The organism is Enterobacter sp. 03-F-07-AD-ECC (assembly GCF_047530935.1).
GTDB classification, from domain to species: Bacteria; Pseudomonadota; Gammaproteobacteria; order Enterobacterales; family Enterobacteriaceae; genus Enterobacter; species Enterobacter cloacae.
On record NZ_JBLKBZ010000003.1, the window covers coordinates 171,521 to 227,340 of the forward strand.

At 52.4% G+C, this 55,820-nt stretch carries 61 protein-coding genes, 1 tRNA gene and 2 pseudogenes (1 of these 64 cut by a window edge); 15 read left to right on the forward strand and 49 right to left on the reverse strand.

What is annotated here, in order from left to right; all coding sequences use genetic code 11:
• Positions 1–20 precede the first annotated feature (20 nt).
• The 3 genes from rpsU (at position 21) to rpoD (ending at position 4,111) form a co-directional block, all read left to right on the forward strand.
• Positions 21–236, forward strand: a complete 216-nt coding sequence (gene rpsU / locus ACMWKA_RS05930) for a 30S ribosomal protein S21 (RefSeq protein ID WP_001144069.1) — start codon at positions 21–23, stop codon at positions 234–236.
• 116 nt (positions 237–352) lie between these two features.
• A complete protein-coding gene (gene dnaG / locus ACMWKA_RS05935; protein WP_014833324.1) occupies positions 353–2,098 on the forward strand; it encodes a DNA primase in 1,746 nt (581 codons plus the stop codon).
• Between the two features lie 165 nt (positions 2,099–2,263).
• Positions 2,264–4,111, forward strand: a complete 1,848-nt coding sequence (gene rpoD / locus ACMWKA_RS05940; RefSeq protein ID WP_013098777.1) for an RNA polymerase sigma factor RpoD — start codon at positions 2,264–2,266, stop codon at positions 4,109–4,111.
• Between the two features lie 102 nt (positions 4,112–4,213).
• Here the strand turns inward: rpoD and mug are convergent, their stop codons facing one another.
• Positions 4,214–4,720 carry a G/U mismatch-specific DNA glycosylase gene (gene mug / locus ACMWKA_RS05945; protein WP_020689452.1) on the reverse strand — a complete coding sequence of 169 codons (507 nt, stop codon included), beginning with the start codon at positions 4,718–4,720 and terminating at the stop codon, positions 4,214–4,216.
• A gap of 125 nt (positions 4,721–4,845) precedes the next feature.
• On the opposite strand from mug, the gene ACMWKA_RS05950 reads away from it, so the two are divergent.
• Positions 4,846–4,921 (forward strand) — tRNA-Ile (locus ACMWKA_RS05950).
• A 120-nt stretch (positions 4,922–5,041) separates the two neighbouring features.
• Here ACMWKA_RS05950 and ACMWKA_RS05955 read toward each other — a convergent pair.
• The 9 genes from ACMWKA_RS05955 to ACMWKA_RS05995 form a co-directional block, all read right to left on the reverse strand.
• The gene (locus tag ACMWKA_RS05955; protein ID WP_032681944.1) at positions 5,042–5,257 is read right to left on the reverse strand and encodes an ogr/Delta-like zinc finger family protein; all 216 of its coding nucleotides are present in this window, start codon (positions 5,255–5,257) and stop codon (positions 5,042–5,044) included.
• A 68-nt stretch (positions 5,258–5,325) separates the two neighbouring features.
• Positions 5,326–6,426 carry a phage late control D family protein gene (locus tag ACMWKA_RS05960; protein ID WP_063855304.1) on the reverse strand — a complete coding sequence of 367 codons (1,101 nt, stop codon included), beginning with the start codon at positions 6,424–6,426 and terminating at the stop codon, positions 5,326–5,328.
• A complete protein-coding gene (locus tag ACMWKA_RS05965) occupies positions 6,423–6,908 on the reverse strand; it encodes a phage tail protein (protein ID WP_414760053.1) in 486 nt (161 codons plus the stop codon). The genes ACMWKA_RS05960 and ACMWKA_RS05965 overlap by 4 nt, the downstream gene beginning before the upstream one ends.
• Complete coding sequence (locus ACMWKA_RS05970; protein ID WP_414760054.1) at positions 6,908–10,351, reverse strand: phage tail tape measure protein; 3,444 nt, start codon at positions 10,349–10,351, stop codon at positions 6,908–6,910. The genes ACMWKA_RS05965 and ACMWKA_RS05970 overlap by 1 nt, the downstream gene beginning before the upstream one ends.
• The gene (locus ACMWKA_RS05975) at positions 10,344–10,463 is read right to left on the reverse strand and encodes a GpE family phage tail protein (RefSeq protein WP_007848878.1); all 120 of its coding nucleotides are present in this window, start codon (positions 10,461–10,463) and stop codon (positions 10,344–10,346) included. Before ACMWKA_RS05975 ends, ACMWKA_RS05970 begins: the two co-directional genes overlap by 8 nt.
• 14 nt (positions 10,464–10,477) lie before the next feature.
• Entirely contained in the window at positions 10,478–10,780 is a 303-nt protein-coding gene (locus ACMWKA_RS05980; protein ID WP_007848877.1) for a phage tail assembly protein, read from the reverse strand.
• A 54-nt stretch (positions 10,781–10,834) separates the two neighbouring features.
• Entirely contained in the window at positions 10,835–11,350 is a 516-nt protein-coding gene (locus ACMWKA_RS05985; protein ID WP_007848874.1) for a phage major tail tube protein, read from the reverse strand.
• A gap of 9 nt (positions 11,351–11,359) precedes the next feature.
• Positions 11,360–12,532: a phage tail sheath protein gene (locus ACMWKA_RS05990; RefSeq protein WP_032634572.1), complete on the reverse strand. Its 1,173-nt coding sequence runs from the start codon at positions 12,530–12,532 to the stop codon at positions 11,360–11,362.
• 80 nt (positions 12,533–12,612) lie between these two features.
• A complete protein-coding gene (locus ACMWKA_RS05995; RefSeq protein WP_414760055.1) occupies positions 12,613–12,759 on the reverse strand; it encodes a hypothetical protein in 147 nt (48 codons plus the stop codon).
• 136 nt (positions 12,760–12,895) lie between these two features.
• Here ACMWKA_RS05995 and ACMWKA_RS06000 point away from each other — a divergent pair, with 136 nt between their 5' ends.
• A complete protein-coding gene (locus tag ACMWKA_RS06000) occupies positions 12,896–13,306 on the forward strand; it encodes a tail fiber assembly protein (RefSeq protein ID WP_414760056.1) in 411 nt (136 codons plus the stop codon).
• Here ACMWKA_RS06000 and ACMWKA_RS06005 read toward each other — a convergent pair.
• From ACMWKA_RS06005 to ACMWKA_RS06030, 6 genes are read right to left on the reverse strand one after another with little or no spacing between them, the layout of a single operon-like run.
• Complete coding sequence (locus ACMWKA_RS06005; protein ID WP_414760057.1) at positions 13,278–13,877, reverse strand: tail fiber assembly protein; 600 nt, start codon at positions 13,875–13,877, stop codon at positions 13,278–13,280. The two genes, ACMWKA_RS06000 and ACMWKA_RS06005, sit on opposite strands and share 29 nt — an antisense overlap.
• Positions 13,877–15,367 (reverse strand): phage tail protein, encoded by a 1,491-nt coding sequence (locus tag ACMWKA_RS06010; RefSeq protein ID WP_414760058.1) that lies wholly within the window; start codon positions 15,365–15,367, stop codon positions 13,877–13,879. The genes ACMWKA_RS06005 and ACMWKA_RS06010 overlap by 1 nt, the downstream gene beginning before the upstream one ends.
• A complete protein-coding gene (locus ACMWKA_RS06015) occupies positions 15,364–15,969 on the reverse strand; it encodes a phage tail protein I (RefSeq protein WP_414760059.1) in 606 nt (201 codons plus the stop codon). Before ACMWKA_RS06015 ends, ACMWKA_RS06010 begins: the two co-directional genes overlap by 4 nt.
• Positions 15,962–16,870 carry a baseplate assembly protein gene (locus tag ACMWKA_RS06020; RefSeq protein ID WP_414760060.1) on the reverse strand — a complete coding sequence of 303 codons (909 nt, stop codon included), beginning with the start codon at positions 16,868–16,870 and terminating at the stop codon, positions 15,962–15,964. Before ACMWKA_RS06020 ends, ACMWKA_RS06015 begins: the two co-directional genes overlap by 8 nt.
• Positions 16,857–17,216, reverse strand: coding sequence for a GPW/gp25 family protein (locus ACMWKA_RS06025; protein ID WP_032665788.1), 360 nt, complete (start codon positions 17,214–17,216; stop codon positions 16,857–16,859). The genes ACMWKA_RS06020 and ACMWKA_RS06025 overlap by 14 nt, the downstream gene beginning before the upstream one ends.
• On the reverse strand, positions 17,213–17,791 hold the full coding sequence (locus tag ACMWKA_RS06030; RefSeq protein ID WP_367237288.1) for a phage baseplate assembly protein V: 579 nt from the start codon (positions 17,789–17,791) through the stop codon (positions 17,213–17,215). The genes ACMWKA_RS06025 and ACMWKA_RS06030 overlap by 4 nt, the downstream gene beginning before the upstream one ends.
• Before the next feature lie 86 nt (positions 17,792–17,877).
• Between ACMWKA_RS06030 and ACMWKA_RS06035 the strand changes: the two genes are divergently transcribed.
• The 3 genes from ACMWKA_RS06035 to ACMWKA_RS06045 are packed head-to-tail and all read left to right on the forward strand — an operon-like array spanning position 17,878 to position 19,763.
• Positions 17,878–18,186: a hypothetical protein gene (locus ACMWKA_RS06035; RefSeq protein WP_414760061.1), complete on the forward strand. Its 309-nt coding sequence runs from the start codon at positions 17,878–17,880 to the stop codon at positions 18,184–18,186.
• A gap of 48 nt (positions 18,187–18,234) precedes the next feature.
• On the forward strand, positions 18,235–19,110 hold the full coding sequence (locus ACMWKA_RS06040) for an AAA family ATPase (protein ID WP_414760062.1): 876 nt from the start codon (positions 18,235–18,237) through the stop codon (positions 19,108–19,110).
• Entirely contained in the window at positions 19,110–19,763 is a 654-nt protein-coding gene (locus ACMWKA_RS06045; RefSeq protein WP_414760063.1) for an HNH endonuclease, read from the forward strand. Before ACMWKA_RS06040 ends, ACMWKA_RS06045 begins: the two co-directional genes overlap by 1 nt.
• Before the next feature lie 29 nt (positions 19,764–19,792).
• Here ACMWKA_RS06045 and ACMWKA_RS06050 read toward each other — a convergent pair whose 3' ends face one another.
• From ACMWKA_RS06050 to ACMWKA_RS06100, 11 genes are all read right to left on the reverse strand, one after another.
• Entirely contained in the window at positions 19,793–20,236 is a 444-nt protein-coding gene (locus ACMWKA_RS06050) for a phage virion morphogenesis protein (RefSeq protein ID WP_414760064.1), read from the reverse strand.
• Complete coding sequence (locus ACMWKA_RS06055; protein ID WP_414760065.1) at positions 20,229–20,660, reverse strand: phage tail protein; 432 nt, start codon at positions 20,658–20,660, stop codon at positions 20,229–20,231. The genes ACMWKA_RS06050 and ACMWKA_RS06055 overlap by 8 nt, the downstream gene beginning before the upstream one ends.
• Positions 20,623–20,871: an Rz1-like lysis system protein LysC gene (gene lysC / locus ACMWKA_RS06060; protein ID WP_223195361.1), complete on the reverse strand. Its 249-nt coding sequence runs from the start codon at positions 20,869–20,871 to the stop codon at positions 20,623–20,625. The genes ACMWKA_RS06055 and lysC overlap by 38 nt, the downstream gene beginning before the upstream one ends.
• On the reverse strand, positions 20,756–21,184 hold the full coding sequence (lysB, locus tag ACMWKA_RS06065) for an Rz-like lysis system protein LysB (RefSeq protein ID WP_414760066.1): 429 nt from the start codon (positions 21,182–21,184) through the stop codon (positions 20,756–20,758). The genes lysC and lysB overlap by 116 nt, the downstream gene beginning before the upstream one ends.
• Positions 21,181–21,696 (reverse strand): lysozyme, encoded by a 516-nt coding sequence (locus ACMWKA_RS06070; protein WP_023306997.1) that lies wholly within the window; start codon positions 21,694–21,696, stop codon positions 21,181–21,183. The genes lysB and ACMWKA_RS06070 overlap by 4 nt, the downstream gene beginning before the upstream one ends.
• Positions 21,677–21,892, reverse strand: a complete 216-nt coding sequence (locus tag ACMWKA_RS06075) for a hypothetical protein (RefSeq protein WP_014884902.1) — start codon at positions 21,890–21,892, stop codon at positions 21,677–21,679. The genes ACMWKA_RS06070 and ACMWKA_RS06075 overlap by 20 nt, the downstream gene beginning before the upstream one ends.
• Before the next feature lie 3 nt (positions 21,893–21,895).
• Positions 21,896–22,099, reverse strand: coding sequence for a tail protein X (locus ACMWKA_RS06080; protein ID WP_000868184.1), 204 nt, complete (start codon positions 22,097–22,099; stop codon positions 21,896–21,898).
• Positions 22,099–22,566 carry a head completion/stabilization protein gene (locus tag ACMWKA_RS06085; RefSeq protein ID WP_014884903.1) on the reverse strand — a complete coding sequence of 156 codons (468 nt, stop codon included), beginning with the start codon at positions 22,564–22,566 and terminating at the stop codon, positions 22,099–22,101. The genes ACMWKA_RS06080 and ACMWKA_RS06085 overlap by 1 nt, the downstream gene beginning before the upstream one ends.
• Positions 22,567–22,664: 98 nt before the next feature.
• On the reverse strand, positions 22,665–23,318 hold the full coding sequence (gene gpM / locus ACMWKA_RS06090) for a phage terminase small subunit (RefSeq protein ID WP_414760067.1): 654 nt from the start codon (positions 23,316–23,318) through the stop codon (positions 22,665–22,667).
• Positions 23,319–23,321: 3 nt separating this feature from the next.
• Positions 23,322–24,470, reverse strand: coding sequence for a phage major capsid protein, P2 family (locus ACMWKA_RS06095; RefSeq protein WP_118938596.1), 1,149 nt, complete (start codon positions 24,468–24,470; stop codon positions 23,322–23,324).
• 15 nt (positions 24,471–24,485) lie between these two features.
• Positions 24,486–25,313: a GPO family capsid scaffolding protein gene (locus ACMWKA_RS06100; protein WP_053444897.1), complete on the reverse strand. Its 828-nt coding sequence runs from the start codon at positions 25,311–25,313 to the stop codon at positions 24,486–24,488.
• Between the two features lie 149 nt (positions 25,314–25,462).
• Here ACMWKA_RS06100 and ACMWKA_RS06105 point away from each other — a divergent pair, with 149 nt between their 5' ends.
• Both ACMWKA_RS06105 and ACMWKA_RS06110 read left to right on the forward strand, forming a co-directional pair.
• Positions 25,463–27,226 carry a terminase ATPase subunit family protein gene (locus ACMWKA_RS06105; protein ID WP_175418807.1) on the forward strand — a complete coding sequence of 588 codons (1,764 nt, stop codon included), beginning with the start codon at positions 25,463–25,465 and terminating at the stop codon, positions 27,224–27,226.
• Complete coding sequence (locus ACMWKA_RS06110; protein WP_414760068.1) at positions 27,226–28,275, forward strand: phage portal protein; 1,050 nt, start codon at positions 27,226–27,228, stop codon at positions 28,273–28,275. Before ACMWKA_RS06105 ends, ACMWKA_RS06110 begins: the two co-directional genes overlap by 1 nt.
• 438 nt (positions 28,276–28,713) lie before the next feature.
• Here ACMWKA_RS06110 and ACMWKA_RS06115 read toward each other — a convergent pair whose 3' ends face one another.
• The 12 genes and pseudogenes from ACMWKA_RS06115 to ACMWKA_RS06170 form a co-directional block, all read right to left on the reverse strand.
• Positions 28,714–29,586: a DUF6236 family protein gene (locus ACMWKA_RS06115; RefSeq protein ID WP_414760069.1), complete on the reverse strand. Its 873-nt coding sequence runs from the start codon at positions 29,584–29,586 to the stop codon at positions 28,714–28,716.
• A gap of 240 nt (positions 29,587–29,826) precedes the next feature.
• Positions 29,827–30,035, reverse strand: a pseudogene (locus ACMWKA_RS06120) (DinI-like family protein).
• A 9-nt stretch (positions 30,036–30,044) separates the two neighbouring features.
• Positions 30,045–30,233, reverse strand: coding sequence for a hypothetical protein (locus tag ACMWKA_RS06125; RefSeq protein ID WP_219986862.1), 189 nt, complete (start codon positions 30,231–30,233; stop codon positions 30,045–30,047).
• A gap of 216 nt (positions 30,234–30,449) precedes the next feature.
• Positions 30,450–32,753 carry a replication endonuclease gene (locus ACMWKA_RS06130; RefSeq protein WP_414760070.1) on the reverse strand — a complete coding sequence of 768 codons (2,304 nt, stop codon included), beginning with the start codon at positions 32,751–32,753 and terminating at the stop codon, positions 30,450–30,452.
• Positions 32,746–33,642, reverse strand: coding sequence for a DNA adenine methylase (locus tag ACMWKA_RS06135; RefSeq protein WP_414760071.1), 897 nt, complete (start codon positions 33,640–33,642; stop codon positions 32,746–32,748). The genes ACMWKA_RS06130 and ACMWKA_RS06135 overlap by 8 nt, the downstream gene beginning before the upstream one ends.
• Positions 33,639–33,866 (reverse strand): TraR/DksA family transcriptional regulator, encoded by a 228-nt coding sequence (locus ACMWKA_RS06140; protein WP_248725244.1) that lies wholly within the window; start codon positions 33,864–33,866, stop codon positions 33,639–33,641. The genes ACMWKA_RS06135 and ACMWKA_RS06140 overlap by 4 nt, the downstream gene beginning before the upstream one ends.
• Positions 33,866–34,099: a DUF2732 family protein gene (locus ACMWKA_RS06145; protein WP_111970224.1), complete on the reverse strand. Its 234-nt coding sequence runs from the start codon at positions 34,097–34,099 to the stop codon at positions 33,866–33,868. The genes ACMWKA_RS06140 and ACMWKA_RS06145 overlap by 1 nt, the downstream gene beginning before the upstream one ends.
• 69 nt (positions 34,100–34,168) lie before the next feature.
• Positions 34,169–34,369 (reverse strand): hypothetical protein, encoded by a 201-nt coding sequence (locus ACMWKA_RS06150; protein ID WP_014884921.1) that lies wholly within the window; start codon positions 34,367–34,369, stop codon positions 34,169–34,171.
• Complete coding sequence (locus tag ACMWKA_RS06155) at positions 34,359–34,583, reverse strand: phage filamentation protein Fil family protein (RefSeq protein WP_111970222.1); 225 nt, start codon at positions 34,581–34,583, stop codon at positions 34,359–34,361. Before ACMWKA_RS06155 ends, ACMWKA_RS06150 begins: the two co-directional genes overlap by 11 nt.
• 7 nt (positions 34,584–34,590) lie before the next feature.
• Positions 34,591–35,100: a phage regulatory CII family protein gene (locus ACMWKA_RS06160; protein WP_414760072.1), complete on the reverse strand. Its 510-nt coding sequence runs from the start codon at positions 35,098–35,100 to the stop codon at positions 34,591–34,593.
• Positions 35,101–35,128: 28 nt separating this feature from the next.
• Positions 35,129–35,392 (reverse strand): hypothetical protein, encoded by a 264-nt coding sequence (locus ACMWKA_RS06165; protein ID WP_414760073.1) that lies wholly within the window; start codon positions 35,390–35,392, stop codon positions 35,129–35,131.
• Positions 35,393–35,498: 106 nt separating this feature from the next.
• Positions 35,499–35,735 carry a hypothetical protein gene (locus tag ACMWKA_RS06170; protein WP_062856346.1) on the reverse strand — a complete coding sequence of 79 codons (237 nt, stop codon included), beginning with the start codon at positions 35,733–35,735 and terminating at the stop codon, positions 35,499–35,501.
• 101 nt (positions 35,736–35,836) lie between these two features.
• On the opposite strand from ACMWKA_RS06170, the gene ACMWKA_RS06175 reads away from it, so the two are divergent.
• From ACMWKA_RS06175 to ACMWKA_RS06190, 4 genes are read left to right on the forward strand one after another with little or no spacing between them, the layout of a single operon-like run.
• Positions 35,837–36,451: a phage repressor protein CI gene (locus tag ACMWKA_RS06175; RefSeq protein ID WP_414760074.1), complete on the forward strand. Its 615-nt coding sequence runs from the start codon at positions 35,837–35,839 to the stop codon at positions 36,449–36,451.
• 11 nt (positions 36,452–36,462) lie between these two features.
• Positions 36,463–37,362: an NAD-dependent DNA ligase gene (locus ACMWKA_RS06180; RefSeq protein ID WP_248725241.1), complete on the forward strand. Its 900-nt coding sequence runs from the start codon at positions 36,463–36,465 to the stop codon at positions 37,360–37,362.
• A 9-nt stretch (positions 37,363–37,371) separates the two neighbouring features.
• Positions 37,372–38,391 (forward strand): tyrosine-type recombinase/integrase, encoded by a 1,020-nt coding sequence (locus tag ACMWKA_RS06185; RefSeq protein ID WP_248725240.1) that lies wholly within the window; start codon positions 37,372–37,374, stop codon positions 38,389–38,391.
• 21 nt (positions 38,392–38,412) lie between these two features.
• Complete coding sequence (locus ACMWKA_RS06190; protein WP_414760075.1) at positions 38,413–39,618, forward strand: hypothetical protein; 1,206 nt, start codon at positions 38,413–38,415, stop codon at positions 39,616–39,618.
• Between the two features lie 230 nt (positions 39,619–39,848).
• Here ACMWKA_RS06190 and ACMWKA_RS06195 read toward each other — a convergent pair whose 3' ends face one another.
• From ACMWKA_RS06195 to ACMWKA_RS06230, 8 genes and pseudogenes are all read right to left on the reverse strand, one after another.
• Entirely contained in the window at positions 39,849–40,532 is a 684-nt protein-coding gene (locus tag ACMWKA_RS06195; protein ID WP_102752649.1) for an outer membrane protein, read from the reverse strand.
• A 137-nt stretch (positions 40,533–40,669) separates the two neighbouring features.
• The gene (locus ACMWKA_RS06200) at positions 40,670–42,784 is read right to left on the reverse strand and encodes a fimbria/pilus outer membrane usher protein (RefSeq protein ID WP_414760076.1); all 2,115 of its coding nucleotides are present in this window, start codon (positions 42,782–42,784) and stop codon (positions 40,670–40,672) included.
• 63 nt (positions 42,785–42,847) lie between these two features.
• Positions 42,848–43,276 carry a DUF1090 domain-containing protein gene (locus ACMWKA_RS06205; protein ID WP_013098815.1) on the reverse strand — a complete coding sequence of 143 codons (429 nt, stop codon included), beginning with the start codon at positions 43,274–43,276 and terminating at the stop codon, positions 42,848–42,850.
• Positions 43,277–43,338: 62 nt separating this feature from the next.
• Positions 43,339–46,527, reverse strand: coding sequence for an ATP-binding protein (locus tag ACMWKA_RS06210; protein ID WP_414760077.1), 3,189 nt, complete (start codon positions 46,525–46,527; stop codon positions 43,339–43,341).
• A complete protein-coding gene (locus tag ACMWKA_RS06215; RefSeq protein ID WP_095440059.1) occupies positions 46,524–47,153 on the reverse strand; it encodes a response regulator transcription factor in 630 nt (209 codons plus the stop codon). Before ACMWKA_RS06215 ends, ACMWKA_RS06210 begins: the two co-directional genes overlap by 4 nt.
• 223 nt (positions 47,154–47,376) lie before the next feature.
• The gene (locus tag ACMWKA_RS06220; protein ID WP_414760078.1) at positions 47,377–47,736 is read right to left on the reverse strand and encodes a DUF6911 family protein; all 360 of its coding nucleotides are present in this window, start codon (positions 47,734–47,736) and stop codon (positions 47,377–47,379) included.
• A gap of 278 nt (positions 47,737–48,014) precedes the next feature.
• The gene (locus ACMWKA_RS06225; protein ID WP_038420657.1) at positions 48,015–48,743 is read right to left on the reverse strand and encodes a hypothetical protein; all 729 of its coding nucleotides are present in this window, start codon (positions 48,741–48,743) and stop codon (positions 48,015–48,017) included.
• Positions 48,744–48,948: 205 nt separating this feature from the next.
• Positions 48,949–49,938, reverse strand: a pseudogene (locus tag ACMWKA_RS06230) (hemagglutinin repeat-containing protein); the annotation flags it as partial.
• Positions 49,939–50,467: 529 nt separating this feature from the next.
• On the opposite strand from ACMWKA_RS06230, the gene ACMWKA_RS06235 reads away from it, so the two are divergent.
• Complete coding sequence (locus tag ACMWKA_RS06235) at positions 50,468–50,920, forward strand: SymE family type I addiction module toxin (RefSeq protein WP_414760079.1); 453 nt, start codon at positions 50,468–50,470, stop codon at positions 50,918–50,920.
• 62 nt (positions 50,921–50,982) lie between these two features.
• On the opposite strand, the gene ACMWKA_RS06240 is transcribed toward ACMWKA_RS06235, so the two are convergent.
• Positions 50,983–51,318, reverse strand: coding sequence for a hypothetical protein (locus ACMWKA_RS06240; RefSeq protein ID WP_040024052.1), 336 nt, complete (start codon positions 51,316–51,318; stop codon positions 50,983–50,985).
• On the reverse strand, positions 51,318–55,820 hold the 3' end of the coding sequence (locus ACMWKA_RS06245; RefSeq protein ID WP_414760080.1) for a hemagglutinin repeat-containing protein. 5,574 nt of this gene lie beyond the right edge of the window; only the last 4,503 of its 10,077 coding nucleotides appear in the window; its start codon lies beyond the right edge, outside the window; its stop codon occupies positions 51,318–51,320. The genes ACMWKA_RS06240 and ACMWKA_RS06245 overlap by 1 nt, the downstream gene beginning before the upstream one ends.

Below are 55,820 nucleotides of genomic sequence, written 5' to 3' on the forward strand. Positions count from 1 at the left end.
TTATCAAAGGTGAGAGTTACATGCCGGTAATTAAAGTACGTGAAAACGAGCCGTTCGACGTAGCACTGCGTCGCTTCAAACGTTCATGCGAGAAAGCAGGTGTTCTGGCTGAAGTTCGTCGTCGTGAGTTCTATGAAAAACCAACGACTGAACGTAAGCGCGCTAAAGCTTCTGCAGTGAAACGTCACGCGAAGAAACTGGCTCGCGAAAACGCACGCCGTACTCGTCTGTACTAATCCATTGAGGGCGACAGTCCTCAATTGACAGACAGAGTAATAGTCGTAAGGCCGTGCTTCCGGAAGGAATGCGCGGCTTGTTTTCGTTTATGAGTTGCTAAAAACTTTTGGGGCATATGGCCGGACGAATCCCACGCGTTTTCATCAATGACCTGCTGGCAAGAACCGACATCGTCGATCTTATCGACGCGCGGGTAAAGCTGAAAAAGCAGGGCAAGAACTACCATGCGTGCTGTCCTTTCCATAACGAAAAAACCCCCTCCTTCACCGTCAACGGTGAAAAGCAGTTTTACCATTGCTTCGGCTGTGGCGCACACGGTAATGCCGTCGATTTTTTAATGAACTACGACAAGCTCGAGTTCGTTGAAACCGTCGAAGAGCTGGCGGCGATGCACAACCTTGAAGTGCCGTATGAAGCGGGCAGTGGACCAAGCCAGATAGAGCGCCATCAGCGTCAAACGCTGTATCAACTGATGGATGGCCTGAATTCGTTTTACCAACAGTCTCTTAAGCATTCTGCGGCTGAGCCTGCGCGTCAGTATCTGAACAAGCGCGGACTGAGCGACGATGTCATTGCGCGTTTCGCTATTGGTTACGCCCCGCCCGGCTGGGACAACGTGTTAAAGCGTTTTGGCGGCAATAGCGAAGATCGTAAATCGTTGATCGACGCAGGTATGCTGGTCACCAACGACCAGGGACGAAGCTACGACCGCTTCCGCGAACGGGTGATGTTCCCGATCCGCGACAAGCGTGGCCGGGTGATTGGTTTTGGTGGGCGCGTGCTGGGTGATGCCCTGCCCAAGTACCTCAACTCCCCGGAAACCGACATTTTCCATAAGGGCCGTCAGCTTTACGGCCTTTATGAGGCGCAGCAGGCAAATGCGGAACCTCCGCGCCTTCTCGTCGTCGAAGGGTATATGGATGTCGTTGCGCTGGCGCAGTATGACATCAATTACGCAGTAGCCTCGTTGGGCACGTCCACCACGGCCGATCATATTCAGCTGCTGTTTCGGGTGACCAACAACGTCATCTGCTGCTACGACGGTGACCGCGCAGGGCGCGATGCCGCCTGGCGTGCGCTGGAAACTGCGCTACCTTATATGACCGACGGGCGGCAGTTACGCTTTATGTTCCTGCCCGACGGTGAAGACCCGGATACGCTGGTGCGTAAAGAGGGCAAAGCGGCGTTTGAAGCGCGGATGGAGCAGGCTCAGCCGCTCTCCACGTTCTTGTTTAACAGCCTGATGCCGCAGGTTGATTTAAGTACCCCTGACGGGCGCGCGCAGCTCAGCACGCTGGCGCTGCCGTTAATCAGCCAGGTGCCCGGCGAAACGCTGCGCATCTATCTGCGTCAGGAGTTAGGCAACAAGCTCGGCATTCTGGATGACAGCCAGCTTGAACGTTTAATGCCAAAACAGGCTGAAAACGGCACGGTTCGCCCCGCGCCTCAGCTAAAACGCACAACCATGCGTATACTGATAGGGTTACTGGTCCAAAACCCCGAACTTGCGCCGCAAGTGCCATCGCTGGCGGGTTTGAACCACGAAAAATTGCCCGGACTTGGCTTATTTTCAGAACTGGTCAACACATGTTTGTCTCAGCCAGGTCTGACCACCGGACAACTTTTAGAACATTATCGCGGCACAAAAGAGGCCGCTACCCTTGAAAAATTGTCGATGTGGGACGATATAGCAGATAAGGACATTGCAGAAAAAACGTTCACCGACTCACTCAACCATATGTTTGATTCGATGCTCGAGCTGCGCCAGGAAGAGTTGATTGCTCGCGAGCGCACACACGGTTTGAGCAGCGAAGAACGCCGGGAGCTCTGGATGATAAACCAGGAACTGGCGAAGAAATAAGCAAAAAGACAAAAGTATTTAACGGCTTAAGTGCCGAATATCGATCGGGAAGCCCCCGGCAGCCGCACTGAGAGGCAGCGGCAAAAATATAAGTACGCCCTCGCTTTAAAGGTTGGCAAACCATCGCCGACACCAATCAAACGAATTAAGTGTGGATACCGTCTTATGGAGCAAAACCCGCAGTCACAGCTGAAACTTCTTGTCCAACGTGGTAAGGAGCAAGGCTATCTGACCTATGCCGAGGTCAATGACCATCTGCCGGAAGATATCGTCGATTCAGATCAAATCGAAGACATCATCCAAATGATCAATGACATGGGCATTCAGGTGATGGAAGAAGCACCGGATGCCGATGATCTGTTGCTGGCTGAAACCTCCAACAACACTGACGAAGATGCGGAAGAAGCTGCTGCACAGGTACTGTCCAGCGTGGAATCTGAAATCGGGCGTACCACTGACCCGGTCCGCATGTACATGCGCGAAATGGGTACCGTTGAACTGTTGACCCGCGAAGGCGAAATTGACATCGCAAAACGCATCGAAGACGGGATCAACCAGGTTCAGTGCTCTGTTGCTGAGTACCCGGAAGCGATCACCTATCTGCTGGAGCAGTACGATCGTGTTGAAGCGGAAGAAGCGCGTCTGTCCGATCTGATCACCGGTTTTGTCGACCCGAACGCTGAAGAAGATATGGCGCCAACCGCCACTCACGTCGGTTCTGAACTGTCTCAGGAAGAGATGGATGACGACGAAGACGAAGATGAAGAAGAGAGCGACGACGACAGCGCCGATGATGACAACAGCATCGACCCGGAACTGGCACGTGAGAAGTTCGCCGAACTGCGTACCCAGTACGAAGTGACGCGTGACACCATCAAAGCCAAAGGCCGCAGTCACGCTGCTGCTCAGGAAGAGATCCTGAAACTGTCTGAAGTCTTCAAACAGTTCCGCCTGGTGCCAAAACAGTTCGACTACCTGGTGAACAGCATGCGCGTGATGATGGATCGCGTACGTACCCAGGAACGCATCATCATGAAGCTGTGCGTTGAGCAGTGCAAAATGCCGAAGAAGAACTTCATCACCCTCTTCACCGGCAACGAAACCAGCGAAACCTGGTTCAACGCTGCTATCGCGATGAACAAACCGTGGTCTGAAAAACTGCACGACGTGAAAGAAGACGTGCATCGCGGTCTGCAGAAGCTGCAGCAAATCGAAGAAGAGACCGGCCTGACCATCGAGCAGGTCAAAGACATCAACCGTCGTATGTCCATCGGTGAAGCGAAAGCCCGTCGTGCGAAGAAAGAGATGGTTGAAGCAAACTTACGTCTGGTTATCTCTATCGCCAAGAAATACACCAACCGCGGTCTGCAGTTCCTGGATCTGATTCAGGAAGGCAACATCGGTCTGATGAAAGCGGTAGATAAGTTTGAATACCGTCGTGGTTACAAGTTCTCCACCTATGCGACCTGGTGGATCCGTCAGGCAATTACCCGCTCTATCGCGGATCAGGCGCGCACCATCCGTATTCCGGTGCATATGATTGAGACCATCAACAAGCTCAACCGTATTTCCCGCCAGATGCTGCAGGAGATGGGTCGCGAGCCGACGCCGGAAGAGCTGGCTGAACGCATGCTGATGCCGGAAGACAAGATCCGTAAAGTGCTGAAGATCGCCAAAGAGCCAATCTCCATGGAAACACCAATCGGTGATGATGAAGATTCGCATCTGGGTGATTTCATCGAGGATACCACCCTCGAGCTGCCGCTGGACTCTGCCACCACCGAGAGCCTGCGTGCTGCCACGCACGACGTTCTGGCTGGCCTGACCGCCCGTGAAGCGAAAGTACTGCGTATGCGTTTCGGTATCGATATGAACACCGACCACACGCTGGAAGAAGTGGGTAAACAGTTTGACGTTACCCGCGAACGTATCCGTCAGATCGAAGCGAAGGCGCTGCGTAAACTGCGCCATCCGAGCCGCTCTGAAGTGCTGCGTAGCTTCCTGGACGATTAATCCAGGTAAACAGCAAAAAGCTCCCAATCGGGAGCTTTTTTTTTGTTTATCCCCTCTCCCTGTGAGAGAGGGCCAGGACGAGGCATCAGGCCGCAGAGGCCCCTAAAGCCCCCGCACCACCAGTGCCTCGTCGAGCTCCCTGTAAGCTTCCACCAGTTTATCCAGCGTTGCCCTGTTAAGTCCGCTCGGGTTTGGCAGCACCCATACCTGCGTCACACCGATGGTGATGGCCTGTTTACCCCATTTCACCCCGCGCTGGCTGAACGCCTGCTCATAGGCCTGTTTCCCCAGAATCGCCAGCGCGGCAGGCTGGTAGTCTTCGATCTTCTTAATCAGTTCCCGCCCGCCAGTGCGCAGCTCATGCAGGTTGACTTCGCTCGCCTGCACGGTTGGTCGCTCCACCAGCATGGTGATCCCGCAGCGCGTATCCAGCAGATGCTGCTCCTCTTCAGGCTTGAGTAACCGGTCGGTAAAGCCGGCCTGGTAGATCACTTTCCAGAAGCGGTTCCCCGGATGAGCAAAGTGAAAACCGGTATGCGCCGAGGATTTACCGGGGTTGATCCCGCAGAACACCACCCGTAATCCCGGGGCCAGAATATCGTTGATCATATTTACTCCCGATTGATACATCATCATGGAAGTATAAAGGATTGATTATGCGTTGTTTATAAAAACAGCAGGCGGGTGTGAATGGCTGGATTGCTGCGGGGAGTTACATTATAATCCACCGCCACGGCCCCTTAGCTCAGTGGTTAGAGCAGGCGACTCATAATCGCTTGGTCGCTGGTTCAAGTCCAGCAGGGGCCACCAAATTTTAGAAGTAAAAACATATAATTAGGCCACTCTCGCGAGTGGCCTTTTTGTTTATTTAAAACCCATTGGCAGCAAAATGGCAGCAGGCGTTTCATAAAAAAACCCGCTAGCAGCGGGTTAGTAAGAAAGTTGTTGCTGCAGACCCTTCGGATGCGGAGGTGCAGAACTGATTTTTTGAGGGCGGCAAACAGACCTGACGAACGTTTCATGAGTAACAAAAGTGTGCCCACATTCAATATTTGTGCACTGGTTATAACGCTCTTTGGTTTGGCGGGAAACTTCAAAGCTGCTGCGTGTATGTGCGGCCTGACCACACAACGGACAATTCATCATTTTAGTCTTTTCCCCACTTTTGCTGTAATCGCAATAATGATACAACATAATTCCATTTTGTGAAGTAATCATTCCATTTCTAAATCATTAATTCTCACCTCAAGTTCTAGAGTGGTCATGAAACCGCTATCCGCGCTGACATTATGCGTCAGCGTGGTAATGGTCCATTCGGCATCATCAATGGGCTGTTTAAAGCCGCTCACCTTCACCGGCATTTCGGTATACAGATCGGCACGCCCTTCTGCGAGTTGCAGGGAAAAGGTTGCAACCCCGCGCTGCAGGCGCTCCCATTGCATCTTAGCGGCGCGCTCCGCATTGCTGCGGTTAGCATAGGTCCGGTTGAGGACCAGCACGTTTTCATCCGTTCCAACCAGATAATCCCCCTGCTTTGCTTCCGGCTCCTTTGTCGCAGTGGTTTTTTTTCGACGGCGCTTAACCTTTGCTGCCTCTTTTTTCTTTGGCTCACGAGTATGCAGCCAGCTGGCAATTACCCCCGTATAGGCATCGCGATCGGCCAGGGTAAAACGATGACCGTCACCGGCCTGACGGGTTATGGTGATAACAGGCAGCGGCTTACCGCTTGCCGTTCTGCCCTGCCCCTGACGGATAAACAACAGATTGCCGTCCTTAACGGAGGCTATCGCCCCATACTGCCGCGCCAGCTTCATCAAAAAGCTGGCGTCGCTTTCATTTGTCTGGTCAAGATGATCCACAGGCTTTTCCATCAGGTCCTGCCCCAGCGCCATCTTTAATTTATGCCTGGCGGCGATTTCCTTCACGACTTCGCCCACCGTTGTCTGGTGCCAGGACTTTTCACGCCGCGTGTTCAGGGTTTCACGGAAATCTGCACTACGCGCGCGAATTGTGAGACGGTCAGGCGCGCCGCTGTGCTCAATCTCATCGACAGTAAAGACCCCTTTTGGAAAAAGCGGCTGACCTTTCCACCCCAGCGCAAACTGAATAATGGCCCCCCGACGCGGCAGAACGATTTGACCGTCCGAGTCGTCCAGTTCCAGATCAAGCTGGTCCGCTTCAAAGCCCCGGTTATCCGTCAGCGTCAGACTCATCAGGCGCGCATCCAGCACGGTAGTCACATCTTTACCTTCAATGGTGATGCTGAAACCGGGGGTTTTGCTGTTCAGGTTCAGAAGATCAGAGCTGAAATTCACTGCAGTAACCCCCCCACCGTATTTTTCATATTGCCTATCGCAGAGGTGGCGGAGTCCTGCAAATTACTGAGCTGATCGCTGAGGCTGCCAAACATATCAGACAGCGATTCATCCACCCGTTTCAGGCTCAGCGAAAATTCGATACGCCGGGGCATACCGCTCTCAAAAAATTCTGTTTTTGTCTGGCTCAGACTCTCGATCACAAACATGCCGTAAATCGTCCCGCTCCCCTCAATCATAGGCCAGGCTTTCCCCAGCTCCGCCATCTGCTCCAGCGCCAGCAAAGACAGCCTGCCGCCGGTTATCTCCGGCAGCAGGACGCCGGACAGAGTAAGCGAATCGTTATCCGGCCCAAGAAACTGCGTTGACGGGCGCCGGTTAACCCGGCTGTTGGCTGCGTGCCGCCAGCTGCGCTGATACTGCAGCTCCTGATAGGGCACGGTTCGCAGCATGAATACGTACAACCCCAGCACCATCATCATTATTCGTAACCCCCTCGATCACTGAAATTACTGCGTGTTTTTGCCCTGGCCCTGCGCTCTCGCTCATCAAGCTGCCGGGCTACCTCACGGGCGATATCCTGTGCGCTTTGCCCTGGCTGGGCGACAATATGAATTGGTGCGCTTATCTCGTACTTAATTACCTGCGGCTGTCTCTCTGCCTTTGCTGACGGCGCCGGTTGCGTTCTCACAGGTACACTGTACGGATGAAGTGGTGCGGCTTCTGCCGGGGCAGCCGCCAGGCCCATTACCCCAGCGACGACGGAAGCGAGCATCTTCTGGCGCATAGCCACCGGGTCAGCCCTCTTATCCGTGATTTCCGTAATGGCCGGTGCTGGCATGACAGCTGCAGCGATATCAGCCAGCTCCGCAGCACGATCCTGACCAGGAAGTTTTACCGGGGCGTTAACAATCTCAGGAAGCAGTATTAACCTACTTTCAGGCCGTTGCTCCGGGCTGGCTGTTAAATCACGAACGGGGCTTACTGTTGGCGCCAGTTTCACCAGTTCAGTAGTGCGATTGATTACCGGAAGATTTGCCGGACCGTTCACACTATCAGGCGGCAGAACTATCCCGCGTTCAGGACGTTGTTTAGCGCTGGCCGGTTCCGTCCGGGAAGGATTGAGCGTTGCCGCCACCCTCGCCAGATCAGCAGTCCGTTTCCTGCCGGTGACATGGGCGGGTCCGTTAACAATCTCAGGGCCATTCTCGCCCACGATGCCGAACTGGCCGCGCGGAATGGTACCGCCGCTGTCGTACATGCCAGCAAAACCCATCGTCGGGAATCCGCCAGGCGGCAGCACCACTTTACCGTCTGTGTTTACCGTGGCTGGCTGCTGCCGCGTGACCTGCTCAGGAAGCTTCGCTTTGGCCGCCTCCTTGCTGACAATGCCGAGTTTTTCAAGCAGCCAGGACACGCCCGATTTAAGCGAATCCAGCGGATGCATGACCATGTTCAGCCCTGCCGCCAGCGCTTCGCCAAACTGCCGCCCCATCGACGCCGCGCTTTGCAGCTCTGCAGAGGTGGATTTAACCGGCGTAAGCAGGTCAGTAAACCAGCCCCACAACGCCTGGACCTTGTCACCTATCCACTGGAAAACAGGCTGCAGTGGCTCAAACGCCGCACTGATAGGCGCAGCTGCAGCTTTGAATCCTTCAACCACTCCGACTAAAAATGCGCTTATCGGCTGCCAGTATTTCCAGACAACCAGCGCAACGCCAGCCAGGGCCGCCACGACCAGCCCTATCGGACTAAGCAGGGCGCCCAGCAATCCAGAAATCCCGTACAGCGCGACGCGAAAGAGGGCCAGCGGGCCGGACGCCAGAAAACGAAACACGCCACCGGCTGCGGATAATCCCCCGCGCAATGCGGCCAGCGGGTTCATTACCATGCCGATAATATTGCGAATACCGGAAATTCCGCTGCGAAGGATAGCAATCGGAGCACCGGCCATCGTTTTCAGTGCATTAACCGCCAGCCCGGCAGAACGGCGCAGGGAATTAAGGGGAGAAGTCAGTAACCCGGCACTGCGACCTGACGCCGCCATACCACGGCGCAACAGGGAAAGCGGCGCACTTGCCAGCCAGGACAGCGCGCCGCCGGTGCGGGTCACTGCAGACATAACGGAAGGGAGTGTTTTTACACCCAGCACGGACATACCTAAACGGATCACCGCCAGTGGCCCCAGCACGGCAGCCACGGCCACCGCCAGCGTGCTGAGTACAACGGTGATCGCAGCAGTGGCAGCCGCCACTTTCATCAGCGTGCCCGCCAGCTGCGGGTTAGCCTCAACCCATCGACGCAATGCCCCGGTAACGCTTTTTACGTACCCCATGATATCCATCAGCGGCTGGCGCAGGGTTTCACCCAGGCTACTGAAAGCGTTCTGCGCGCCAGTTTTCACAAGCAACCACTGCGCGGAAAGTGAATCCTTATTGATATCGGATTCTTTCTGCATGGAGCCGTTAGCCTCAGTGCCTGAGGTAAGTTTCAGCTGTCGCTGCAGCTCCGGCAGGTTGTTTGCAAGCTTCGCCGCATCATCGCCAAACTCCTTGCCAAATATCATCGTCATGGCGGACAGGCGTTTATCCTGCGGCAGCTTGTTGACCTTCTCCAGCACGCGCTGAATGGTCCCCATTGCGTCCTTTGTCATCTGCTGTTCAATCTCTTCTGGATTGAGTTTCAGCAGATCCATACCTTCCATGAACCGCTTGCTCTGCATGGTCGCAATTGACAGTTCGCGGACCATCGCATTTGATGCGCTGGCGGCAATTTCAGGTGCAGCCCCCAGAGACAGGAAGGTGGAACCCAGCGCGGCCGCCTTGCGGAAATCAAGCCGGTCTACCACGCCCCCCATGCGCTGCAGCACATTGATGATATCGCCCCCCTTAGACATGGCGTTATCGTCCAGATAGTTCAGGGCATCGCCAAGCTGTTCAATATTGCGGGTCGGCACTTTATACAGCTGCGCGATTTTCCCCAGCCCCTCCGCCAGCTCATCAGCAGGCAGCTCGAATGCCGTTGCGGCCTTTGCTGCAGTGGATGCAAAGGCCAGCAGGTCACGCTTCTGGTCTTCGTAAGAATCGCTCTGGTTTGTCACGCCCATGCGGGCGCCACCTTCAACCAGCGCGGCATAGTCGATGGCGCCATTCTCCATTGGCAGCTGTTCACTGGCGGCCTTGATGGCATCCTGCATGTCGTAAAATTGTTTTGTGCGGTTGCCGTTGTCGTCCCGCAGCCCGTTAACCTGCTTTGCCACGCCTTTCATCGCATCTTCCATGCTGGCATAGCTTTTAACGGCAGCCATCACCGGCGCGCCCATCGCCAGCCCGGCGGCAGTAGTCGTTGCTCCGGCGCCCGCGATACGATCCCGCACCTCAAGGCGCCGCGAATACTGATCGCGGATGGCGTTCATTCGAGCCTGCTGCTCGCCCAGGCGTTTAAGGGATTTCTGCTGTCGGTCCAGCGCCTGCCGGGTTTCATCGGCATTCTGCCGAAGCTCACGCTGCGCACTGCTCAGCTTTTTTGTGTCCAGCCCGGCCTCATTGAGCGCAAGACGCTGACGCTGCACCGACTGACGCAGGCCGTTGTATTTGCTCTGCAGCTCGTTAACGCGGTTTTTTGCCTGCTCAAGCAGACGAGCCTGCGCCGCCGTCGGGCGGTTAGTAGCAGAGAACTGCGTGGCAAGCTTCGCCGCTTCTTCGCGTGCGGCTTTAAGACTGTTGCCGGTGATGGCCAACTGCTTGCTTGCCTTGCGGAAACCGTCAATACGGCCCGCCTGGGCGTCCAGTTCTTTTAATCTTGCGCGGCTTTGCTGAATGGCGGTAGCCAGCTCTTTAGAGCTGGCCTGCGCTGATCGGAATGGGCGGGTGAGCTTATCAACCGCATTTAGAATTACCTGCAAACGCAGGTTAGTGTCACTCATCGCTGGCCCCGCTTCTCTGAATCGCTTTATGCCGCCACTCCAGCACTTCGGTCAGCGGCATAACGTCAGTGACGGACGGCGGCCAGTGAAAAATAGTGGCGATATCAGCCACCAGGTCTTCTACCGTCAGGCTGTCGGCAAACCGGCAAGCACCGATTTCTTCAACAAAAAAGTGACCACCTCAACCGACAGCGCGGTGAGATCTGCGGGGTCCATTTCAGCCATTTCCTGAGCGGTCAGCGCGGGCGTGGAGATGCGGGGAATAATCGTCATCATCGCGCCGACGTCCATATCCATGATCGCCTGCAGACGGGTGCCACGCAGCGCGCCGGACTGCGGCTTGCGCAGCACAATTTCGGCAATTTCGGTTTTACCGCGTTTGATTGGGGTGTCCAGCTGTACGGTTTTTTCAGTCAGTTGTTCGCTCATTGTCATTTCCTGTTAATAAGATACTGGCGCGGCTGCCCGCGCCTTTAAAGTAGATCAGAGGCCCAGGGCATTGCGGTGTTCTTCCATCAGGTCCACGCCATCAACGATTTCAATCATGTTGATCACATCCACCTCATAGAGCACCTCGCCGTTGATGGTCAGCTTCGCGTAGCTGTTGGTGCTGCTGACTTTTGTTGTGTTGCTCTCGCCGGTTTTCCATTCGCCGGAATCGACTTCTTTATGTCGCCCGCGCACAACCAGCTCAACGGCCTGCACTTCGCCGGTATCGTCACGCTGAATGGAGCCGGTGAAACGCAGCTGGATACCGTCAACAGTGGCTTTACCCATCTGTTTGAATAACAGCAGTTCTGTGCCACCAATTGAAAATTCCGTGTCCAGCGCGCCATCATCCAGCCCCAGATCAACATCAGCCGAACCGGGCATACCGCCGCCGCGATACTTTTCAAACTTGCGGCCGAATTTAGGCAGGGTCAGGGACTCAACGATCCCCTGATAGTTATTCCCGTCGTTAAACAGGTTCAGGTGTTTTAACTTGCGTGGTAAAGCCATATTGTCCCCTTACGCGCTTACCTGGCTGGAGAAATCCAGCAGATACTGATCGGTGATGCGCTGGCGCAGCATCAGGTTTTCCAGAGGCGGTACCGGCGTATAGTCGTAATCGATAGTGAGCTTCCCGGCTTTCAGGGAATCTTTATCGTTTACGGACTCATCCAGCCAGCAATCGGCGCCGATGATGTAGCCCTGCGTTTTCAGGTTGCGCAGTTTGGCGCGAATACCTTCGATAATGTCGCGGGCCAGCGACGGGTTAAGCACGCCATCCACCGCCCACATGTGCGCTTCTGCGATGGTGTCAGCCAGAACTTGCGCGGTGCGGGTGTAGTTTTCAAAGGCAAACAGAGGATCGTCACTGAGGCAGCGGGAACCCCAGAAGCGGAAACCGTCTTTGCGGATCAGCGTGGTGACATCATTCTGGTTCAGCAGCCCCGCATCGGTTGCCGGGTCCTGCAAATCCCAGAACACATCAGCAGAAATGCCGGTGACGCCGTTCACGCCTACGTTGGACAGGGATTTGTGCCAGCCGGTCTGTTCGTCAATTTTGGCACGCAGGCCAAGCGCACGGGCTGAGGCGTAAGCCGTTGCGTCAGCGTTCAGCACGGTGTCAAAACTGATGAAATCAGGCCAGATCAGCATCCCCTCGCGCTGGCTGAAATTAGCGCGGTAGGCAATGGCCTCCTCTACCGTTTTGCAGCCGTAGGCTGACAGATAGGCGAAGCCGCGCAGACTCTGCGCCACGCTCAGCAGCTCAGTGGCAACCGCCTGCGTGTCATGCCCCGGTACGCCAAGAATGCGCGGCTTAACGCCGAGCTGGGACTGTGCTGATAACAGCGCTTTCATGCCCGTTTTTTTACCGTCAGTTGTCACGCCGCCGATAATGTTGGAGGTTGTTTCCGCTTCGGTTTCACCCTGTGCAACGCGCACAACGACGGTCACGGGTTTAGCCTGGTCGGCAATTGCATCCAGCGAGCGGGCCAGCGTGCCGGACTCGCCTGCTTTACCGCTGGCGGTCAGCACGTCGGTAAGCAGGACAGGTTTATTGAGGGGGAACACGGACGCATCTGCATCATCGCCGGTACAGACCATACCGACAATTGCCGTGCTTACTGTTGAAATGGGGCGGGTGCCATCGTTGACCTCAACGACGCGCACACCGTGGTGATAATCCTGAGCCATACGGCGAACCCTCCGGTGTTTAGGTTTCGCCCTATGGTGAATTGAATGGGCCGCGCAGACAGCTACGCGGCATTGTTCCCTTAATCACACAATACGCCCGCGCGGATATCTGCGTTTTCTTTTTCCAGGCGTTCGCATGAGATATCAAAATACTGCTGGCTCATTTCAATCCCGGTAAATTTATATCCCTTCCTCAGCGCGGCAACGCCAGTTGATGCACTTCCCATAAATGGATCAAGAATATGACCGCCTGGGGGGGACTGGAGCAACCAGGCTCTCCATAAGCTCAATCGGTTTGCCGGTCATATGGTGCTTTTGAGACGGAATAACACGACGAGTCACCATACCCGGCCAGGGTCCACCATGCAGACTTTTAGGCAATGGTCCGTTACTTCCCCAAACCACGTACATGACTTATCGCACTGTATTGAGATTAATAATGACCAACATCCATTTAAAACCGAGGCTACACACGATGGTAAAAAGTGGTCGAGCGATACAGAGGGGCGTCCTGTTCTGGTAGACATTCCTCCTCCGACGAAAGAGGAGTTGATTGCTATCACTGAAGCGGATAAAGAAACCAGAATCAACCATGCAAATGAGCAAATAAACTCCCATCAATGGCCGTCTAAATTAGCGATGGGCCGCTTGTCGGATGAAGAAAAACTGATGTTCAGCGAATGGCTGGACTATCTGGATGCGGTGAACGCTGTGAACACATCCACCGCGCCAGATATTGAGTGGCCTACACCGCCGGAGAAACCGGCCAGTTGATGTCCGGCACTGCATCGGTATCAACGGTCTGTAGCGCCTTGATATACGTCAGCCAGCTAATCAGGCTGGCTTTGTCGTAATCGCTGATAATGCCTAACTGTAGCTCTGTCTGCCAGAGACTGATAGTTACCTGGGCCTTAAGCAGTAGAGCAGCTTTCTTTTGCTCCGCCGCTTCCACGTCCGCCACGTGCTGCGCTTCCGTATCCGTCACCCAAGCGGAGCCATCCCATTTATCATACGGCGTGTCCGGAGCCTGCGTGGTGGTGCCTTCTAGATAGTCACCAGGCAAAGAAATTATCACCGACTCGCCTGTTTCAGTGCTGTATACCGTTTCACCACGATGATCAGCAACGTATTCCCAGGCGGTGAAATCGGCTGTCCGGCAAATAGCAAAACCCTCTTTGTCCTCACCGGGTGAGTCAGTGCATGAGCTGGCTGGAATACCTACACCTACAGCCAGATATTCAACAGATGTAGAAAGGTATTCTCGCGTCTCGTCATCATAATTAAATACTGTAATATCGCCTGCCTCTGTGGCGATAAGTTCGCTATTTAATTTTGCCTGCGCCATTATGCAGCCCTCATGATGTAGTTAAATGCAATATTTCGCGGGCGAGCCCCGACACCGCTTTCCTGCCCCGTGATTGGGGACGTAATTCCTGCTGATGAAATGTGAGACCACGCGGTAGATGTTATTGCCATGCTGTCAAACTGCGCTAACTGGTTATAAATAGTCTGGTCACTATATCCACCAACATATTTGCCAACTATAGAGCCCTGCTGTAACGACAAGAGACCACGCCCGGAATCCACACCGCGTCCATCATCCCACCCACGCAAAAATTCACCACGTAAATCTGGCAAAGTACCTGAAGGGTATACCGTTGCCAGCTTCGGATATTTTGCTTTATCGAATGTTGCACCATTACACTTCAGCCAGCCATCTGGCGGAGTTGCCTGCGGCCACGGAATGGGCACGCCAACCGGCAAAGCAGAGCCTCCCCCTAAACCAAGGTATTCGATAATCCCATCCGCTGTCTTTCCAGACAAAGTTGTCAGCGTGCTATCCAGCGGCTGCTTGCCTGCCAGTGCATTTGTCATGGTGGTTGCAAAGTTAGGATCATTTCCTAACGCCGCCGCCAGCTCGTTCAGGGTATCAAGCGCCGCAGGTGATGAGCCAACAAGCGCAGCCAGAGCTGATTTTACGAAAGCAGTAGTGGCTATTTGCGTATTGTTGACAGTCTGCTCAGCCGTGGGGGCTGTCGGCGTTCCGGTCAGGGCCGGGCTTGCCAGTGGGGCTTTGAGTGCAAGCGCGTTATTAATGGTGGTGCTGAAATTAGGATCGTTGTTGATAGCCGCAGCAATTTCTTTCAGCGTGTCCAGTGTAGCCGGGGCACCATTCACCAGGGCGATCAGAGCCGCCTGAACAAACGCAGTTGTGGCAAGCTGAGTGGTATTGTTACCTGCAGCTGCAGTCGGGGCTTTTGGGGTGCCGGTAAACGTCGGGCTAGCTTTTGGCGCATATTGCGTATGCGGATCAGCTGCAGCAAGATGCGCCGCCATCAGCTCATCTACATACACCTTCAGTTCCAGCACCTTGTCATCCACATATTTGCGGGTAGCCAGCACTACGGACGGGTCAATTTTCAGCGTAATGTTATCGGTGCTGCTGGTAATCAGTACCATGCGCACTGTTTGCGTGCGGCCGCTCCCTTCTGCCAGCTGCGGTTTGTAGCTCTCCGGGCAGTTTCCCACTGCGATCAGCGCGCCCGTTTCATCGAACAGCCCAACTTCACGAATCCACCAACCGCCCTCAGTTTCAGGAATCACCTGCTCAGCAATAATCTGGCTGCTGTTCTGCGGATCGATGTAAAGCATGTTCAGGTCAGCGCGCCGCTTTTCGGAAACCAGCTTCGTCTGTTGTGCGCTGGGAGTTGGAAGCACGCCGCCGCCATCCCCCACCGCCATCTGGGTAATTTTCAGCGGCACACCGAGCGCGGCAGCGCTTGCCAGTTTCGCCGCGCCAATATCCGTCAGCAGAGTATAAAATTTTGCGCTCATGGGTTCACTCTCATTGTGTCAATAACATGGACGGCGCCGCCCTCGTAGGCAGTGCCACCGGAAATGATGGTTTCGTTGATATACGGGTAAATCGTGATTTCTTCGCCGGTGTGAGTGGCAGCCCCAACGAAATATGGTCCGCTCGTCTGCAGGTTTATGGACATGCCGATCAGATGCCGGCTGCAGGGTTTGGCGTCACCAATCAGGCGCTCCAGCTCCAGATAGGTTTCCTCTGTTATGCCCTGGTCCTGCACCCCGATATCCAGGCGAAACGTGCCCGGCGCCTCGCCGGTCTGCCACCATTCAATAATGCGGATCAGAAAGCCGAACGGCTCCACCACACGTCGCACAGCGCTGGTTGTGCCCTTGTGCTGATGGATATAGAAAGCATCCTGCACCACACGGCGCTTCACGTTCTCCGCCCATCCTTCGTCCCAGCGATCAACCGAAAAGGCCCACGCCAGATACGGCAGAAACTTGACCGGGCATGTTGCCGGGTTCCATAAATCCCGCAGCGGCACCTGCAGATCGGAAATGCCGCTGCAGGTCTGCGCCAGGCGGCGCTCAAGCGGCGATGAACCAAGAGGAAGCAGACTATTCATCCGTTCCCCCGTTGGTTACGCTCCATTCCGTACATGAAGCGGCTTGTGTCTTATCCAGCACCACATCAGCGAGCGGCGAGGCCAGCTCAACACGCTGAACACCTTCAACATGCAGCGCGGCATAAATAGCACTGCGGCGAATATCGCGCCCCAGCCTCGTCTGGCTGGCGATATATTTCTGCAGGCTGGCCTTTGCCGCCTCCATCACCGGCTCAGCTTCTGGCCCCGGGTAAAGAAAGATCGTTGCATCCACACTGTACGGAATAATTTCAGCGCTGCGCACCGTCAGACGGTCAGCAACCGGCCGCACGTTCTCACTGTTAAGCGCCTGTTCAACCACCGCCAGCAGGTCCGCCACTGCCGTTCCGTCGCCCTCACGGCTCAGCACGGTAAGCACCACCTCAGCCGGGGCCGGGCTGGTTGCGCTGGCGTCAGCGACGCGCCCGTCAGCGCTTTTAGCGTGAAACTCGTAAGCTCCCGTTGGGCCTGCAACTGACAGCCCTTCAAAAGCTGCAGGAACACGCTGACGCAGAGCCTCATCACTTTCCATCACAGCAGCAACCGGCGGTACCGCGTCGTTATCTGCAGGAATAACCGTCAGACGTTTTACGTTGCAGTTACCGGCCAGCTGATCGAGATCACTCCCCATGGAATAAGCCACCATGACCGCCTGCGCCGCCTCGTTAATGCGCTGACGCAGGAGGATTTCACGATACGCATTTTCCTGCAGGAGCTTGATCACGGGTTCAGACTCCAGCTCAAGCGTGCGCCTTACCGCGTCCTGCTCGTCTGCCGGATAAAGGGCTACAAACGCGGCTTTCCGTTCGTTTAGCAGCGTTTCAAAATCCGGCACATCCACTATCTGCGGGGCGGGCAGTTGGGAAAGGTCAATGACTGCCATTGTCTGCTCCTGTTGATACCGAAAGAGAAACAGGCGCGCCGTTATCACGCTGCCCGGTAAGCTCAACCACCATCGAACCATCAAAACTGCTGTTTATGGTGATGGAATCCAGGGTAAGCCGTGGCTCCCAGCGACTCAGAGCCACATAGACCGCAGACATAACCTGCAGGCGCAGCGCCGGGTTCTGCGGCTGGTCTATCAGTTCAGACAGAAGCGAGCCGTATTCCCGGCGGGCAATGCGGCTCCCCTGCGGTGTCAGCAGAATATCCCGGACCGACTGGCGCAGGTGGTCCGTATCGGTAATGGCCCTGCCGTTGCCCTGACTCATGCCGATATAAAGCGTCATACCGGGCCTCCCGATGTATCACCGCCGGACTTAACGCCGGTATGACCGTGTTTATCGACTACGATCCCGTTAGAACTCATGGCGCCGCCGCCCTGGGTGACGCTACCATTGATCACCACCTCGCTGTTTATGCGCGTGTTGCTTGCTTCCACCACAAATTCCCCCGTTTTCAGGGTGATGTTATCTGCAGCCTCGATCACCATGGATTTGATACCCCGCACATGCCAGCGACCGGTCGCGGGTTCATATTCAAACCAGCCACCGTCCGGATATTCCGTTACGCAGCCGTCCACTGAGTCCGACGGCGGCGCGAACTGGTTGGAATAGATCGCAGGTAAGGCAAAAGCGGTTTCCAGATTGCCGCCCATACTCAGCACCACCACTTGCTCATCCGGCGACGGGCACCACCATGTACGGGCACCGCCTGCGCGCAGTGTCAGCCAGTTAATCCAGTTGGTTTCAAGCTCGCCCACTTTTACCCGGCACAGCCAGTTTTCCCGGTCCACTTCGGTTACGGTGCCGGTGCGGATCAGGTTGGTGATAAGGCGCATGATTTCGGTTAGTTGTGCGTTCATTAGTTCCTCTTTATGATGAACTATATTTCTTTTCGGTTTATATTCATCGACTACAGCTTTGTTTCATTGATGACACAAGAGGACTTATGCTTACATCTATAAATGAAATCTCAATTCCGATTCCGTATACAGAAAAAAGGGCAGAGATCCATCTTCATGGAAAGAATCTAATAATCACTGGCGGAAATGGGAGTGGTAAAACCAGTTTCATCACCTCTATATACAACTTCCTAAAAAATAGCATTGACGACTCAAACAATAATAATCTAGAGTATTTAAACTCTATGCTCAACCATCACAAACAACAAATCAAAACAGACGGCAGAGATAGCGGAAACTATACATATCATACACAGCAAATAATGGGACTTGAAAATAGAATTAATGTGTTATAACATTTCAACATTAAAACAGAATCAAAGGAAAATAATAATACACGTTCCTTGCTTAGATTTCATAAAGCGTTACGTGAAGCTACAATTTCACCACCTGACTCAGTACCAAGGTTATCATCTCTAAAGAGAGATAATGCTCACTTTCACAACGAGCAGGATGGTGATAATATTTTTGAAAATTATCTTGTCAGCCTTAAGACCGCTCAGAGTTACGCCATATCGTTTGAAAAAGATATGGTTAAAGCTGAAAATATTCAATGCTGGTTTGATAAAATAGAAAATGACATGCGTGGTCTTTTTGAAGATACTAGTCTTTCTTTAAAGTTTGACAGTGATGAAAGTAAGTTTTTTATTCTGCAGAAAGACAAAAATAAATTCACCTTCCAGACTCTTTCCTCTGGTTATTCTTCTATATTAAGAATATATGCAGATTTAATAATGCGTGTGGAGATGTGGGAACTGACCCCCGAAAGCATTGAAGGTATAATATTCATCGATGAAATCGATGCTCACTTGCACGTTTCATTGCAAAAGCAAATTTTCAGATTTTTTACAACTGCATTTCCAAAAATCCAATTTATCGTCACCACTCATTCTCCTTTTGTAGTGGCATCAGTTACAGATGCAGTTATTTACGATTTATCAAGCAACCAGCAGATCATGGATGTATCTTCGTACTCCTACAGTATAATACTTCAAGAATTATTTGGTGTGGACCCTATATCAAAAGTACTCTCTGATAAACTTGATGAAATTGAAAAGATAATTTTAAATTTAAACAAAGAAAATATAAAGTCTGGCGATAAACTAATAGCATCTTTAGCATCTTTAGAGGAGTCTATGGATAGCGATGCAAGTGCCTTTGTAGACTTCGCAAAAATGCAAATTCTTAAATACAAAAAAGCGAACCCTCAGGAGGAGTAATGTTCAAAGTCACCAGAACATATCCTGCGCCGGAATCATTATTAAAAAAGGTGCATTACGATAGTGCAGACGTGCATGATGCTTTACAAACATGTTTTTTTGGCAAATGTTATATTTGTGAAACAAAAGAACCATTGGATATAAACATTGAGCATTTCAAGCCTAAAGGCGATAACAATGAAAGAACTTTCGATTGGGACAACTTGTATTTATCATGTTCTCGCTGCAACAATATAAAACTAACAAAATATGATAATTTGTTAGATTGTTGCCAAGAAACCGTGTGGGATAGAATAAAGCTCCTTCCTGGATTTTCATTTCGTTCCAAAAGAGTTACTGTCGAGGCATTATTCGATGATGTAAAAACGAAAAGCACAGCAGAACTTCTTAACAAAGTATATAATAGCGACCATACTATCAGTAAGAAATTAACTTCTGCTGCTCTTCGTTCGCAAGTCACAAAAGCAACACAAAAACTAATAAAAAATATCAATAAATATTATGAGGAAGATACACCACCACAACATAAAGAGTTATTAATTGAAAAGATGAAAATGTTGATTAGACGAGAAGCAGCCTTTTCTGCATTTTGTAGATGGATCATCATGGATGATAACGAGTTAAGTATAATACTCGAACCATTTATGGACTAAATAACTAACGATGTGGCAATGCCACATCGTTATATCATTCCTAAAAGTAAAATATCTTTTGTTATGTTTACTATCTGGCTGTTAACTCCCAACAATCGTCTCTCTGCATATCGGACTTTTGGCCCATTGCGACAGACACGATCACGCAGGCCATAATGGTGAACACGAGCGATGCGCTGGACTTTCCCATCAAACTGCACGCTGGCAGAGTCCGCAGTGGCTGCGGTTTTCAGGTATTTAGTGGTGCGCAATTTGGCGAACATCTGGCGCTTGATGCGCCCCTTTTTACTTCTGGCCGTCACCCGGCGCGCCTTAAAGGCGGTGCCATCTGGATTGCGCTGCAGCCTGATGTTTTGCTGTTGCGACCGGCGCAGCTCCTGCGCCAGTTGTCGCATCATACGGTTGCGGGCTGCCGGTTCCAGATTCACCAGCAGGGCCGCCAGCCAGTCATCCACCCTCTGCAGGTCATCCACGTTTCACCGTCCACATTTCGTCGGGTACGTCGGGTTCCGGCACCGCTTCTACGCTCGATACGGTGCCGTCTGTGCTGACAATCACGCGCTCCGTGAGCTGCAGATTGAGGCTGAGATCACACAGATCGTTGCTCAGGATATCGACGTCAAAGGTAAAAAGTTTTTCGCGCAGATCCGGGTTGTTGATGGCGTCCGGTTGATTGGTCATTAACCAGAGCAGCACGGGCGCCATTACTAAATTCTGGTTGCCGCTAAAATCTTCAATCACCACGTTCAGGGTGTAGCGATATTCCCATGACATTGAACGGGCGCCGGTTGCGACCAGCGAACCGTTATCAACAAAAAGGTGCAGCTTGTCCGGGTTGTCACGGACATACGCCACCGATTTATTCAGGGCGTTGCGTAAGGACTGCGGCTTGTTCACTGTCTCGCTCCTGACACGCTATGATCGTGTCCACTTTGTCGGCACATACCGCCCAGGCGGCCTCAGTCTCATCCAGCACCTGGTTCAAATCCCCATTACTGCGCGGCGCTGACCTGTCCAGGCGGCATTGCGTCACTTTTGGACAACCACTCACGGTAAGCTGCACCTCCGGCGAGGGCCGGGCGCTCCCGCAGCCGGATAATGTCAGCAGGCAAAGGAGTGTCAGCCCAGCGGCGTAAATCCTCGTTTTCACGTTTTAGCTCCTCGATCCGGGGCTGGCGACTCCGCAACAGCGCGGAAGTCTCCTCCGCTGCAGCATAAAGTTGCATCTGCGCCCGGCTGTTGGTTTCAGTAAGAATGGACAGGCTGATGAGCTGGCTGTTTTTCTTCGCCAGCTCCTGCTTGTTATTTTTAAGCGCCTCAGCCTGCGTCCCGATGGTGTGACCGGCATTGTTAAGGCGCCATGACTGCCAGCCCAGCAATGCCAGCACCAGAGCCAGTATCACCGCCAGCGCGCGCGTCATGCCCCAGCCCCTTTAAGACACCAGGCAAGCTCACGGGCGCGCCTGTTTTCCAGCCCTTTATTCCGTTGACCATTTACATAAATCCAGCGGGGGAGCTGGTTGCACGCCTGCCACCATTGCTGGCGATTGATGTAAGAAACCATTGTTGACCGGCAGATTGCCCCCGTTCCGACATTAAAGCCGATACTGATCAGGGCATCGTAAACATGCTGAGGTGGCTTAACCTGCAGGCAGGCTTCAATCCTTTTTTCCGTCAGCAACACGTTATTAATCAGCCCCTGCGCGGCCTGTCGCTCCGTTATGGTTTTGCCCGGCACTACCCCGGACGTATTGCCGATCCCGTCAGTCCAGACCCCGGCGCTGCACTGGTATGGCTGCAGGCGGCACCCTTCAAAGTCAGCAATCAGTTTCAGCCCCTCGACGGAGGTATGAAGCGACTGAAAGCCCGGCAGCGTGGCGGCAATCGCCAGCACCGCGCCGACCAGGCAACGCTTAACGATTGAAGGACTCATATTCCCCCCTGGATATTCTGCCGTCCCGCAGCAGCTGGTAGGCTTTCCAGCGTAAATAACAGGTCACCGCTGCCGTAATAATCCCCAGCGCAAGACCGGTGATGGTCGATACATCTTTAAGAGACAAATCACCGAGCCATGCCAGAAGCAGGGCAACGCAGTAAGTGATAAAGGCGCTGATTCGTTCAAGCGTCATAGTTCAGTCCCATAACTGGACAGTCTGCGCAGTGGTTGACGCCGTAATGTCCGGCAGCTCCACCTGCAGCCCGTGCGGTAAAAAGGGGCCATATTCAGCCAGCCCCGGATTCGCCTGCAGCACCTGTTCAGTGACTCCCTGCGTGCGCCCGTAATGGCGCCAGCAGAGTGCGTCCACCGTGTCATACTGATGCGCACGCACTTTCATCAAATCAGCTCCACCGTCATATGCGGCATATCGCGCAGGCGGGACTCCGCCCAGCGCACATCGCGCCACAGCTCGCCTAAGGTTGTTTCGATATCTTCAGCTTTCTTGCTTCCGTCGCCGGTTGCGTCAAAATCGCGATAGCGCTCAACCAGGTTTGCTTTTGCCCAGCAAAACACCGCACGGCGATACAGCATGAGCCGCTGGCTTTCGCCGTCGATCACATCTGCAGGGACGTCGGCCAGGCTCGCATACCCCTGCGCCCGTTGTTTCTCGCGGAACTCATAAAGATCGGCGTTAACTTCAGCAATCGCTGTCAGCAACGCCAGACGCAGGCGCGGATCGGTGACACTCCCATCCATGCGCATATCACGGCGGAACTCTGAAACCCTGACATCAGGCCAGAAACTGGTGTTTTTAATAACGTCCTGGGTACTTTCCCCGGCCTGTTCCGGCGAAACGAATTGCATATTTCTGGCACTCCCAAATAGTTGGGCGGTGGACGGGGTTTTGACGCGGCATAAAGCCTGTCGCCACCCCGTGCCGCCCCGCGCGTTGGCACGATTCGTTAAGCCGATATTGCCTGTCGCAATCGGCTTTCAAGCTTGTTGATTTCGGTTTTGACGCCAGAACTGTTATCCAGCTGCAGGGCACGCTTCAGATGGTTAAGTGCCGCCACTGCCTGATCGTTATCCCGCAGCGCGTAGCCCATCGCCTTATGAAGTCGGGCGCGGGACTGATCCGGCATATCCTGACCTTCAACGATATCGAGCACCTGGGTAAGAATGGCGGCACTGAATGATTCACCGGCAGAAAAAGCGCGCATTGCCGCGTCGGCAAACTCTTCCGCAACAGCGGTCCCGCAGGTACGGTTGAATCGCTGCGGCAGGACCCAGCCGTGTTTAATGGCATGGCGGGCAATGTCCAGCGCGCCGGTATAGTCTCCGGCATCAATCCGCCAGATCATGACGTACATCGCCACGTCGTCCTGGCCTGACGCGTCAGCATCCAGTAAACCGGCAATCCATGAGGCATAAGCGGGAAGAAACTCACGTTTGAGCTGAGCCTTGCGCTCATTTGACTGGACGGTTTTAAGGCGCCTGCGGTGTTCTGTCAGCTGTAACAGCATCTGGTTGTAGCCCGTCAGGCTGGCATTACTGCCGCCCTGCCGGGCGGCATCCTGTGCCTGTACATACTGAGTGTGAGCACGGAACGGATTCATTTATCACGCCCCGTCGCCAGTGCCGCCCGCATTCTGAGCATCAAGCGCGCCCTGCACTGCTGCAGCAACGATGGTCTGAATATTTTCAGCAGTAAGCGCCGCGCCCGGATTGCCGTCTGCCTGCTCTGGTAACAACTCGATGTTCTCAACCAAGCAAGCGCCGTCGTAATCTTCAACAACATACGCCTCGTTAACGGATTCGTAGTTCTCCACGCGGTCACGCTTCGGATTGTCGATAACTGAACGACGACGAGTACCGGCCTGCCAGTAAATAGACAGGTTATCCAGACGGGTGATCAGCATGGCATTCGCCGGGAAGAAAGGCGCGCGAACGGCCGGGAGGTTGCCGATACGCTTCTGGCTGATGATGAGATCTGCCGCCAGCGCTTCGCTGTTTGGCTGGTCACGGTTGACGATCGGGAAATATTTATCCGCAAGTAACTGGCGCCCGACGATAACAACCAGCTCCGTGTCTTCCTGATACCACGGCGCAATTTTCTCATTCACGGCGCCCATAACCAGCGCGTCCAGATTCAGGAAATCGCCGCCTTTGCCGACACGGATAGTCTGAGAAATCACCTCGCCTTCGGACACGATTTTGTCCATAACCTGAACGGGCTTCTCCTGGCGGATTTTTTCCAGCCAGCCGATATTCACATCCTGCAGCAGCGGATAGGTCTTGCGGTCTGACGTTTTCTCACGCTTCACACCGTTGAAGCCGATCATGATGCGGTCAAGTGCCTGGCGGGTAATGATGGCGTCACGGATGCGCGTCTGAAAGTCCTGGAATTTAGCCCATAAATCCAGCTTCGCATAAGGCAACGCCGTATCAGAGTTGGTCTGGGTACACTTGTACCCTTCACCGTCGATGTAAGTCGGATCAACGGGTTCACGGTCTTTCTGGGTGGTATCAGTATTTCCGGCAATACTGGAACCAATACCCAGCCCCAGGCGCTCGCCGGACTGCTCATCAACCGGGACAATGTTGATTTTCTGCAGGAACGAGGAAGACTCCTGGATTTTGGTTTCCAGCGTCTGCGCCACTGACGGCTCAGCCGTATATTTCGAGGCGATATCGCTCACAGATACGCCGTTGAGTTTGGCGAGCTGCGTCAGATAGCCGTTAAATTTAAAGCGAGTCTCTTTTTTCATTGTGCTTTTGCTCCGTCAGCAATCGGTGGTTTGTTCTGCGCCGTTATTACCGGTCGCATTAGGGCGGCGCTCGCTGCGGCTGTCCTGGGTGGAAAGCTGCTCACGCAGGGTGGAGAGTGCGCTGGTTGTCTCATCAACAACCTTTTGCAAATCGCTCAGCTTGTTGCTGAAATCGGTTTGATGGGTGCTGACCTGCTCCGCCAGCGTCTGATGCTCACGCGCGATGGTTTCAACAGCCTGATTCACATCAGCAAAGCGGGCGTTATCATCGGCGCTTTTGCGGGACAGCAGCTCTTTTACGCGGGTAAACAGGCTGGTTTTTTCCGGCACGTCCTCAAACTCGATCAGTGTTTCAACAGCAGCGGTAAACAGGTTGTCTTTATCCAGCTTGCGGCGCGCCAGGGGGTTATGTTCTGCGCTGGCGCTGAACTGCAGCATTTCAGTGCCGAGGCTTGCCGGATCGTCAGTAATCGCCAGGCCAACCAGATAAGCGGAGCCGGTATCGGCAAAACTGGTGTTAACTTCCATTGAGGTGAAAAGCTTCTGCCAGTTGCTTGTCATCGTGACCAGATCGTCAGTCGGGGCAATCCAGCCATACAGCGCCATTTTCCCGGACAATGCCCCTTCGGTGATTTCTTCCGCTTCCAGCTTTTCCACCATGCCAAAACGACGGAAAGGCCCATCAGGGGTGAAGCCCTTGATGTGTTCCATATTGATCAGCGCGGTGTATACCTGCGGGTTATAGCTCGCTGCCATCTGGGTGAGCCATTCACGCTCAATAACGCGCCCGTCAGTGGTGGCCCCTTCGACCCCAATGCGAAAACGCTTAGATTTTTTTGCCATCGGTCCGGCTCCGGTTAGTTAGTTCGTAACACGTTCAGAGCCTTATGTTTGCGGTGATGGGCGCGTGTAAACAACGCGTTGGGCTTGTGCGAACTCCCACACAATGCGAAGCCGGGGAAAGTGCTGATTTGAGGCCGTATGTTTGTGCCATGACAACACTGACCCCCGCAGACCTCGATCCCCGTCGTCAGGCAATGCTGATGTACTTTCAGGGATACCGCGTAGCCCGCATTGCTGAAATGCTGGGCGAAAAAGTTGCAACCGTTCACAGCTGGAAAAAACGCGATAAGTGGGGCGAATATGGCCCACTGGATCAGATGCAGCTCACCACCGCCGCACGTTACTGCCAGCTCGTCATGAAGGAGCAGAAGGAAGGAAAGGACTTTAAAGAAATTGACCTGCTGGCACGTCAGTCCGAACGACAGGCCAGAATCGGCAAATTTAACAATGGCGGGAATGAAGCAGACCTGAATCCGAACGTGGCGAACCGCAATAAAGGTCCGCGCAAGCCGCCGGAAAAAAACCTGTTTACCGACGAGCAGATCGAAAAGCTGGAAGAGATTTTCCGCGCCGGTATGTTCGAGTACCAGCGCCACTGGTGGGACGCTGGCATCAAGCACCGTATTCGCAACCTCTTAAAGTCACGCCAGATCGGTGCAACCTACTATTTCGCCCGTGAAGCGTTGATAGACGCGCTCACCACGGGGCGAAATCAAATCTTTCTCTCAGCGAGTAAAGCGCAGGCGCACGTTTTTAAACAGTACATCATCGACTTCGCAAAAGAGGTGGACGTTGAACTGAAAGGCGATCCGATGGTGCTGCCTAACGGTGCCTGTCTTTACTTCCTCGGTACAAATGCCCGTACCGCGCAGAGCTATCACGGCAATCTGTATCTTGATGAGTATTTCTGGATACCGAAATTCCAGGAGCTACGCAAGGTGGCCTCCGGTATGGCGCTGCACAAAAAATGGCGCCAGACCTATTTCTCAACACCTTCCAGCCTGACGCACAGCGCCTACCCGTTCTGGTCTGGTGCCCTGTTCAATAAAGGGCGCCCGAAAGCCGACAGGGTAGAATTTGACCTTTCTCACAGTAGCCTGGCGCACGGCGTTTTATGTCCTGACGGCCAGTACCGCCAGATAGTCACCATCGAAGATGCAGTAAACGGCGGGTGTAACCTTTTCGACCTGGACCAACTGCGCCTGGAGTACAGCCCGGACGAATACAACAACCTGCTGATGTGTCAGTTTGTTGACGACCTGGCGTCCGTGTTCCCGCTGGCGTTGCTGCAGTCCTGCATGGTTGACAGCTGGGATGTGTGGGACGATTTCGAACCGCTTTTACCGCGTCCGTTTGCATACCACCCGGTCTGGATCGGCTATGACCCGGCAAAAGGAACGCAGAACGGTGACAGCGCCGGTTGCGTTGTCATTGCGCCTCCCGTCGTCCCCGGCGGTAAATTCCGCATCCTTGAGCGTCACCAGTGGCGCGGGATGGACTTTCGCGCCCAGGCCTCAGCGATTGAGGAAATCACCAGACGCTACAACGTGACCTACATCGGCATTGACTCGACCGGCGTTGGCGATGGCGTTTACAAAACGGTTAAGCAGTTCTTCCCTGCCGCGCGTGAGTTTGTCTACAACCCGACCGTTAAAAATGCCCTGGTGCTTAAAGCCTACGACATCATCAGCGGTCGCCGTCTGGAGTTTGACGCGGGGATGCTGGATATCGCGCAGTCCTTTATGTCCATTCGCCGCTCAACCACCGCCAGCGGCAACCGGCCAACCTACGAAGCAGCCCGCACAGAGGAAGCCAGCCACGCGGATTTAGCCTGGGCAACCATGCACGCACTTTATAACGAACCACTGGCAGGAGCTTCCGCCAGTACCAGCAACATCGTGGAGATTTTTTAATGGCTAACCGCAAAAACCGCAGCAAGGCACAGCGCGGCAAGACCGCCGCCGATACGGCCAACATGGTCAGTAATGCACATGCGGAGGCGTTTACGTTTGGCGATCCGATCCCTGTCATGGACCGCCGGGAGTTGTTTGATTACCTGGAATGCGTGCAGGTGGACCGCTGGTACGAACCACCGATCAGCATGGATGGCCTGGCGCGAACTTATCGCGCCGCCGTGCATCACTCCAGCGCCATTCAGGTAAAACGCAATATTCTTACCAGTACCTTCATCCCTCACCGCTGGCTGTCTAAACAAGCCTTTTCCCGGTTCGCCCAGGACTTTCTGGTATTTGGTAACGCCTACCTTGAAAAACGATTAAATCGGTTAGGCCAGATCATGGAGTTGCGCGCCTCGCTTGCCAAATACACCCGCCGTGGCATCGATCCGGACACCTACTGGTTTGCGCAGTATGGCTACAACTCAAAGCCATATCAGTTCGATGAGGGAAGCGTGTTCCATCTGATGGAACCTGACGTTAACCAGGAGCTTTACGGAATGCCGGAATACCTCTCCGCCATTCCTTCCGCCCTGCTGAATGAATCGGCAACGCTGTTTCGCCGTAAGTATTACCTCAACGGTAGCCATGCTGGTTTCATCATGTACATGAGCGACCCCGCCGCCGATCAGGAAGACGTGGACAACATACGCGAAGCACTTAAAAAATCGAAAGGGCCGGGCAACTTCCGCAACCTGTTTATGTACAGCCCGAACGGCAAGAAAGACGGCATTCAGATCATCCCACTGTCAGAAGTCGCCGCGAAAGATGAGTTTCTTAACATCAAGAATGTGAGCCGTGATGACATGCTGGCAGCTCACCGCGTGCCGCCGCAGCTGATGGGGATTATTCCAACGAATACCGGCGGGTTCGGCGATGTTGAAAAAGCGGCGCGCGTTTTCGTACGCAACGAGCTGACACCATTGCAGGGCCGCATCACAGAAGTTAACGAGTGGCTGGGTGATGAAGTGATACGCTTTAATCCATACCTGACCGATGAAGACTGACGCGCAGCTGGTCAACCTTTGATAACAACCGCCCTTCTCCGGGCGGTTTTTTATTCCCTTACACACACTCACACCACCAGAGCGCCTCAGCGCCTCGCTGCGCGCTCTTGCCCTTTACTCACATGACGCCTCACGATTAAACGCAGCGCCTCACCACGGCGCAGGCGCGCACGACCAGCCCCAAAAAATGACCATGCCCGCCAGACATTGAGGCGCCAAAACCACGATTAACACCAAAACCGCGCGCTCGTAGCCCCGCCACGCCTGCCCGCTTTGCGTAATAGTTTTCATGCGCCTACATGACTCAAGCAAAAGCCCGCCATTCCTAGCGGGCCTCAGTTAAAACGATCATCAAACGATCATGCAGATTCATGCGGCATAGTCATGCACTTGCGTGGTTACAAAAGAACATAATTGAGAAGCACCGCTAAAAATTCCTTAAGTCCTCTTAATCAACCCCTTGTGTGTTGCTTTGGTAAGATAAGCTAATTCTTTAGGCCCCTTATCTCTAAAGCCCACCCATTCTGGTTGGAATTTAATAAAACTTGGAATTGCTGTTGCTATAGCTGTAACCATGCCGGGAATAATGCCGCCTGAATAACCAGCAATAGCTGCATGGTACAACGGTTTTAAAAAATCAATAACCTGCCCACCATCTACCTCTGGACTAGCCTTGACTCCCATTCTGATAGGATTTCTCCATTTTCCTTCAATAGCTTTATCAAGATTAAGAATAGCCTCTTGTAATAAAGAAAAGTTTTGGGCTCTCGTTAGATCAGGATTTTTAGAATACAGGACTTCTGTATACAACTTTTCTAAGTATTCATGTAAAGCATTAAGATCATCCTTGCAATCATCTTTAAAACGTAAGATGTCCTCTATATGAGCACCTTCATCAGGAATTCTCAGGACATCAAACAGTTCTAGTCTCAACTGAAGAGACGATTTCTGTTCTTTACCATAAATTAAACTCTGTCCTGTTTGGTGGAAGTGCCAATAAGTAGCGGGTTCGTTCTTTCTAAATTCATCAAGTGTCTGTAACTGAAATTCCGTATATAAAAACGGGAAATCTTGGACATTCATCATCCCATCATGTTTCATAATAGGTCTACGTAACACCCCATTATCCAACAATTCTTTTTCTTTGGGCACTATCGTGTGAATATTTTCACTGTCAAGAATAATCACATCATCCCAGTAAAAACAGAAATAATTAATATCCTGTTCAGTTAAACCTGCTCCAAGAGAGACAATACTACTATTTGTATAAAAACTCATTTCATTAGGATTAGCTACTATGCCACGTTTCATTCTTCCTCCTTTCTTAGCTCGCTCCTTTGAAGAATGACATACATTCTTATAATTTCAATATAATATGAGTTTTAACTAAAAACATGCAGCATAGATCCGGTCCCCGATAGATAATCAGTTGATTAATAGCTTTAACACCCACGGCCTAACGGTTCGATGCTCTCGTTATTCAACCTTGCAAGCGGTAAAAAACAATTTTACCGCCTGAAATGTTAGCTAATGCATCCAGCTTTCGTCCTCTCAGACCTGCTGCAAAATCTCCATTACTCGCTTTTTATCTTCGACCAGTTTAAGCCGCTCAACTCCAGGCCGTTAGCGCTTCCCTTACGTATGCGGATTGCCGTTTTTGGATAGAGAGGGCGCAAATTTCGGTAAAGCTCGGATTCAAGAGCTTCCAGTGTTGCTTGGCTTATCTTCTGCTCTTTATCGATCATTATTTCAATGCGCACAGATTCCCCTTAACTGGTAGCGTCCATTGTGCGGCTGTACTCATGGTTACGAATTTTCGCCATCAGCTCATCCGTCAGTTCCGACACCCACTGGATCGCAAGGCGTTTCTCTTCTTCGTTACACTCACTAGCCGCTACAAGCTTGATAAAGAAATCAATACGCTGGAGCTTCAATGACTCCAAAAGATAGTCCTGCATTTTCCCTCCTATCCTCACTACGGGATATACCTGTCAGCATCCCCAGGAAGAAATACCGACAACTGTATACACATATACTGTTTATATATACAGTATATGAGGATTTTTAGGTTGTAAAATATTTTCTATCAATCAATCAGATGAGTCTATTTGCTGAGGTTAATCATTACCGGAACGCGCTACCACACCGTCAGACCTGACCATGTTGATCACGGGCTAATTCCGCCCTGAGAATGCACGCTTCATTCGGTTCAGAAGGTCATCCGCATGCTGTTTAATCTCCACAATCTGGGACGACAGACGTTGAACACCTGCCGCAGCACGGTTTCGGACAGTAAAGCGCCCTTCATCAACCGTTAACACCTGATCGCCAAAGGCAACCACCGCGCCAGAACTCAGCGAACGGACCATTCCGGCACTGGCATCCACACCACGCAGAGCCAGCAGCTCACTAATTTGCGTTTCCTGCTCCGTCATAGGTCTGGTTTTTGGCCTCACTTTTACGCGCTTGTTAGTTACCTTTGCCGCTTCGCTCAACCGCTGCGCTATCACCCGTTGTTCTTTCCGGGATAAAGAGCCCATATCCGCCCAGCTGGCACAGTCATTCATGACCGTGCCGCCAGGATCGGCGCGTTTTTCAACCTCCCGCGGCTCCCGCGTACAGTTATTGACAGAACTCCGAGGGGCGGCGGGGCCGCCTGAAAAATCAAGGTCAAAACCTGAAACGCCATCGGTCTGACGCTTCGGCACAATTTTGTATTTGGTAGTGCGCGTATGAATCAGCGATTCCGGCCCATGGATCGGGGAGTAAACACCGGAAATTTTGGAGACGTCATCCCCGTAGAGGTTGCCGTTTTCGGTGACTTCATAGCTGAGGCGCACGCGCAGGAGATCACGGGAAACCAGCGGACCACCCTGTGCACTCACGTACAAATCCCACGCGCTGCTGTCGGCGGCCTGACGCACTGGCTCAATTTCGGGGTGCAGGACCAGCTCACGATCACCGAGGCGACGTAATTCACGCCACACAGTTACCGGTGCGCCGCCTATTTGCTGGAACTGACGGATCGCCCAGCGAGACGCCCAGGCACTTACGCGGCGGGCGATTTCTTTCAGAGGTTTGCCGGTTTCATCATCCAGATCGTCATCAAGCTGATAGCCATCAATATTTTTTGAAATGTATTTGGCGATATAGCCCGTTGCGCTGCCCTTCTCTTTCTCGATGGGTTTCATTTCGAAGCGGTTTTCAGCGGCGCCAGGCTCATTCCCATCCTCACGCATGGCGTGCTTACGAAAGATTGCTGTTGCCGGTTCGATATGCTCCGGGCGCATGAAAAGCAGGAGGTGCCAGTGCGGGGTTTCGTCGTGGTGAGGCTCAACAACGCGAAAACCAAACGCGCGTATACCATTGCGCAGCCAGGCCGCACGCGTGCGCGCCCATACCTTGCAAAGATATTTCTGTGTTTCACGCGGTGACGCGCCGCTGTATTTGTTGTTCCGGCGCCCGTCGTACTGCATTGAGTGATATTTGGATGGAGCGGTAAGCGTGAAGAATGCCCCGGCCAAACCGGCCTCATTCGCTAAATCTTCGAACCCACGCATGCGCGCCATCAGTTCACGGCGTCGGTTGGCTGGGTTGGCAACGCTGCCGGCCACTTTATCAATCAGCGATACACGTTCTCCGGTGTCCTCATCTTCCAGCTCCATCGCTTTCAGAAATTCGCGATTGGCTTTCTTTTGAGCCGTCCACTCCTGCAAACATGGATCACTGCAGTACGGTGCAGATTTTTTGTGTACATACCCGGCCGCAACCATCAGATGCTCACGCCAGCGAGCGTGCATACGGCGCAGACGATTAAGCCACCACTGCGGAGACTGCAGGCGGGCCACTGCTTTCAGTGCGTCTTCCGCCTCCAGCTCTTCTTTGCAGTAGGCCGTCCAGCACGGAACCGGTGTTTTGAGGTGATTGGCAAGAAATCCCATGCGGCCATAACCTGACAGGGTGGCGAAATGAGGATCGGACGTGCGGGCCATCTGGAAATCAAACTCGCGGTTAAACTCGCTACCCAACAGGTCAGCAAGATTATGCGCCAGCCGTTTCAGCTCTTTTTTTCCAGCCCAAAGCAGGCGCCAGAATTGTTCACGCAGAGGCAACAAAGCCGCAGGCATCACCCCCTGCGGCAAATACTGCTCATTGACCTGATCTATACGACTAAGAACGAATCGCTCAAACGTATTGATAAGCCATGCATCAGCCGCTTGTTTGCCTTTACGGTCTACCTGTTCAAGTTTTTGAGCATACATACGACGGACAAAATGAGGCAGCGAAGCCAGGCGGCGGCGAACCGCCCGGCTCCGGTCTGGTGCTTCATCAGTTTCTGCCAGTTCGGCAATCGACAAACGCTTGCGATTGCCGTCTGGCGTCAGATACATGATCCCCGGCGCCGCATCAGCTTGCTTAAAACCGCCAATTGCAGGACGCGGAGCATTCCAGCTATAGGGAAAAGCAGTATCAGACATTCCTGCTCCCAATCATGGAGAGCTTATTGGCACCCTTATTACTTTCCCCTGCGGCATAATCAACGCCATACCATTGCCACTCATTACAGCTAGCACGCACTGGTTCAGATACAGCAATAATTTCCCTAGCGGTTTTACCTTCTCCACCCGCTACGCCCATGCTCCGTTTCGCGTCTAGTTCATAAATTTTAAGATCACGATAAAGAGAGCGCGTTAGCTGGGTGTCACTGTTGGATACAACAACGCTGTGCCCCAGCGAGGAAAGATGAAGAAGGATTGAGGCAAGGTGGTACTGGTTATCCTCATTAAATCCTTTTGTGTGATAGGCCGTAAATGTATCGTCGTATGGAGGATCGCAATAAATAATATCGTCACGCTTAACCATTGCCAGCGTTTCTTCGTAACTTGCACAAACGAAATTGGCGCGTTTTGCTTTCTCTGCAAATGCGCGGATCTCATTTTCTGGAAAATACGGCTTTTTATAATTACCGTACGGAACATTAAAAACACCGCTTAGGTTGTAGCGGCATAATCCACGATAACAGTGGCGGTTCAGATAAAGAAAATATACTGCGCGGTGCAGGCGGTCTAATTGCGAATCGTGGTTAAAAGCTTCTCGTACACGATAATAATTTTCAGCCACGATAAAACTTTCAAAAACTGCTTTAGCAAGGTTAATAAAGTTTTCTGTATCTTCCGCAATAGTACGATACAGATTAATTAAATCTGGATTGATATCTGCGACAAGATAATGAGGATAGTCTGTTGCCATCATAACAGCGCAGGAACCCGCGAAAGGTTCAACCAATCGCGGGCCAGCTGGGAGATGCTTTTTCAGTTCGGACATAATGGCGGTTTTGTTTCCCGCCCATTTCAGGATAGTGCTCATACAACGCCTCCGTTGTAGTGCTTGCCTTTAAGCTCTGCAATTTCCTGACAGGTCACACAGCACTGCACGCCCGGAATAGCGCGGCGGCGAGCTGGCGGAATTGGAGCATCACACTCCGCACAGATAACACGGGAAACGCCCGGCACTTTGGCGCGGGCATTGTTGATATGGCGCTCACGATCTTCCTGTTCGCGCAGCTGAGCGAGGTCCATTGAATCAGCCATTAGTGCAACTCCTGCGCTTCGTTCTGGATGCGTACCGCTTCAACGCGAAGCAGTTCGGCCGCCTCGATATGGCTCAACTGACGGGAAACGATGCGCACGGCCAGACTATCCAGACGAGCCGCCATTGCATCAGCGCGGCAACGGCGCTCATCCAGGCGCGTTTCATTTAACAAAGCGAACAGGCCAGCATCGTCTGGACCTATTTTTGTTGAGTGGGTTTTCAAATTTTTCATATTCATTTCCTCAGAATTCGGGCAAAAAAATGCCCGGCGGGTTTACGCCATAAAAAACGGGTTAGTTACTTAGATATAACCAGAAACAGGGACAGGCTTACTTTTAATCTGGTTGATAATTTCAGCCTGCAAACCTTCTTTAAATTCTTTGCAGCATTCCCATTCGGGATCGACACGCAAAACAGCACCATCACGGGTTTTAATTTCAAAACCTTCCGCCATATTTGGGATGATCACGCCTAAAATAATTCTCAACTCATTACGAGACATGTTTCACTCCTTTAATAACCAAACGAGCAATACGAATAATTAAAAAAGCTGACGGCTTAGCCGTTTTTGTTTTCAGCCCGTTTAATAATTCGGACTGATCGCGGCATGGGTGCCAGCGCTTGCCGTTATCTCCTGCAATCCAGCCGTGGCCGTAGTGCATTGCCGGGCTTTGCTTTACCAGGAGCGAGGCTAAAGAGGGTTCGTTTTTCAGCATGACCATCTCACATAAACCCGAAAGTCGCACTGATACCTGTAACCGTATCAATAGTGCTAGCCATGGCTGGGTTAGCCTGTAGACGCGCCTGCATGGATATCGCAGCCAACGCCATAAAGCGGGTGGCGGAATTGATGCTACTGATCACATCACGGCGACCAGCAGTAGTCCCGACTTCCCCGGACACAGCACCGGCAGCCACACGGCCAATTTCAGCTGTCGCACTCATTACGTAATGCGGAAGTCTTTCTTTTGCTACTTCGTTCGTTGGTACGCACGGAAGGCAATGAATTTGAGCCAGGAAACCATCAACAAGCGTTGAGTCCTCAGTGATATCCGTCAGCAGCCAGATTTCAGGTGGAGTAAGCTGATGCGGTTGCTCCGGGTTCAGCTTGTTGCGCAGCGTCTGGACATTCATTCCCGCGCGCTGTGCCAGCTTCGCCATGTTGTGACGCAATGCGAAAGTCCTGCAAGCTTCATCAAAATGGGGATGCTGAGAAATGCGATAATCAAACATATTGAATCCTTACAATTCTCATCGTGAATTAAGAACCAATGACAAGTTGGAAACTGGAATGCCCAAGAGCTTTTCTCAGTTGCTCCTCTTTCCAGCGAGCGTAATAAATACGGATTGGTCCTCCGGCTTTTTTGCAGCCCTTACGGATTTTACGTGGTTCGATGGGAACGCAAGGATTGTCCCCTGTTGTCCAGCGATAACCTGTACGCACAGAAATACCCTCCAATTCCGCAAACTGCTGCAAAGTGACTATTGCTGCAGGTATTTTTAAGATGGTTATTTCAGAAGCCATAAAGTTACTTTTCCTTACGCAAACGATTCAGGGTTCATCTGCAGCATGTTTGGAAACGACGTAAACAAACATGTGGTTAATCCCTAACTATCCCAAAATGGAACTATCAGGCTTGCATTGTGACTTCGCAGCCCTGAGCCGCTTCCATCGTCAAAGCAAACATGTTTATTTCGATAAGGCTATTAACTCCGGCCTTCTTCCTGATAGGAAGTCGGTTTTCACGGATCATCTGACGCGCATAGCTTGGCTTGTAACCTGTACGGCGGCAGAACTCATCGAGCGTGATGAATGGCTCAGATACCACAAGGTTGATGCTGGGGCGCATTGAAAAATTGCTTTTCATGATGCACTATTCCTCAGTTTGTGTTTAAAAACTTCACTATTCGGAACTATTCTCAATCATTCCGAAGACCACAAAACCGATGATAGGATCGCATTTTAAATATGTCAAACACAAAAGAGACCCCTTTAGCGATCTCAAAATACAACTTTACATCTCAAAGTGGGGGGAAGGAGGCGATAACGCGTATCCTCCAAGCCTACGGATTCAGTACCCGGCAGGCTTTATGTGACCACCTTGGGGTATCTCAGAGCACTATGGCAAACCGTTGGATGCGCGATACTTTTCCGCACGATTGGCTCATTGCATGTCATCTAGATACTGGTGCATCTATGCTTTGGTTAACTACAGGGCAAGGCGCATCTACAACAAAAGCAGATCGCGGCAATGGATTACCTTTGCAATTAAAAGAAATCTCAAATGGGGTTTTTACGTCTACTGAAGAAGTTCACTACGACTCTCGCCTTTTACCTCAAAACACAACTGCTCCATTCATTGTGAAGTTTGAAAATTCGTTCTATCTCGTGGACGAGTTCAGGGGAGAGATCAACGATGGAATCTGGTTGATTGAATTAGATGGCTTTATGAGTATCAGACAGGTTTACCGTCTTCCTGGTGGACGCTTACGGGTAGAAAATGGCCCCGCATCCTTTGAGTGTACACCATCGGATATTGAAGCCAATGGCAGAGTGATCAGCAAAATAACGTTTACTGAATAAGGAATATTGGTATGACTCAATTTAGCGCTTTCAACTATACACACAATAGAGATAAAGCCATCGCAAATTTAATCAACCTGATTGAAGGAATGACCTGTGATGGAAACTTAAGTGAAAAAGAAATGATTTTCTTGGATACGTGGCTGATGGAGACAGACGTTCTTTCCCAAAATTATTTCGTAAACTGCATCAGAGATAAAATAAGTGAAATACTTTCTGATGGTGTAGTTGAAAAAGCTGAATTAGACGAATTGAAAGACCTACTCCATGAAATGCAGCGCGGCTTGATGGATACTCCTAACATAGATCTTTACTCCGCAGACTCTGACAAGCATTTGCTAGAGGGCCTATGCAAGGGGCTTGCTTCAGACTATCATTTGAGCGACGAAGAAATCAGCTATTTAAACTGGTTCTTATCTACAAATGTAGCTTTAAAAAGCAACTATCCCGGTAAACATCTTTACGAACTTGTCCAGTCAATCCTTAGTGATGGAGTGATAACAGACGAAGAACGCATCAAATTATTACAAGAAATAACTGCTTTTACTGGCTCAAATATCTCTGAGGGAATAGTGGATGGATATTCCACAACTTCACCTGTTGACCTTATTGATGAGTTTAACCCTACAGATAGGAAAGTTTGTCTTACTGGTAAGTTTCTATGCAGCTCCCGTAGACAATGTGAAAGTGACCTTATAAAGCTTGGTTGCAAGATTGTTGATCGTGTTACTCAAGATTTGGACTATCTAATTATTGGCGCCCTGAGCTCTAAGGATTGGAAATTTCAAAGCTTCGGAAGAAAAATAGAACAGGCTATTGATTATCGTGACAATAAAGGAGTTCCGCTTAAAATCCTCAGTGAAGAACACTGGCAAGCCCTAATGCGTGATGATCATTCCACATCTCAATAGGCCTATAGAATGGCAGTAAGCAAATTAAGCAATGGAAAGTGGCAGGCTCAGGTTTTCCCCAATGGTAGAGATGGGCGGCGTATTCGTCGCCAATTCGCCACTAAAGGGGAGGCTTTGGCTTTTGAACGCCATGTAAAGGAACAAGCTCAGGACAAGCCCTGGCTGGGCGAGAAGACAGACAAACGTCGAGTTCGCGATTTGGTTACAACCTGGTATAACGCACATGGTGTAACACTTGCTGATGGAGAGAAGCGTAAAGGCGCAATGGAGTTTGCCTGTCTCGCTATGGGCGACCCCCTCGCAACTGAATTCAACGCTAAATTGTTCTCAACATATAGAGAGCAGCGGCTAAGCGGAAAAATCACCCGCTCTGATCGCGTTAAGTCCGTAACCCCTCGCACGGTAAACCTCGAACTGGCTTACTTTCGGGCTATGTTCAATGAGCTGAAAAGACTTGATGACTGGACAGCACCAAACCCCCTCGAAAACGTCAGAGAGTTTAAGATCGCAGAAGTTGAACTGGCCTGGCTTACAGTTGAGGAAGCGACACGCTTACTTGAAGAGTGCGAAAAAAGCAAAGCAGAGGATTTAGCCACAATTGTGAAAATCTGCCTTGCGACCGGCGCAAGATGGGGAGAGGCGGAAAGCTTAACTGGCAAACAGATAAGCCCTGGCAAGATCACTTTTATCAAAACTAAAGGTAAGAAGAACCGCGCGGTTCCAATCAGTGATGAGCTTTACGAACTGCTACCTAAAAGCCGAACCTCGAAACCACTTTTTACCGGATGTTATTCAGCATTCAGGAGCGCGATAAAGCGCGCGGGGATAGAGCTGCCAGACGGTCAGCTTTCGCATGTTCTTCGGCATACTTTTGCCAGTCATTTTATGATGCGCGGAGGTAATATTTTAGTTCTTCAGCGCATCTTAGGCCATACGGATATTAAGGTGACGATGCGTTATGCTCACTTCGCCCCAGATCATCTTACTGAAGCAATTAAACTAAACCCATTAACGTTATTAAACAATTGAAATTCTTAAATGGATGCCATCATGTATCACACTAAAAAACAATTTAAAGGCACATGCCCACACTGCAATAATGTAATTGATTATCACGAACTTAAATTCCAAATGGAAAATGACATTGGGGAAATGCTCGCAAAATGTCAAAGTTGCGGGGACACTTTTGGTATTCAATGTAAGAATCCAGATGAATCGTATATTGTTAGTGGAGCAGATAAAATAGATTACTTGGATTATGAGTGTGAATCACCATCAAACCTCAAAAAAATGACAGTAGCATTCAAATATAAAGGTGATATTTTCAGAAACAACCCAAAATTTGATTTTGAATCTTATAATCTTTACAAATGTCATAGCTGTGATGATAACTTAGAAAAAATAGCCTACGAAAGCATGGCAAGTGAATATCAAGAATGGGGCCAGCAAGTTTATCAATACATATCTGAAGACATATCAGGTTATGGATATAATGCAGAAAAATCAATACTAAAAATCGATTTGACTTGCTCCTGTGGTAAAAATCATTCCGCTTTGTTCTACAAAAAGTTTGACCATTGCGATTTTTCTGATAACGATTTTTTACTCGGAAATATAAGTAATTGCGTTTCTCTCGAAGACAGAATCGATGGAACCATTACGAAATCTGATTTTATAGAAGCCATAAAAAAATTAATTGTTAGGTGGGAGCTATTATTTGAAAAAACTTATCTAATATTCCCTTACGTTGGTCATACAAGATCCGAAAATTCTGAACTACTAGAATTATGGGGCGAAATCATATCCCAATCAAGCTCAAACAAACTTAAAATAATCACTAAAACTCAAACATTGAACTCTTTTAAAAAAGCAGTATCAGAGGTTTTTCATGATTATAACGTTTTAAGCAAATTTAAATTTACGCCACAAGTGATAGAAGAAGCTATTAAAAACACTCGATTTCATGCAAAAATTTATTGCGGCGTAAATGATAATTATGTGGAATGCCTGAGTGGATCAGCCAATATCGCAACAGGCCCTTCATTTGAACAACTTACTTTTAAAAAGTATGATAGTTACGATATCTTCTATGAAAGATTTTTGAAAGCTTTCGACACTAGTAAAGTCGCAGATGATGTATTTAGCATTCTAGATAATAAAACAACCAATAAATGCCATGTTCTTTTCGATCAATCAGAAGGTTATCATCACTCGCAGCTTGAAAAGACTACCCTCATAGCCCTTATCAAAAGTTAAAAAGAACGACCGACGACTCCCGCAGTGGCAGCAAAATGGCAGCATATCTAATCACTATGCTGTCATATTCTTCACTATTCTATGAAACAAGTTTATGACAATTAAGTAAATTATTGTTTTTTGGCAGTAAAGATAGGGACTCATAATCGCTTGCATCAAAATGCCAAAAAAGCCAACCCCGCACTCCCACGGTGTTGGCCCTGTTTTAAAGCAGTGACGGTCACAACAGGTTAAAACACGTAACGCATACCCAGCGTAAATTCGTTAGAGACAATATGCGCTTTCATCTGCTCGTCTTTTAAGCCGCGCGCGTTAGTGAAATTGTTATATCCGCTTTCGATCTTGCCCATATCGATATAGCGATAGCCCAGATCGACATACAGACGCTCAACCGGCGTGTAGCTTACGCCCGCTCCTAACGCGTAGGTCAGGTTGCTTTGGGTGGTCGAGGCGTATTCACGTCTGGCGTTACCCTGCCAGCCGCCCGCTTTGATCTTGCTCACGCCAAGCCCTGCGGTACCGTAAACAGAGACACCGTAGCCGAGTTCATAATCGCGGTAGACATTCAGCATCAGTCGTTCAGTTTCGGTCTGCAGGTGGTTAAAGCTGTTCGCGAATGTGCTGGAGCCGCTGGTGTACTCCGTTTTTTGTTTAAAGGTGTATTCACCTTCGGTACGCCAGCCGTTGCCGAACTGGTAGCCTGCGGCAATCGCCGCGCCGCCAAAATGCTCTTTCTCTTTACCGCCCACAAACTGTCCGACACCCGGACGCGCGCTGGTATCCATCTCTTTCGCACGCTGTTCAATCTGCAGGTATTTTGCCGAACCGTAATACCCTTCTTCCGTATTTGCCGCCAGAACGGTAGCCGGGATCATCGCGACAGGCAGGGCGATTAAAAGTGCTTTCATCTTCATCTACACTCCATTGAAAAACAGTCAGTGAGACGAATCATAAGCAGTCCCGAAAGGGCAAACTATTAGGATGAATACGCGTTTTACCTGGTAATTTTACGTAGGGATTTGTCTTGTTTTTAGTACCGTTGCTTTTTATTTCAATCCGTTACCGGTTGAGGAAAACGCAGCAGAACAATCGCGCCATCGGTCGGCACCGATTCCAGTTCCGTCACATCCAGCGCGGTGTTTTCCGGCAAGCTGAAGTTATCGACCGTAATGCGGTTCACTCGCCACGGCGTTAAGTAACTCACCAGCAGCTCGCCTCTGGCATTGGTTGTGGAGCCAAACTGGTTATAGAAGCCAATGCCCGGGGAGTCCGGCACGTCCACCAGCGCAGCGGTGCTGCCGAGCTGTTGGCCAGGCGTCACGCCGCCTGCGTGTACCAGAATGCTGCCGCTGGTGTCGGCATGATAATCACGGCGCGTTCCCCCGCGTACCATACTGAGGTTCAGCTCGCCCGCGTTGTACTGATAGCCCAGGCTCGCAGACAACTCATCATTGCGGTGTAGGGTATGCGTCGCCTGCAGATCGTAACGCAGGCTGTAATCACTCAACGCCGAACCGTACACATTCACTCCATGACTATCTTCCCCCCGGCTGGCGAGCTCGGTGATATAGCCGACATTACTCGTCGTCCCCCAAAGGGATAAAGGCACACTGAGATTGATACCCACGGTGGTTTCATCCGGGTTTTTACCGTAGCGTTCATAACCGCCGTACAGGCTGACATCCACGTTCTGTAAGGTCGCATCCAGGCTCAGCGTCATCCCCATGCTGCCTGCGTCAGGTTCACGTGACTTCAACCCGTGCCACGACAGGCTCAGGCTGGCGTCCTCGCCAAGATTCTGGTTAAGCTCCAGCTGCCCGCGCAGCGCCCGCCGGGTGACGTCATCGTCCCAGCCGTATCTCAGCAGCTCCGCCCGCGTGATTTTTTCTTCCAGCGACCGGTAACATTCATTACGTGGATACCACTGGAGCTGAGCGGTGAGGCTGGTTTCGGTTGTAAAGAACGCTTTGGCATAGCGGAGACGCCACACCTTGCCCCGTAGCGTCTCCGCCTCTTGCGTATAGCGAGCCGCGCTGACATCTGCGGAAAACGCCCCCCACCGCCCGAGGTTAGCGCCAAAACCCGCGACCTGGCTGAAATAGTGCTCCCCTTGCTGCAGCCCGGCAAACACGGTGACCTGCGGGGCAACTCCCCACGAGAACGTACTCTGCCAGAAGCGATCCTTGTCCCTGTCGATACCGTGAAAAGGCTTATACCGACCGGCGGCCAGTTCGTAGCTAAAGAGCCCGTGATGCACCAGATTGGGCATGCTGGAATAAGGCAGCAGGCGGGTACGCTCCGTACCGTCGCTCTCCTGCACCGTCAGTTCCAGGTTGCCGTCCGGGTCCGGCGGATAAAAATCGCGAATGGTAAACGGCCCGGGCGGGACGTGGATACGGTAAACACGTACCCCGTTCTGGTGAATGGTGACTTCCGCCTCTGTGCGGGCATAGCCGTTGATCCACGGGGAATAGGGTCGCCAGCTATCAGGGTACATCGCCTCGTCACTGGCGAGCGATGCACCGCGAAACGCCAGGCTGTCGAACATATTTGAAGAGGTATTGCCGTCGCCCAGGGTCACGCGCGAACGCAGCGGCGTGATGCTGCGCCAGAGCGACATCGCATTGGTGTACGAACCGTGTTGTCCCTCTTTTTCACGCCAGAAGGTGTTTTGATAACGCAGACGCCAGGGGCCCACATTAAGGCCGTTGTCCAGGCTCAGCGTGGCGTCAGTACCGGAACGCTCCCAGTCATACTGCGCCTGGCTGTTATCCGCATCCAGACGATAGTTAATAAACAGCGCGTTGATGCCATCATCCCAGCGGCTGGTGCTGACGCCATTCTGCTGCGGGCTAATGGCGTCTGTCGGGAACAGAAGCGTCAGCAGTTGCGCCTGCGGGCGGTACCAGTACTTGAGGTTAAACTGCTCCGCAGACTGTGGCGTCAGGCACCCTTTGGCATCCCAGACCAGACGCGCAAGCACCGCGTCACGTACGCCCCACTCCTCCATCAGCGGCTGGCTAAGGCAAGGCCCCGAGGCAGACACCTCAAACGAAATCGCCCCTTTGTAGAGGTTATTAAGGATCACCCACGTCTTTTGGGTGGCCGCGCGGCTCTCTGCCATGGCAAAAAGCAGCACAAAAAAGAGAAGATGGAGTCGCATCATGATGGCAGGCAGCGCAAAAAGGTGAGGAGGCTCACGCCTCCTCACCTGTTTTACAAAAAAGCGTTATTTCTGCAGGGAGGCAAGCGCAGCGCGAGCACGGCTCAGCTCTTGCTGAATGCTGCTCAGATCGCTCTGTTTTTCAGCCAGTTTGCGCTGGTATTTCGCCACTTTCTTGCTGTCGCCTTTGGCTTTCGCTTCACGCAGATCTGCCTGAACCTCGGCAATATCTTCGCGCTTCTCGGCCAGTTTCTTCTCCAGCTTCTTCACCTCTTTTTGCGCGTCAGCCTGTACGCTTGCCGGGGTGCAGTGCGCTTTCACTTCAGCCAGCGCTTTTTTCAGGCCGTTGACCTTGTAGGTATTACCGTACTGCTGGGCGATACGGATCTCTTTTTCCAGTGCCGCGGCTTTGGCAGAGCAGCTTTCTGCCGCCTGGGCGGAGGTGAACATACCAACAGAGGCAATAACGGCCAGCGCGGATACGAGTTTTTTCATCGGGATATCTCCTTTATATGTGAACGTCCTCGAATAAAAGAGTACCCCGGCGGACGGGAAGCTTACGCTGTACGCCCGTCCTCATTCTGCTGTAGGACGGTCTCGCCCGGTTGTAGTCCCGTCTCGCGCCAGCGCTGTAATGCAGCCCTTAATGCCTGAATCTCCTCCTCAAGCTGACGGATGCCGCCGCTGTCGGCAGCCTGCTCCTGCTCCAGACAGCGCGCCTCAAGCGCTGGCATACCGAGCAGTTGAATACCGCCCCGCAGTCGGTGCAGCGCGTCCTTCAAGGGTGTACCGGGGTCCTTTCGCCACAGCGCAATATCGCCCAGCGTCTCCTCCAGCACGGTTATCTGCAAATCCAGAAACGTTGCCAGATGCTCACCGTCCAGCAGTGCTGGGGGGAGCGTGATGGAATATGACGAAGCAACCGGCGATTTACCGGAGGGGGCCAGAGGGGCAAGCAGATTTTCCAGCGCAACCAGCGTGACCGGCTTGAAGATACAGTCGCGCATACCTGCTTCCCGCGCCTCATCCCGCACGGATTCACGCGCGTCCGCCGTCATGCCAAACACCGTGACATCCGGGTAATATTCATTGATTATGCGCGACAGGGCATAGCCACTCATCTCGGGCATGTTGCAGTCGGTGATCACCGCGTCCGGCTGTCGGATTGCCAGGCTCTCAAGCAGCTTTGCTGGGCTGTCGTGCTGGGTGACCGCATGTCCCAGCCACTCAAGCTGCTGGGTAAGCAGCATCCGCCCGACCGGATTATCGTCTACCACCATGATGGTCAACGCTGCGCGTTTGCCGGGTGGCACACAAGCTTTAGTTTCTTTCTCTGGCAGTGCGGCCATAACGGGCAGCCTGAGCGTCACCGTGACCGTTGTCCCCTCACCCGGCACGCTGTTCAGCGTGAGATCCCCTTCCATCATGTCCGCGAGCTGGCGGCAGATATAGAGCCCCAGCCCGCTGCCCTGCGCCCGGGTACGGCTCTCCCCCTGACTAAAAGGCTGGAACAGACGCTGTTGCGTCGCGATATCAATCCCCTCGCCGGTGTCTGCTATTGTCAGCTCCAGCAGCATAAACTCGCCGTTCTGCCATTGCGGCTGCGCCCGCAGCATCACCTGACCGTGGTCGGTGAATTTAATGGCGTTGCCCAGCAGGTTGGTGACGATCTGACGAAAACGCATCACATCGATCAATACGTCCCCTTTCAGGGCGGTATCCATTTCCAGCTGCAGCTTCAATGATTTCTGCGCCGCCAGCCCCTCAAACTGCGACACCGTTCCTTCAATCAGGTTTCGAAGCGAGGCGCGCTCCGGGCGGAGCACCAGACGGCCGGACGCAATACGCTCCACATCCAGGATATTCCCGATAAGCAGCAACAGCGACTGCGCTGCGTCCCAGGCGACCCGTATCGACTGCGGGTTTTGCGGGGCATGGTCGGGACGTTTCATCACCAGCTCCAGCATGCCGATAATGGCGCTGACGGGCGTGCGAATTTCATGGCTCATGGTCGCCAGAAAGGCGCTTTTTCCCCGACGGGCTCGCTCTGCGCGCTGTTTCGCTGCGCGCAGCGACTGAATAAGCTTGCGGATGCGCGCCTGTTGGATGCGCCGACGACGGTAGATCCACCCGGCCACCAGCGCCAGCAAGGCCAGACCGGCGGCGGTGAACGTCACCATCCACGTAATCGACAGCGCCGACGTCGACACAGAGGCAAACGCATTGCCCGTATTGCTGCCGCGCGTCAGGGCGTGGAGATCTTCCGGCGGGATGTTGATCAGCGCTTTATTCAGAATGGTGATCAGCGGCCAGGCCTGCCACGATGCGCCAAAGGCAAAGCGCAACGGTTCGGCATCGATGCTGGCGAGAATTTTCAGAGAGGCAAATTCTTTGCGGGTGAGCTGGGCGTTGGCAATGATCAGGGGCACCACCATCATGTCGTTTTTATCCTTCACCACGCTGTTAAAACCCTGCCACCAGGTATCGACCTTCGCCGTCTGGCCGCTGTTTTGTCGGCCAAGCCAGCCATCAGGCGCTTCACCGCGCAGGCTCACCACGCGGGGCTGAAGCGCCTCCTTCCCCGGGAGCGCACGTCCAACCATAACCCAGGAGTTATACAACCAGGTTCGGGTGGTGAGGAGATCCGCCTGCCAGATCCCCTCCTGCGTGACGCCAGCAATCAGCTCGGCCTCTCCGCGATTAATGGCCCTGAAGGCGGCGGCCTGGCTGGGATAACGGCGGATCTCAAAGGTAAACCCGGTACGCAGGCGGAGCGCGGTCAGCAGATCCGCCAGGATGCCGCGCAGCTGCCCGCGCTCGTTGAAAAAGGCAATGGGGGCGTTATCCTGCGCCACCGCGACGCGGATCCGGGAATGTTCTTTAATCCATTTATGTTCGAGCGAGGTGTAACGCGGTGGCTCTTCGCTCAGGGAGAGCGGGATCCCCCCGCTCCAGCGACGGTGGATCTCCACGCCCGCGTTCTCCGGCAGAGCCGTCAGCATCTTGTTGAGGATCGCGATCCAGACCGCCATCTTTGGCATCGCGGCGAACGAGAATCCCGACGCCTCGAACGTGTCCGCCACCGGACGAATACTGTGATTGCTTAAATTGGACTGACTCGCCAGATAGCGCGCGGTGATCGCATCGCTGAAGAACAGATCGATTTCGCGAAACGCCAGCGCCTCCAGCGCATGTCGCGTGGAGGAGAAATTCACAATGTCAGCCCCCGGATAACGGGCCAGCACGTCGCTGCGGCTGTAGACAGGCGAAACGGCGATCCTTTTCACCGGCTCATCGGGCGAGGCATCGGTATTTACCACTTCAACCGGGATGTTGTCGCTGTAGGGTACACTCAGCATCAGCCCCTGTTTTTGCTGGCTATCCCCTGCCTGAGGCATAAAATCCGCCTTGCCTGCCCGCAATGCTGACAAGGCATCGTCATAGGTGGGATAACGCACCACCTCGATCTCCAGACCGAGGTTTTCCGCCACCAGCCCGGTGAAATCCGCATTGATACCACCGTAATCATTCAGCCCGGTGGTGATGTCGTAAGGGGGCATCATCGGCTCCCAGACCGCCAGACGGATTTTGCGGTGTTCGCGCACCCAGCGCCATTCGCTACCGCTGAGTCCCGGCTCGATCACCTTTTCATGGCTACGCGCCAGCAGGCGAAGGGATTCCCCCGGTTGCGCGGCGCACACGGTAAAGGCAATACAAAAAAGCAGGATAAAGGTAACGGCTCTCACGTCTCTGGCTCTGAATTATCAATAAGCTCGAAAAGTTGTTCAAAATGCGCAAAGCCGCTTTTTTTCATCATTCGCGCCTTATAGGTGCTGATGGTTTTGTTGCTGAGCGCCAGCCGGTCGGCAATCTCCTTGTTGCTTTTGCCCTGCTTCAGATAGTTCAGCACCGCGATTTCACGATCGGAGAAACTCGCCAGCAGCGCCCGGGTATCATGTTGTATTTCAGTAGCCTCGACGATTTTCGTGAACGTCTCTTCCGGGAAACAGTGATAGCCGTCCAGCAGCAGTTGGCAAACCGGCTCGACGCGCTCCAGCGCCAGGCTTTTATTGATAAACCCGCTCGCCCCGGCCTTCAGCGTACGCAGTGCGTAGATCCCTGCAGGCTGGTTGGTATAAACCAGCACCCTGAGCGCAGGGAAGTGGTGCTTGATACGCGGGAGAAGATCCAGCCCGTCAGCGTTTTTGAGTTCCAGATCGAGGATCAGCAGCGACGGCTGTTCCCGATGCAGCAGCGCCAGCAGGTTCTCGCCGGAGGATGTCGTCACGATAAAATCCGGATTTTTTTCCAGCAGCACCTTGAGCGCAAAGCAGATTGCCGGATGGTCATCCACAAGCAGTATTTTTGTCATTGGTGTTTATTCTTTCCTGAGGCATTAACGGCTCCATTACACGCTATACACCATAGCCTACCACGTGTTGAATCAGGACAAGGTTTGTCTGGTTTGAGAATAATTCAGAAAAAATACGAAATACACAATCACAACCTACTTTTCATTAGGCATAATGATTTAAATAAATGGGTTTGGAATTTAAATGCCGGATATAACAGGGTTGGTTTAATGCAGCAAAACGCTAAACCTGTCCTGTGATGAAAAAGGTTCTGGAAACCTCAGTCACAAACTCGAAATCACTTGTCAGGCCATGAGAATGACTCAGAAAAACAGGCGGAACAGAACTTTCCTTCCTTTCAAAACAAGCAGTCTGGATGCTTTGTATTTTTGTTTTATCATCCTTACCCTCAATTAATGAGAGCAGGAAATGCATACCATCCGAATGGATGCTGAGCGTTTTTTGATTATAAACATCTACAATATTAACGCTTCCCGTATTCCTCCTGAGCTGATGAAGCGCATCGTAAACATCTGACCATAAGGGGAAGTCCTTTTTACTTAAACCAGTATTTGCGCAAAACAGGGAAAGCTTCATTTTCATCGTTTGTCCTTTAACAATGTTGTTTGCTACGTATTTTAACATGGAAGATGAACAATCCAGAGCAGGATAAAGTGATGTCGCTGGCAAATTACACATTTTAGGAATTTTATGGCCTGCATTCTGGCTATGCCTGCCATCTGCTCGCCGATATCAATGCTCTGCTACTGAGCAGCCCAGTAAATAATTACTGGGCTAACAGGAATGTCAATTTATGAAGAAATATAAAATCGCAAAATGCTATTAGCGTTTACGATTATGATTTGATATTGATACGCCATCTAGAATTTACTTTTAATATTTTCGTATTTTTCATTATAACTATCCGCATTGCCAATACCTCTTCCCTGAATAATTTGCACAGTAGCTGAAATAACATTTTTTACTTTTTCATCTTTACTCATCTCAATATAGAGTCTTTCTGATACACCAGACTCTGTCCCACTTATCATGTTAACCACTGGGATATAAGATGAGGCATCTCTGGAAACATCCGTTTTAGAATAGATAAGCAGAAGGTTACCCTCATCCGTGAACGTCATACCATCAGGATTACCTAATAAATTTATTACTTTCGTTTTATCACTACCTTTTTCTAATTCTGTAAATGCCAAATTACGGGCACTTACATAATCAAGATTATATTTATTAGGATTATGTAAATCTTTTACAAAGATATCATGATTAATGACAATATTATCAGGCCCATAGACTACTGAAAGAACTCTATGTGCATAAGTGCCGGTCATGCCGTTCAAAAATCCTGTATATGAAGCAACCGAAAGCTTCCCATCAGGGAATGTTTTCTTTAAAGCAGAACGGGATTCATCTTTTTTGCCAATAACACTGGACAAAGAAGAGACATTTGTTTCTCCGTCTATTATTTTTGAATTAATTAAAGCATCACTGTTATTCTTATCAGACAATAATTCACTACCGCCGTTAAATGCAGAGCAAGCAGTGAGTAACATTGATGCTACAGCAACACTTAATAGTAATTTTTTTGACATATTTAAATATCCTTAATAAATTTTATCCTAATTTAGAAGGCACCATAATGCCCTCATCCCACAAGGATTCCGAGCAGGTGCCCAGAACCGTGATTACTACTTTTTTCAGTAATACTGATAATCCCTTTGTATTACCCCTTCAGTCTTCAGTTTGGAGAATCTTTTGCTGCCGCTGCCCGCTCCCAAAACCACGCCGCCCGGCAGTTTTGTCCTGGCTGGCACTGATGTAGCCGGACCCCGTCATGCTGCCGAACGAGAAGCTGCCGCCTGCCGCCGTGCTGTTCTGCGTCGATTTATAATCGTTGCTGTCCTGCTGGCTGCTCATCCACAGATCGCGCCCGATATCCGCAACGATTTTATCGCCACTCACCTGCGCGCCGTTCAGAATGGCGTCCCGACCGCTGGTCATGGAGACCGTCCCGCCGCTGTCGAGCGTCGTTTCCGTCCAGGCCGTACCGTCGCCCTTTTCACTGCCTTTCGAAGCATTCACATTCGCAAACACGCCGATGCCGTAACCGCTCTTCCCGCCGCCAATGCTGACGCCTGCACCGCCACCGCTGCTGCTGTTCTTTCCTGTCGTCTGCTGTGTGCTGGCCGCACCGCCCAGCACGATGTCGTTCGCTGCGACAAGCGCGGTGTCGCCGCCCGCCTTCAGCTGGCTGCCGCCGATAAGGATGTTGCCGCTGTTCTCTCCTTTCTCTTTTCCGGTCGCGGTAATGGACAGATTATTCCCCGCATTCAGCGTACTGCCCGCAACCGTGTCACTCTGCATGTGCTGCTCGGATTTCGATTTCTGCGAAGAGAGCGAAACGCTGACGCCGATACCGCTGTTGGGATCGCCGTTAATCTGCGCCATTTCTGCACCCTGCGACGCCTGTACGCCTGACAGTGCCGCTTTGGTAGCCTTCAGCGCCGCAATTGTGCTGCCGCTGTTAATGACGTTCCCGCCCGCCAACTGGACGTTATTGCCGCTGTGCACGGTGACGTCCTTCGGCGACAGGTACACTTTCGGGATCATCACCGTCTGGCCGTTGATGGTTGCCGCTTCCCACCACAGCAGGCTGTGGTCAAGCGCGGCAACCTGAGCCGCCGTGAGCGCCACGCCGAATTTCAGCCCCAGCGTTTTTTGTTGCTCTGCGGCGCTGTCCATCAGGTAGCGCATCTGATCGAGATCGGAGCCGATGCCGTTGATATATACCCTAAATAATTCGAGTTGCATGAAGGCGGCAAGGGAGTGAATCCCCGGGAGCTTACATAAGTAAGTGACCGGGGTGAATGAGTGCAGCCAACGCACAGGCAACTTGAAGTATGACGGGTATAGCGGTTGCCGGTCTGGTTCAGAATAGCGTTGCTGACGTAACGGGTATCAAATGCCGCGTCACCGAGGAACCGATAATCGCGGTCCGGGTTTAGGCTCAGACGGTCAAGGAAACAGGACGAGCCAGGGAACGGGTTCTGACTGGAGGTGGTACAGAGTAGCCATAATTTATATTTATTATGCAACTCAACAGCAAACTTTAATATTTCCTGAAGCCACCTCGCAATTCCTACAATTATCTTTTTAACAGATACTGTATTTTTATTCAGCCCGGTATAATCAGCGCAAAGAAAATCACTTCACAGTAAAGGAAGCGCTAACAGTTTTATATTATTAAAGAACGCAGCATGAAGGTGTACCACCACCCCCATGCCGCTAACCAAAAACAACTTTCAAGGAGTTGAATATGGCTGAAACGAATTTTAAGCCAGAGTTTACTGTTTTCAAAACAGAATTAGATGTTTTTAACAGTATTACCGAAAACCGCGATCTGATACGCAAAAATGATATCCGCCGTTTGCACGGAAACCGGACTGATGCTGCCCCTATTCATCCCCGCGCGGAAACGCCGGAAGACTGTTCTGCCTGTTGCGAGCTTTATTCACGGGTGGACTGTAAATATCTCCCACTCAGCGGCAAGTGGCTCGCAAATGCAGGTTTTATTGACTGGATGCCTGTCAAAATCCGGGTTATGAAAGATTGTATTGTCATTACGCCACAACATACACGTGAGTTATGGGGATGTCTTGAAGGCATGAGCGTGGTGAATATCAATAAAAAGAAAGTGGCGCAGTGGCTGAAGACATTTCCGGGAGCGCTCAATGATTTGGGGGATGTGCCGGTGATTAAGCGGGGGTAAGTAACAATGTAGTCATATCTGATAAAACGATCCCGGCCAGAGCGTTCTGACCGGGGTTATTTTTAGTCGTAACGATAGTCTAAATTAATCTTCATTTTTTCAAGATCAACTGTAACAAGGCAGCCATGCCATACTGGCCGCCCACCAGTAAGTCCTTGTTCTATGTAGAAGTTCCTTAATTCTACTAATTTCTTAAGAAGTAAGCTGTCTGTTGCAGAGGTTCCAGGCAAAAACCATGTTTTCTCACCTTGTTTATTGATGTAATCGTATAAAAATTTTGCATGATCATTTTCAGGGGATAACTCAGCATCCAGGAAGAGTTTCTGCGCATCCTCAGGTGCCGATTCAAACAATATCCGCCCAATTTCTGAATACAATTCATCATCACGAGAAGCCATTACTTACCTCCTGGGGCGTTGTTAAAAATCTCTCTTACTGGTCGATCATTATTTATCTGATAAGTAACTGTAAAACTGTCTGGTCTTTTATTACTACCTGTATAAGAGGGCTCGATTTTCACATTAACCTGCTTACCATTTTTTAGAGCACTAGCCCAAGTATTTTCCATCTGTTTCCACGCCCCCTTATTTAGGTTGCCATCCATAGGTACAAGATTAAGCTTTTCGCCAGGACCATTAAAAATACTGGCAATTAAATGCCCACCTTCATCACCAGAGGTGCCGCATTTTCCGGCCTTACATTGCTGATAAGTGTTTCTGTCATTTTTCGTCCAAGCTAATGTAGCCTCCGCAGAACCTGTTCGGCCTTCAGCATCAATACGATACGTCTTATTACCATCCACCTGATAAACCGTATTCGGCTCCGGTTTATTCATCGCTTTATTCCAGGCTCCTTTCTTACCGGAGTCAACAATGACAATGTTTTTTCCTTCTGTTCCTGCGGCTGGTTTCCCGCCTTTACTCATCCCACCGGTTACAGCCCCAAGCGCAGCAGCTGCTAAAATATCAGCCTGTTGACCATCTATTCCATAACGGATTTTCAGCTGACTTGCAAATTCTGTACTGGTAACAACACCTTCCGCTTCGATCTGCTGAGCTAACAACGAAGACATATCGTTCTTCATTGCAGACGGCACATCTGCACCTAACACGCGATCTATAGCTTCTCGTACCAGCATTCCGTTAGCAGGTATATCTCCATATTTCTCTTTACAGGCCGCCGGGTTTGTTGCACAGACAGCGATCATTTCCTGCTGTTGCTTCAGGCTGAGATCTTCCATCTCCTTGACGACCTGTTTGCAGTCGCCCCGAGTCTGACACCCTCTCGCCCTTGCCGCAAAACTGTCAATCTGATCGGCACTTAGCGCATTATTCTCAACCGCATTCTTCCCCCCCTGTGCCCCCGCAGCCGCTGAAGCCGTGCTGTCTCCCGCTATTCCTCCGGCCATCCCCGCCGATATCGTCGCCAGCGTGCTGACCGTCTGCTTCTGCTCCTCGCTCAGGTCACTCACCGCTTTGCCCGGATACATCGCCTGCATGATTGCACGCGCAGCCAGTTCCCCCGTAGCGGCACCGGCCGCACCCGCCGCGGCACTGTTCCCCTGCAGCGCCGCAACCGCGCCGCCCAGTATCGCGTGCGCAATGGTGTTGACCGCCGGATTGCCCTCCGTCGATTTCAGCAGATGCGCCAGCTCCGGTGCCGAGGCTCCCGCCAGCGCACCGGCGATATCTCCGCCTGCCAGCCCCTGAAGCGCCGCCGTTGCCGCCTGGATACCCCGTTGCAGGTCGCTGCCTGTGCCGTATTTCGCCTGCTGAGTCCTATATTCTGGCGTCTCTTTCAGCTGCTCAACCGTCAGGTCAGGGTGCGTCTTACGCGCTTCCTTCAGCGCATTCAGCTCGCCCTGCGTTCTGGCGATGTCTGCCACCTGCCCGCCGATATCGCTGATGGCGCTCACCTGCGCAAGCCGCCGCTGCTCCTTCTCCTTGTCAAATATCGGGCTGATGCTGTCGTTTGCGTGTTCTGTATCCCGGCTCAGGCTGGCCACATCCTGCTGCTGGTTCGCGGTATCACGGATGGTGATGTTACCCTCGCCCACCGCCGCCTGTGTCGTACCCTCCGCATGACCGCTGCTGCCCGCTGCCGATACCACGCCGCCCGGCAGGTTGCCCTTGAATGCATCACCGCCAAAGTCACCGCCGCCGCTCAGGCTGACGCCGCTGTGGCTGACCTTGTAATCCGCCTCGTTGTGGATATCCCGGAAGCCCAGCGTGCCCGTATCGAGACTGTTTTTGTCCGCCGTCGCCGTTGAGGCAATCACCGCACCGTCAAGCTGCGTGTGGCGTCCCACCGTCACATCAAAACCGCCATCGCCCGCGAAGAGCCCTGTCTGCTCCTGCACCGAGTCATACGTGCTCTTCATTTTGTCCTGGCTGGCACTGATGTAGCCGGACCCCGTCATACTGCCGAACGAGAAGCTGCCGCCTGCCGCCGTGCTGTTCTGCGTCGATTTATAATCGTTGCTGTCCTGCTGGCTGCTCATCCACAGATCGCGCCCGATATCCGCAACGATTTTATCGCCAGTCACCTGCGCGCCGTTCAGAATGGCGTCCCGACCGCTGGTTATGGAGACCGTACCGCCGCTGTCGAGCGTCGTTTCCGTCCAGGCCGTACCGTCGCCCTTTTCACTGCCTTTCGAAGCATTCACATTCGCAAACACGCCGATGCCGTAACCGCTCTTGCCGCCGCCAATGCTGACGCCTGCACCGCCACCGCTGCTGCTGTTCTTTCCTGTCGTCTGCTGTGTGCTGGCCGCACCGCCCAGCACAATGTCGTTCGCTGCGACAAGCGCGGTGTCGCCGCCCGCCTTCAGCTGGCTGCCGCCGATAAGGATGTTGCCGCTGTTCTCCCCTTTCCCTTTTCCGGTCGCGGTAATGGACAGATTATTCCCCGCATTCAGCGTACTGCCCGCAACCGTGTCACTCTGCATGTGCTGCTCGGATTTCGATTTCTGCGAAGAGAGCGAAACGCTGACGCCGATACCGCTGTTGGGATCGCCGTTAATCTGCGCCATTTCTGCACCTTGCGACGCCTGTACGCCTGACAGTGCCGATTTGGTGGCCTTCAGCGCCGCAAGGCGGTCATCGCTCTCGCCTTTCGCGTCACGTGCCGTCTGCACTGCACTGTTCACCGCACTCCCCGCCGCCCCGGACAGCGCCACCGTCAGCCCGCTGCTCTTCTGCTCAAAGGTCTCATCGCGGGTGCGTTTGTCATGCCCCGGCTCAATCACCACGCTGTCACCGGTCAGGCTGATATCCTTCTGTGCGATGATATCTGCCCCACCGATATGCGCCTGTTTGCCCGCTGTAATGCTGACGTTGCCGCCCGTCGAGCCGACGGTGCTGAAGCTCTCGCTCTGGGTGGTACCCTGCTCGCGAAGATCGTGGGTGGACTTGCTGCTGCCGATGGTGAAGCCAATGCCGCCCGTGCCCATCAGGCCGGACTTTTTGGTCTCCTTAAAGCGCCAGGCCGTGTCGGTGTTGGTCGCCGCCACGATGTCCACATTGTTGCCTGCGGAAAGGGCCACATCGCCGTCGCCAGCGACCGCAGAACCTAACACCCGCAGGTTGTTACCCGCCGACACCGTCACATTATCGCCGCTCAGCAGCGAGCCTTTCTCCCGTGTCGCGCTGTCTTCCTCGATGGTGTGGGTGGTCTTTTTGCTCAGGAAGCCGCTACTGGTTTTAGTTTGTTCCCGATAGCGGTAATCGCTCTCCGTCGCCGTCGTCAGATTTACGTCGCGGCCTGCCGCCACGCCAATATCGCCCTGCGCTGTCACGTCAGCCGCCTGCGCGGTTACGTCGCGCCCTGCGAGGATCACCGTATTCCCCCCGCTGGCAATCTCCGTACCCTGCTGACGAACAGATTCGTCAATGGCGGTTTTTTTCTTCGCCTGGCTGCTGGAGCGTTCCATCGACGCTTCCGCCAGCAGGTTCACATCCCGACCGGCCTGAATGCCCACATCGCCTTCCGCCGCTATCGCCGCCGCACGGGCATTCACATCGTTACCTGCCTGCAGGGTGAGGTCATCGCCCGCGCTCAGGGTGCTGCCCTGATGCGTGACGGACGCCGTCTCCGTGGTCGCGCGGTTGCGCCCGGCGCGTCCTTCGCTGGTCGCGATCTCGTTGGCGGTGATGTTGATATCATTCCCCGCCGCCATACCCAGGCGGCCACCCGCCGAGACGTTTGCGCCGGTCACGTTGATATCCTGTCCGGCGCGCATCGTCAGCCCGTCGGTGGCGGTGATGGAGGCCGTCCTGCCGACATCGGTGCCACTGAAATGCACATTTCCCGCATCGACATTCCACTGCTGTGCGCGGGTGATGTTGTTAATGCTGCCCGCGACGCTCTCCAGCCCTACCGTTTTGCCGCTGATGGTGGATCCGATGTTATTGATATCCCCCAGCGCGCTCAGGTTAAGCCCGCCGCCTGCGCTCAGCAGCCCGGCGTTGAGGTTGCTCAGGCTGTTGCTGCTGTCGATTGAGAGCCCATTCTGCGCCGCAATTGTGCTGCCGCTGTTAATGACGTTCCCGCCCGCCAGCTGGACGTTATTGCCGCTAATCACGCTGCCGCTGTGAACGGTGACATCCTTCGGCGACAGGTAGACTTTCGGGATCATCACCGTCTGACCATTGATGGTCGCTGACTCCCACCAGAGCATGCTTTTATCGAGTGCAGCAACCTGCTCAACCGTGAGCGCCACGCCGAATTTCAGCCCCAGCGTTTTTTGTTGCTCTGCGGCGCTGTCCATCAGGTAGCGCATCTGATCGAGATCGGAGCCGATGCCGTTGATATAGCGTCTGCCGGTCTGGTTCAGAATCGCGTTACTGACGTAACGGGTATCAAACGCCGCGTCGCCGAGGAACCGGTAGTCGCGATCCGG

Coding starts and splice junctions, on each gene's coding strand:
- ACMWKA_RS06155 (WP_111970222.1), bottom strand. CDS start 34,583: ATGCTGAAAAACGAACCCTCTTTAGCCTCGCTCCTGGTAAAGCAAAGC.
- ACMWKA_RS06215 (WP_095440059.1), bottom strand. CDS start 47,153: ATGACAAAAATACTGCTTGTGGATGACCATCCGGCAATCTGCTTTGCG.
- ACMWKA_RS06070 (WP_023306997.1), bottom strand. CDS start 21,696: ATGAGTCCTTCAATCGTTAAGCGTTGCCTGGTCGGCGCGGTGCTGGCG.
- ACMWKA_RS06080 (WP_000868184.1), bottom strand. CDS start 22,099: ATGAAAGTGCGTGCGCATCAGTATGACACGGTGGACGCACTCTGCTGG.
- ACMWKA_RS06015 (WP_414760059.1), bottom strand. CDS start 15,969: ATGAATAGTCTGCTTCCTCTTGGTTCATCGCCGCTTGAGCGCCGCCTG.
- ACMWKA_RS06140 (WP_248725244.1), bottom strand. CDS start 33,866: ATGGCTGATTCAATGGACCTCGCTCAGCTGCGCGAACAGGAAGATCGT.
- gpM (WP_414760067.1), bottom strand. CDS start 23,318: ATGAATCCGTTCCGTGCTCACACTCAGTATGTACAGGCACAGGATGCC.
- ACMWKA_RS05970 (WP_414760054.1), bottom strand. CDS start 10,351: ATGAGTGACACTAACCTGCGTTTGCAGGTAATTCTAAATGCGGTTGAT.
- ACMWKA_RS05985 (WP_007848874.1), bottom strand. CDS start 11,350: ATGGCTTTACCACGCAAGTTAAAACACCTGAACCTGTTTAACGACGGG.
- ACMWKA_RS05980 (WP_007848877.1), bottom strand. CDS start 10,780: ATGAGCGAACAACTGACTGAAAAAACCGTACAGCTGGACACCCCAATC.
- ACMWKA_RS06190 (WP_414760075.1), top strand. CDS start 38,413: ATGTATCACACTAAAAAACAATTTAAAGGCACATGCCCACACTGCAAT.
- ACMWKA_RS06200 (WP_414760076.1), bottom strand. CDS start 42,784: ATGATGCGACTCCATCTTCTCTTTTTTGTGCTGCTTTTTGCCATGGCA.
- ACMWKA_RS06130 (WP_414760070.1), bottom strand. CDS start 32,753: ATGTCTGATACTGCTTTTCCCTATAGCTGGAATGCTCCGCGTCCTGCA.
- ACMWKA_RS05955 (WP_032681944.1), bottom strand. CDS start 5,257: ATGATGAATTGTCCGTTGTGTGGTCAGGCCGCACATACACGCAGCAGC.
- ACMWKA_RS05965 (WP_414760053.1), bottom strand. CDS start 6,908: ATGATGATGGTGCTGGGGTTGTACGTATTCATGCTGCGAACCGTGCCC.
- ACMWKA_RS06010 (WP_414760058.1), bottom strand. CDS start 15,367: ATGAGCGCAAAATTTTATACTCTGCTGACGGATATTGGCGCGGCGAAA.
- ACMWKA_RS06115 (WP_414760069.1), bottom strand. CDS start 29,586: ATGAAACGTGGCATAGTAGCTAATCCTAATGAAATGAGTTTTTATACA.
- ACMWKA_RS06225 (WP_038420657.1), bottom strand. CDS start 48,743: ATGTCAAAAAAATTACTATTAAGTGTTGCTGTAGCATCAATGTTACTC.
- ACMWKA_RS05990 (WP_032634572.1), bottom strand. CDS start 12,532: ATGGCTCAGGATTATCACCACGGTGTGCGCGTCGTTGAGGTCAACGAT.
- ACMWKA_RS06235 (WP_414760079.1), top strand. CDS start 50,468: ATGGCTGAAACGAATTTTAAGCCAGAGTTTACTGTTTTCAAAACAGAA.
- ACMWKA_RS06195 (WP_102752649.1), bottom strand. CDS start 40,532: ATGAAGATGAAAGCACTTTTAATCGCCCTGCCTGTCGCGATGATCCCG.
- ACMWKA_RS06045 (WP_414760063.1), top strand. CDS start 19,110: ATGTTCAAAGTCACCAGAACATATCCTGCGCCGGAATCATTATTAAAA.
- ACMWKA_RS06025 (WP_032665788.1), bottom strand. CDS start 17,216: ATGACGCTTTATATCGGCATGAGTCAGGGCAACGGCAGGGCCATTACC.
- ACMWKA_RS06085 (WP_014884903.1), bottom strand. CDS start 22,566: ATGCAATTCGTTTCGCCGGAACAGGCCGGGGAAAGTACCCAGGACGTT.
- rpoD (WP_013098777.1), top strand. CDS start 2,264: ATGGAGCAAAACCCGCAGTCACAGCTGAAACTTCTTGTCCAACGTGGT.
- ACMWKA_RS05995 (WP_414760055.1), bottom strand. CDS start 12,759: ATGGGAAGTGCATCAACTGGCGTTGCCGCGCTGAGGAAGGGATATAAA.
- ACMWKA_RS06145 (WP_111970224.1), bottom strand. CDS start 34,099: ATGAAAAATTTGAAAACCCACTCAACAAAAATAGGTCCAGACGATGCT.
- ACMWKA_RS06095 (WP_118938596.1), bottom strand. CDS start 24,470: ATGAAAAAAGAGACTCGCTTTAAATTTAACGGCTATCTGACGCAGCTC.
- mug (WP_020689452.1), bottom strand. CDS start 4,720: ATGATCAACGATATTCTGGCCCCGGGATTACGGGTGGTGTTCTGCGGG.
- ACMWKA_RS06125 (WP_219986862.1), bottom strand. CDS start 30,233: ATGCAGGACTATCTTTTGGAGTCATTGAAGCTCCAGCGTATTGATTTC.
- ACMWKA_RS06160 (WP_414760072.1), bottom strand. CDS start 35,100: ATGTTTGATTATCGCATTTCTCAGCATCCCCATTTTGATGAAGCTTGC.
- ACMWKA_RS06205 (WP_013098815.1), bottom strand. CDS start 43,276: ATGAAAAAACTCGTATCCGCGCTGGCCGTTATTGCCTCTGTTGGTATG.
- ACMWKA_RS06170 (WP_062856346.1), bottom strand. CDS start 35,735: ATGAAAAGCAATTTTTCAATGCGCCCCAGCATCAACCTTGTGGTATCT.
- ACMWKA_RS06000 (WP_414760056.1), top strand. CDS start 12,896: ATGCAGACTTTTAGGCAATGGTCCGTTACTTCCCCAAACCACGTACAT.
- ACMWKA_RS06220 (WP_414760078.1), bottom strand. CDS start 47,736: ATGAAAATGAAGCTTTCCCTGTTTTGCGCAAATACTGGTTTAAGTAAA.
- ACMWKA_RS06175 (WP_414760074.1), top strand. CDS start 35,837: ATGTCAAACACAAAAGAGACCCCTTTAGCGATCTCAAAATACAACTTT.
- ACMWKA_RS06100 (WP_053444897.1), bottom strand. CDS start 25,313: ATGGCAAAAAAATCTAAGCGTTTTCGCATTGGGGTCGAAGGGGCCACC.
- ACMWKA_RS06035 (WP_414760061.1), top strand. CDS start 17,878: ATGCTTACATCTATAAATGAAATCTCAATTCCGATTCCGTATACAGAA.
- ACMWKA_RS06075 (WP_014884902.1), bottom strand. CDS start 21,892: ATGACGCTTGAACGAATCAGCGCCTTTATCACTTACTGCGTTGCCCTG.
- ACMWKA_RS06135 (WP_414760071.1), bottom strand. CDS start 33,642: ATGAGCACTATCCTGAAATGGGCGGGAAACAAAACCGCCATTATGTCC.
- ACMWKA_RS06165 (WP_414760073.1), bottom strand. CDS start 35,392: ATGGCTTCTGAAATAACCATCTTAAAAATACCTGCAGCAATAGTCACT.
- dnaG (WP_014833324.1), top strand. CDS start 353: ATGGCCGGACGAATCCCACGCGTTTTCATCAATGACCTGCTGGCAAGA.
- rpsU (WP_001144069.1), top strand. CDS start 21: ATGCCGGTAATTAAAGTACGTGAAAACGAGCCGTTCGACGTAGCACTG.
- ACMWKA_RS06020 (WP_414760060.1), bottom strand. CDS start 16,870: ATGGCAGTCATTGACCTTTCCCAACTGCCCGCCCCGCAGATAGTGGAT.
- ACMWKA_RS06005 (WP_414760057.1), bottom strand. CDS start 13,877: ATGGCGCAGGCAAAATTAAATAGCGAACTTATCGCCACAGAGGCAGGC.
- ACMWKA_RS06150 (WP_014884921.1), bottom strand. CDS start 34,369: ATGTCTCGTAATGAGTTGAGAATTATTTTAGGCGTGATCATCCCAAAT.
- ACMWKA_RS06030 (WP_367237288.1), bottom strand. CDS start 17,791: ATGAACGCACAACTAACCGAAATCATGCGCCTTATCACCAACCTGATC.
- ACMWKA_RS06110 (WP_414760068.1), top strand. CDS start 27,226: ATGGCTAACCGCAAAAACCGCAGCAAGGCACAGCGCGGCAAGACCGCC.
- ACMWKA_RS06185 (WP_248725240.1), top strand. CDS start 37,372: ATGGCAGTAAGCAAATTAAGCAATGGAAAGTGGCAGGCTCAGGTTTTC.
- ACMWKA_RS06105 (WP_175418807.1), top strand. CDS start 25,463: ATGACAACACTGACCCCCGCAGACCTCGATCCCCGTCGTCAGGCAATG.
- ACMWKA_RS06240 (WP_040024052.1), bottom strand. CDS start 51,318: ATGGCTTCTCGTGATGATGAATTGTATTCAGAAATTGGGCGGATATTG.
- lysB (WP_414760066.1), bottom strand. CDS start 21,184: ATGACGCGCGCGCTGGCGGTGATACTGGCTCTGGTGCTGGCATTGCTG.
- ACMWKA_RS06180 (WP_248725241.1), top strand. CDS start 36,463: ATGACTCAATTTAGCGCTTTCAACTATACACACAATAGAGATAAAGCC.